The sequence below is a fragment of the Kitasatospora sp. NPDC049285 genome, from assembly GCF_040678815.1.
Classification (GTDB): domain Bacteria; phylum Actinomycetota; class Actinomycetes; order Streptomycetales; family Streptomycetaceae; genus Kitasatospora.
This window is the reverse complement of sequence record NZ_JBFAQR010000009.1, coordinates 1-54,388: the sequence shown is the minus strand read 5'-3', so window position 1 is coordinate 54,388 and position 54,388 is coordinate 1. Positions and strand designations below refer to the sequence as shown.

The 54,388-nt window shown below is 74.1% G+C and carries 54 protein-coding genes (1 of these 54 cut by a window edge); 27 read left to right on the top strand and 27 right to left on the bottom strand.

The features are described from left to right. Positions 1–102, top strand: the end of a protein-coding gene (locus tag AB0K51_RS09075; protein ID WP_363452201.1) for a class I SAM-dependent methyltransferase. 720 nt of this gene lie to the left of the window's left edge; the window shows 102 of its 822 coding nt (coding positions 721–822); its start codon lies beyond the left edge, outside the window; its stop codon occupies positions 100–102. 175 nt (positions 103–277) lie between these two features. Here the strand turns inward: AB0K51_RS09075 and AB0K51_RS09070 are convergent, their stop codons facing one another. Further along, positions 278–814, bottom strand: a complete 537-nt coding sequence (locus AB0K51_RS09070) for an O-acetyl-ADP-ribose deacetylase (RefSeq protein WP_363452199.1) — start codon at positions 812–814, stop codon at positions 278–280. A gap of 239 nt (positions 815–1,053) precedes the next feature. On the opposite strand from AB0K51_RS09070, the gene AB0K51_RS09065 reads away from it, so the two are divergent. Continuing rightward, positions 1,054–2,505: a SpoIIE family protein phosphatase gene (locus AB0K51_RS09065; protein WP_363452197.1), complete on the top strand. Its 1,452-nt coding sequence runs from the start codon at positions 1,054–1,056 to the stop codon at positions 2,503–2,505. Between the two features lie 81 nt (positions 2,506–2,586). On the opposite strand, the gene AB0K51_RS09060 is transcribed toward AB0K51_RS09065, so the two are convergent. From AB0K51_RS09060 to AB0K51_RS09050, 3 genes are all read right to left on the bottom strand, one after another. Continuing rightward, positions 2,587–2,919 (bottom strand): DUF2516 family protein, encoded by a 333-nt coding sequence (locus AB0K51_RS09060; protein WP_363452436.1) that lies wholly within the window; start codon positions 2,917–2,919, stop codon positions 2,587–2,589. Positions 2,920–3,007: 88 nt separating this feature from the next. Next, a complete protein-coding gene (locus AB0K51_RS09055) occupies positions 3,008–3,544 on the bottom strand; it encodes a hypothetical protein (RefSeq protein WP_363452195.1) in 537 nt (178 codons plus the stop codon). Positions 3,545–3,582: 38 nt separating this feature from the next. Further along, the gene (locus AB0K51_RS09050; RefSeq protein WP_363452193.1) at positions 3,583–3,975 is read right to left on the bottom strand and encodes a helix-turn-helix transcriptional regulator; all 393 of its coding nucleotides are present in this window, start codon (positions 3,973–3,975) and stop codon (positions 3,583–3,585) included. Positions 3,976–4,117: 142 nt separating this feature from the next. On the opposite strand from AB0K51_RS09050, the gene AB0K51_RS09045 reads away from it, so the two are divergent. From AB0K51_RS09045 to AB0K51_RS09035, 3 genes are read left to right on the top strand one after another with little or no spacing between them, the layout of a single operon-like run. After that, positions 4,118–4,861, top strand: coding sequence for a helix-turn-helix domain-containing protein (locus AB0K51_RS09045; RefSeq protein ID WP_363452191.1), 744 nt, complete (start codon positions 4,118–4,120; stop codon positions 4,859–4,861). After that, on the top strand, positions 4,858–5,493 hold the full coding sequence (locus tag AB0K51_RS09040; RefSeq protein ID WP_363452189.1) for an HAD-IA family hydrolase: 636 nt from the start codon (positions 4,858–4,860) through the stop codon (positions 5,491–5,493). Before AB0K51_RS09045 ends, AB0K51_RS09040 begins: the two co-directional genes overlap by 4 nt. Positions 5,494–5,535: 42 nt before the next feature. Beyond that, positions 5,536–6,354 carry an alpha/beta hydrolase gene (locus tag AB0K51_RS09035; protein WP_363452187.1) on the top strand — a complete coding sequence of 273 codons (819 nt, stop codon included), beginning with the start codon at positions 5,536–5,538 and terminating at the stop codon, positions 6,352–6,354. 33 nt (positions 6,355–6,387) lie between these two features. On the opposite strand, the gene AB0K51_RS09030 is transcribed toward AB0K51_RS09035, so the two are convergent. From AB0K51_RS09030 to AB0K51_RS09015, 4 genes are all read right to left on the bottom strand, one after another. Continuing rightward, positions 6,388–6,651, bottom strand: coding sequence for a hypothetical protein (locus AB0K51_RS09030; protein ID WP_363452185.1), 264 nt, complete (start codon positions 6,649–6,651; stop codon positions 6,388–6,390). A 14-nt stretch (positions 6,652–6,665) separates the two neighbouring features. Beyond that, positions 6,666–9,776, bottom strand: a complete 3,111-nt coding sequence (locus AB0K51_RS09025; RefSeq protein WP_363452183.1) for a DEAD/DEAH box helicase — start codon at positions 9,774–9,776, stop codon at positions 6,666–6,668. Between the two features lie 161 nt (positions 9,777–9,937). Beyond that, the gene (locus AB0K51_RS09020) at positions 9,938–11,686 is read right to left on the bottom strand and encodes a hypothetical protein (protein WP_363452434.1); all 1,749 of its coding nucleotides are present in this window, start codon (positions 11,684–11,686) and stop codon (positions 9,938–9,940) included. Positions 11,687–11,751: 65 nt separating this feature from the next. Then, the gene (locus AB0K51_RS09015) at positions 11,752–12,816 is read right to left on the bottom strand and encodes an AAA family ATPase (protein ID WP_363452181.1); all 1,065 of its coding nucleotides are present in this window, start codon (positions 12,814–12,816) and stop codon (positions 11,752–11,754) included. Positions 12,817–13,092: 276 nt separating this feature from the next. Here AB0K51_RS09015 and AB0K51_RS09010 point away from each other — a divergent pair, with 276 nt between their 5' ends. Next, entirely contained in the window at positions 13,093–13,692 is a 600-nt protein-coding gene (locus AB0K51_RS09010; RefSeq protein WP_363452179.1) for a YceI family protein, read from the top strand. A 118-nt stretch (positions 13,693–13,810) separates the two neighbouring features. On the opposite strand, the gene AB0K51_RS09005 is transcribed toward AB0K51_RS09010, so the two are convergent. Then, a complete protein-coding gene (locus AB0K51_RS09005; protein ID WP_363452177.1) occupies positions 13,811–14,779 on the bottom strand; it encodes a LysR family transcriptional regulator in 969 nt (322 codons plus the stop codon). Positions 14,780–14,921: 142 nt separating this feature from the next. Between AB0K51_RS09005 and AB0K51_RS09000 the strand changes: the two genes are divergently transcribed. Then, entirely contained in the window at positions 14,922–16,145 is a 1,224-nt protein-coding gene (locus AB0K51_RS09000) for an MFS transporter (RefSeq protein ID WP_363452175.1), read from the top strand. Positions 16,146–16,301: 156 nt separating this feature from the next. Here AB0K51_RS09000 and AB0K51_RS08995 read toward each other — a convergent pair whose 3' ends face one another. Continuing rightward, positions 16,302–16,811 (bottom strand): GNAT family N-acetyltransferase, encoded by a 510-nt coding sequence (locus AB0K51_RS08995; protein ID WP_363452173.1) that lies wholly within the window; start codon positions 16,809–16,811, stop codon positions 16,302–16,304. Positions 16,812–17,151: 340 nt separating this feature from the next. On the opposite strand from AB0K51_RS08995, the gene AB0K51_RS08990 reads away from it, so the two are divergent. After that, the gene (locus AB0K51_RS08990; protein ID WP_363452171.1) at positions 17,152–17,922 is read left to right on the top strand and encodes a TetR family transcriptional regulator; all 771 of its coding nucleotides are present in this window, start codon (positions 17,152–17,154) and stop codon (positions 17,920–17,922) included. A gap of 294 nt (positions 17,923–18,216) precedes the next feature. Here AB0K51_RS08990 and AB0K51_RS08985 read toward each other — a convergent pair whose 3' ends face one another. Then, on the bottom strand, positions 18,217–19,509 hold the full coding sequence (locus AB0K51_RS08985) for a GNAT family N-acetyltransferase (RefSeq protein ID WP_363452169.1): 1,293 nt from the start codon (positions 19,507–19,509) through the stop codon (positions 18,217–18,219). Positions 19,510–19,513: 4 nt separating this feature from the next. Further along, positions 19,514–21,070 (bottom strand): MFS transporter, encoded by a 1,557-nt coding sequence (locus AB0K51_RS08980; RefSeq protein WP_363452167.1) that lies wholly within the window; start codon positions 21,068–21,070, stop codon positions 19,514–19,516. Positions 21,071–21,218: 148 nt separating this feature from the next. Here AB0K51_RS08980 and AB0K51_RS08975 point away from each other — a divergent pair, with 148 nt between their 5' ends. Together AB0K51_RS08975 and AB0K51_RS08970 are read left to right on the top strand one after the other, a co-directional pair. Continuing rightward, positions 21,219–22,172, top strand: a complete 954-nt coding sequence (locus AB0K51_RS08975; RefSeq protein ID WP_363452165.1) for an AsnC family transcriptional regulator — start codon at positions 21,219–21,221, stop codon at positions 22,170–22,172. An 84-nt stretch (positions 22,173–22,256) separates the two neighbouring features. Then, complete coding sequence (locus AB0K51_RS08970) at positions 22,257–22,820, top strand: dihydrofolate reductase family protein (protein ID WP_363452163.1); 564 nt, start codon at positions 22,257–22,259, stop codon at positions 22,818–22,820. 48 nt (positions 22,821–22,868) lie between these two features. On the opposite strand, the gene AB0K51_RS08965 is transcribed toward AB0K51_RS08970, so the two are convergent. From AB0K51_RS08965 to AB0K51_RS08950, 4 genes are all read right to left on the bottom strand, one after another. Next, positions 22,869–24,134, bottom strand: a complete 1,266-nt coding sequence (locus AB0K51_RS08965) for an NlpC/P60 family protein (RefSeq protein WP_363452161.1) — start codon at positions 24,132–24,134, stop codon at positions 22,869–22,871. 235 nt (positions 24,135–24,369) lie between these two features. Beyond that, the gene (locus AB0K51_RS08960; RefSeq protein WP_363452159.1) at positions 24,370–25,362 is read right to left on the bottom strand and encodes a hypothetical protein; all 993 of its coding nucleotides are present in this window, start codon (positions 25,360–25,362) and stop codon (positions 24,370–24,372) included. A 60-nt stretch (positions 25,363–25,422) separates the two neighbouring features. Next, entirely contained in the window at positions 25,423–27,129 is a 1,707-nt protein-coding gene (locus AB0K51_RS08955) for a threonine/serine exporter family protein (protein WP_363452157.1), read from the bottom strand. Between the two features lie 108 nt (positions 27,130–27,237). Further along, positions 27,238–27,852, bottom strand: coding sequence for a VTT domain-containing protein (locus AB0K51_RS08950; RefSeq protein ID WP_363452155.1), 615 nt, complete (start codon positions 27,850–27,852; stop codon positions 27,238–27,240). 111 nt (positions 27,853–27,963) lie between these two features. Between AB0K51_RS08950 and AB0K51_RS08945 the strand changes: the two genes are divergently transcribed. After that, positions 27,964–28,932, top strand: a complete 969-nt coding sequence (locus AB0K51_RS08945; RefSeq protein ID WP_363452153.1) for a cation diffusion facilitator family transporter — start codon at positions 27,964–27,966, stop codon at positions 28,930–28,932. Here the strand turns inward: AB0K51_RS08945 and AB0K51_RS08940 are convergent. Beyond that, positions 28,913–29,767, bottom strand: coding sequence for an alpha/beta hydrolase (locus tag AB0K51_RS08940; RefSeq protein ID WP_363452151.1), 855 nt, complete (start codon positions 29,765–29,767; stop codon positions 28,913–28,915). The two genes, AB0K51_RS08945 and AB0K51_RS08940, sit on opposite strands and share 20 nt — an antisense overlap. A 79-nt stretch (positions 29,768–29,846) precedes the next feature. Here AB0K51_RS08940 and AB0K51_RS08935 point away from each other — a divergent pair, with 79 nt between their 5' ends. The 3 genes from AB0K51_RS08935 to AB0K51_RS08925 all read left to right on the top strand — a co-directional run bounded on the left by AB0K51_RS08935 (position 29,847) and on the right by AB0K51_RS08925 (position 31,782). Continuing rightward, positions 29,847–30,326, top strand: a complete 480-nt coding sequence (locus AB0K51_RS08935) for a MarR family transcriptional regulator (RefSeq protein WP_363452432.1) — start codon at positions 29,847–29,849, stop codon at positions 30,324–30,326. A 269-nt stretch (positions 30,327–30,595) separates the two neighbouring features. Continuing rightward, complete coding sequence (locus tag AB0K51_RS08930; protein WP_363452149.1) at positions 30,596–30,985, top strand: hypothetical protein; 390 nt, start codon at positions 30,596–30,598, stop codon at positions 30,983–30,985. Between the two features lie 419 nt (positions 30,986–31,404). Further along, positions 31,405–31,782 carry a hypothetical protein gene (locus AB0K51_RS08925; RefSeq protein ID WP_363452147.1) on the top strand — a complete coding sequence of 126 codons (378 nt, stop codon included), beginning with the start codon at positions 31,405–31,407 and terminating at the stop codon, positions 31,780–31,782. Positions 31,783–32,078: 296 nt separating this feature from the next. Here AB0K51_RS08925 and AB0K51_RS08920 read toward each other — a convergent pair whose 3' ends face one another. Together AB0K51_RS08920 and AB0K51_RS08915 are read right to left on the bottom strand one after the other, a co-directional pair. Continuing rightward, the gene (locus tag AB0K51_RS08920) at positions 32,079–34,415 is read right to left on the bottom strand and encodes a hypothetical protein (protein ID WP_363452145.1); all 2,337 of its coding nucleotides are present in this window, start codon (positions 34,413–34,415) and stop codon (positions 32,079–32,081) included. Beyond that, positions 34,412–36,349, bottom strand: a complete 1,938-nt coding sequence (locus tag AB0K51_RS08915) for an ATP-binding protein (protein WP_363452143.1) — start codon at positions 36,347–36,349, stop codon at positions 34,412–34,414. Before AB0K51_RS08915 ends, AB0K51_RS08920 begins: the two co-directional genes overlap by 4 nt. Before the next feature lie 329 nt (positions 36,350–36,678). On the opposite strand from AB0K51_RS08915, the gene AB0K51_RS08910 reads away from it, so the two are divergent. Then, a complete protein-coding gene (locus AB0K51_RS08910) occupies positions 36,679–36,996 on the top strand; it encodes a hypothetical protein (RefSeq protein ID WP_363452141.1) in 318 nt (105 codons plus the stop codon). On the opposite strand, the gene AB0K51_RS08905 is transcribed toward AB0K51_RS08910, so the two are convergent. Further along, positions 36,993–38,186, bottom strand: coding sequence for a helix-turn-helix domain-containing protein (locus AB0K51_RS08905; RefSeq protein WP_363452138.1), 1,194 nt, complete (start codon positions 38,184–38,186; stop codon positions 36,993–36,995). The genes AB0K51_RS08910 and AB0K51_RS08905 overlap by 4 nt on opposite strands. A 158-nt stretch (positions 38,187–38,344) precedes the next feature. On the opposite strand from AB0K51_RS08905, the gene AB0K51_RS08900 reads away from it, so the two are divergent. Beyond that, entirely contained in the window at positions 38,345–39,502 is a 1,158-nt protein-coding gene (locus tag AB0K51_RS08900) for an acyl-CoA dehydrogenase family protein (protein ID WP_363452136.1), read from the top strand. Between the two features lie 83 nt (positions 39,503–39,585). After that, the gene (locus AB0K51_RS08895; RefSeq protein ID WP_363452134.1) at positions 39,586–40,698 is read left to right on the top strand and encodes a hypothetical protein; all 1,113 of its coding nucleotides are present in this window, start codon (positions 39,586–39,588) and stop codon (positions 40,696–40,698) included. 59 nt (positions 40,699–40,757) lie between these two features. Here the strand turns inward: AB0K51_RS08895 and AB0K51_RS08890 are convergent, their stop codons facing one another. Next, complete coding sequence (locus AB0K51_RS08890; protein WP_363452132.1) at positions 40,758–41,015, bottom strand: hypothetical protein; 258 nt, start codon at positions 41,013–41,015, stop codon at positions 40,758–40,760. A gap of 161 nt (positions 41,016–41,176) precedes the next feature. On the opposite strand from AB0K51_RS08890, the gene AB0K51_RS08885 reads away from it, so the two are divergent. Continuing rightward, positions 41,177–41,515 (top strand): cupin, encoded by a 339-nt coding sequence (locus AB0K51_RS08885; protein WP_363452130.1) that lies wholly within the window; start codon positions 41,177–41,179, stop codon positions 41,513–41,515. A 34-nt stretch (positions 41,516–41,549) separates the two neighbouring features. Here AB0K51_RS08885 and AB0K51_RS08880 read toward each other — a convergent pair whose 3' ends face one another. Continuing rightward, positions 41,550–42,137 (bottom strand): TetR/AcrR family transcriptional regulator, encoded by a 588-nt coding sequence (locus tag AB0K51_RS08880; protein WP_363452128.1) that lies wholly within the window; start codon positions 42,135–42,137, stop codon positions 41,550–41,552. A gap of 110 nt (positions 42,138–42,247) precedes the next feature. On the opposite strand from AB0K51_RS08880, the gene AB0K51_RS08875 reads away from it, so the two are divergent. From AB0K51_RS08875 to AB0K51_RS08850, 6 genes are all read left to right on the top strand, one after another. Then, on the top strand, positions 42,248–43,825 hold the full coding sequence (locus AB0K51_RS08875) for an MFS transporter (RefSeq protein ID WP_363452126.1): 1,578 nt from the start codon (positions 42,248–42,250) through the stop codon (positions 43,823–43,825). Between the two features lie 147 nt (positions 43,826–43,972). Continuing rightward, on the top strand, positions 43,973–44,323 hold the full coding sequence (locus tag AB0K51_RS08870; protein WP_363452124.1) for a DUF202 domain-containing protein: 351 nt from the start codon (positions 43,973–43,975) through the stop codon (positions 44,321–44,323). Continuing rightward, entirely contained in the window at positions 44,320–44,661 is a 342-nt protein-coding gene (locus AB0K51_RS08865; protein ID WP_363452122.1) for a DUF202 domain-containing protein, read from the top strand. Before AB0K51_RS08870 ends, AB0K51_RS08865 begins: the two co-directional genes overlap by 4 nt. A 222-nt stretch (positions 44,662–44,883) precedes the next feature. Next, positions 44,884–45,159 carry a Sec-independent protein translocase subunit TatA gene (gene tatA, locus AB0K51_RS08860; protein ID WP_363452120.1) on the top strand — a complete coding sequence of 92 codons (276 nt, stop codon included), beginning with the start codon at positions 44,884–44,886 and terminating at the stop codon, positions 45,157–45,159. A 162-nt stretch (positions 45,160–45,321) separates the two neighbouring features. Next, positions 45,322–46,593 carry a hypothetical protein gene (locus tag AB0K51_RS08855; RefSeq protein ID WP_363452118.1) on the top strand — a complete coding sequence of 424 codons (1,272 nt, stop codon included), beginning with the start codon at positions 45,322–45,324 and terminating at the stop codon, positions 46,591–46,593. Further along, entirely contained in the window at positions 46,590–47,120 is a 531-nt protein-coding gene (locus AB0K51_RS08850) for a potassium channel family protein (RefSeq protein WP_363452116.1), read from the top strand. Before AB0K51_RS08855 ends, AB0K51_RS08850 begins: the two co-directional genes overlap by 4 nt. Before the next feature lie 13 nt (positions 47,121–47,133). On the opposite strand, the gene AB0K51_RS08845 is transcribed toward AB0K51_RS08850, so the two are convergent. The 4 genes from AB0K51_RS08845 to AB0K51_RS08830 form a co-directional block, all read right to left on the bottom strand. Then, complete coding sequence (locus tag AB0K51_RS08845; protein WP_363452114.1) at positions 47,134–48,624, bottom strand: protein kinase; 1,491 nt, start codon at positions 48,622–48,624, stop codon at positions 47,134–47,136. Positions 48,625–48,764: 140 nt separating this feature from the next. Beyond that, positions 48,765–48,914 (bottom strand): hypothetical protein, encoded by a 150-nt coding sequence (locus AB0K51_RS08840; RefSeq protein WP_363452112.1) that lies wholly within the window; start codon positions 48,912–48,914, stop codon positions 48,765–48,767. Between the two features lie 312 nt (positions 48,915–49,226). After that, entirely contained in the window at positions 49,227–50,096 is an 870-nt protein-coding gene (locus AB0K51_RS08835; protein ID WP_363452110.1) for a hypothetical protein, read from the bottom strand. Beyond that, positions 50,093–50,827: an RNA polymerase sigma factor gene (locus AB0K51_RS08830; protein ID WP_363452108.1), complete on the bottom strand. Its 735-nt coding sequence runs from the start codon at positions 50,825–50,827 to the stop codon at positions 50,093–50,095. The genes AB0K51_RS08835 and AB0K51_RS08830 overlap by 4 nt, the downstream gene beginning before the upstream one ends. Before the next feature lie 243 nt (positions 50,828–51,070). Between AB0K51_RS08830 and AB0K51_RS08825 the strand changes: the two genes are divergently transcribed. The 3 genes from AB0K51_RS08825 (at position 51,071) to AB0K51_RS08815 (ending at position 53,367) form a co-directional block, all read left to right on the top strand. Continuing rightward, the gene (locus AB0K51_RS08825; protein ID WP_363452106.1) at positions 51,071–51,760 is read left to right on the top strand and encodes a hypothetical protein; all 690 of its coding nucleotides are present in this window, start codon (positions 51,071–51,073) and stop codon (positions 51,758–51,760) included. A 52-nt stretch (positions 51,761–51,812) separates the two neighbouring features. Further along, on the top strand, positions 51,813–52,517 hold the full coding sequence (locus AB0K51_RS08820; RefSeq protein WP_363452104.1) for a tyrosine-protein phosphatase: 705 nt from the start codon (positions 51,813–51,815) through the stop codon (positions 52,515–52,517). 148 nt (positions 52,518–52,665) lie between these two features. Continuing rightward, entirely contained in the window at positions 52,666–53,367 is a 702-nt protein-coding gene (locus tag AB0K51_RS08815) for a class I SAM-dependent methyltransferase (protein WP_363452102.1), read from the top strand. Positions 53,368–53,731: 364 nt separating this feature from the next. On the opposite strand, the gene AB0K51_RS08810 is transcribed toward AB0K51_RS08815, so the two are convergent. Next, positions 53,732–54,226, bottom strand: coding sequence for an NUDIX hydrolase (locus tag AB0K51_RS08810; protein ID WP_363452100.1), 495 nt, complete (start codon positions 54,224–54,226; stop codon positions 53,732–53,734). Positions 54,227–54,388 lie beyond the last annotated feature (162 nt).

Sequence of the window (54,388 nt, the reverse complement as noted above, 5' to 3'; positions counted from 1 at the left end):
GCCTGCGCCGCGCTGGCCCGCGACTGGCCGCTGCGGGACGCCCGGGGGCGCTGGCGGCAGGGCGAGCTGACCGTGGAGTGGAGTGCGCTGGCCCCGCGCTGAGGACGCGCCGTACGCCCCCTGACCCTCCGTCAACAGTGCTGCTCACGCGCATGTTCGTGCACCCGTTCGATAGTTCACTCGAACGAGTTATCGAATTCCTCTGGCGTGTTGACGCCCCGCCGCGCCACCATGGGAACGTTCGCACGAGCGGGCGCACGCCCCAGCTGAGCGTCCGTCAGCCCCGCTGCTCCGCGATCCCGCGCCACGCCCGTTCGAACGCCTCGTACGCCTCCGCACCGAACAGCACGAACCGCACCTCCTCGAGGTCGGGGTCCGCCTCGACCACGGTCGTCAGGGCGATCCGAGCGGCATCGTCCAGCGGCCAGCCGAAGATTCCGGCCGAGATCGCGGGGAACGCCACCGTCCGCGCTCCCAACTCCACCGCCACCCGAAGGGACTCCCGATAGCACGAGGCCAGCAGCTCCGACCGCTGCTGGTAGTCCTCCGCCAGGTGGACCGGCCCCACCGTGTGCACCACCCAGCGGGCCGGCAGCCGGCCGGCCGTGGTCGCCACGGCCCGACCGGTCGGCAGGCCCTTGCCGTAGCGCGACGCCCGCAGGGCGCGGCACTCGGCGAGGATCTCCGGCCCGCCCCGGCGGTGGATCGCCCCGTCCACCCCGCCGCCTCCCAGCAGCGAACTGTTGGCGGCGTTCACCACCACGTCCACCTGTTGCTCCGTGATGTCACCCTGCACCAGCGTGATCTGTGTCACCGCTGCTCCTCCTCGTCCGACGACTGGTCAGCGACCGGTCGACGCCCGGTCGGCGGTGGCGCAAAAGGTACTCAAAGCCGCCACCAAGTGCGTGGCAATAACCACATCGGCGCCGCTCAGTCGAAGAAATCCTCGGAGATCACGTTATGGTCGCGGGAAGCTCCCCGATGCTCGGTGCCAGGCGGGCACCGCGGACGGACACCGGCCGTTGGCCTGTCGGGGAAAGGAAGGACCGACCGATGCCCGCTACGGGAGACGGGCGGGCACCCGACGCGACCGGAAGCGCCGGGGCCGCCGAGCGAAGCAGACGCCAGGACGGCCGCCCGGCCGCGAAGGCCGCCGGCCGGGTCGCCGCCGTCGGCAGCGCGCCGATACCGCATCCGCGCACCACGCCCGCGCCGAGCGTCCCGCCGAGCGCCGCCGAACCGTCCCGTCCGGCCCCCTTCCGGGTGCTGGTGATCGAGGGCGGCGGTCCGGACGACGAGCTGTTCGAGTCGCTCGCCGCGGAGAGCGGCGCCCACGCCGAGCTGCACCGGGTCCGCGACGTCGGGCAGGCGGTCGCGTTGCTGCCCCCGCTGCCCGGCACCGGCCGGCGCGGACCGCAGCACCGGGACTTCCAGTGCGTGCTGCTCGACCTCGGCACTCCCGGTGAACTCCCGCCCGACAGCGACGGGTTGGATGGCCTGCGGGAACTCCACCAGCGCGCCCCGCACACCGCCGTGGTGGTGCTCACGGACGCCGCCGGGGCCGAACTCGGCGCCGCCGCGGTCGCCGCCGGCGCCCAGGACTTCCTGGTCCGCCAGGAGACCGGCGGCCCGTTGCTGGCCCGCGCCCTGCGGTACGCGGTCGAGCGCAAGCGGGCCGACGAGTCGCAGCGCCGCCTGGTCGAGGCCGAGATCCGCGGCCAGGAGAACGCCCGCCTCCAGCGCCACCTGCTGCCCACCCCGCTGCTCGACGGCGCCGGCCTGTCCTTCACCCGCCGCTACCGCCCGGGCCGCCGCCGCGCCCTGCTCGGCGGCGACTTCTACGACGCGGTGCGCACCGACGACGGCCGGGTGCACGTGGTGATCGGCGACGTCTGCGGCCACGGCCCCGACGAGGCCGCGCTCGGCGTCGCGCTGCGGATAGCGTGGCGGACCCTGGTCTTCGCCGGCCTCGACGGCGAGGAACTGCTCACCACCCTGCAGCACGTGCTGGAGCACGAGCGCCGCAGCGACGAGATCTTCGCGACGCTGTGCATGGTGGTGCTGGCCGCCCCCGGCGAGGAGGGCGATCCGGGCGCCGAGTCCGCCGAGCTGTACCTGGCCGGGCACCCAGCGCCGCTGCTGCTCGGACCGGAGGGCCGCCCCGTGCTGCTCCCCACCGAGCAGGCCGGACCGGCACTCGGCCTGCTGCCGTGCGACGCCACGCACTCCGCCTGGCCCGCCCGGAAGCTCCGGCTCGACCCGGGCTGGCGGCTGATGCTGTACACCGACGGCCTGGTCGAGGGCCGGGTCGGCGCGGGTTCGCCCCGGCTCGGCCAGGACGGCCTGATCGACCTGATCGCCGATCACCAGGCCGCGGGCCTGACCCGCGGCCGGCTGGTGGACAGCGCCATCGCCGAGGTCGAGGAGCTGAACGGCGGCGCGCTCGCCGACGACGTCGCGGTGCTGCTGCTGGAGCGCAACCCGGCTCCGGTGATCATGGGCTGACGGGTCGTCGGACACCACGAGGGCGGCCTCCCGGATGCACCGGGAGGCCGCCCTCGTCGTTCGCGCCGATCCGACCGTCCGTCACCAGGGCCCGTACGGGCCGGTGTTGCTACGGCCGCCACGGCCCCGGCCGTCGGTGAGCTGCTTGATCGCGGGGCGGACGTCGACCACGTAGACGATCGCGGCGACCAGGCCGATCAGGGTCAGGAAGCCGGTGACCGGGTTGGCGCCGAACAGCAGGTCCAGGCCCAGCGCGAGACCGAGGACCACCAGCCAGAACGGCTTGGTCTTCTTGTCCGCCGCCCGGTACGCGTCCTCGCGGCGGGTGGCGGCGTCGACGAAGGCGAACGCCTTGAAGCCGATGATCGCCGTGGCCAGCCACCAGAACGGGTTCAGCACGTCGAAGGTCAGAATCTGCACCGCGTTCTCCTCGCTCTCACATCCATCGTGGCACGACCACTGCCCGAATCAACGGGCTTCACGCCTGGTGCGTTCCGCCGGCTCACTCGCCCTTGGCGGTGGTCTTCCGGGCGCGGGTGGTCTTCTTGGCGGCGGGCTTCTCGGCCTGGTCGGCCGACTCCTCGTCCACGACGACCTCGGCGACCACGATCTCGACCTCGTCCTCGGCGACCGGAGCAGCCGGGGCCGCGCCCTGCGGGCGGGCGGCGGCGGCGTCCACCACGGTGCGGCCGCGGACGGCCAGGTCGTCGTAGACCTCCTTGGCCTTCACCGCGAACTCCAGCGCCCGGCCGACCTGCTGCATCGCGAACTCCTGCGCCTTCGCCTGCAGTTCCTTCACGTCGGTGGGCAGCGCGTTGACCGCCTCGGTCACCTTCGCCTGCGCGCCGGCCAGCTTGGTCCCGGCGTCCTGCAGCGCGGCGGCGGCCTTGTCCTGGGTGCCCTTGCGGTCCGCCGCCAGCGCCTCCAGCTGACCGGGGACCTCGCGCAGCTTCTCGTACGCCAGGTCGCCCGCGCCGGCCAGCGCGTACAGCGGGGTCGGGTCGGTGAGGGTCTTCTTCAGCTCGTCGGTGATCGGCATGTCGGGTCCTCCGGTCTTGGTGCCCACGCGCGGTCGGGTCACGCGTGGTCGGTGGTGTCTGCGGCCTTCGCCCCGGCGGCCGGCGGTTCCTGGTTCTCCTTCAGGAAAGCCTCGTACACCGCCAGCAGCGCCTGCTTCTGCCGCTCGTTGATCAGCTGATCGGCGAGGATCGCGGCCCGCAGCCCGGGGCCGGAGTCCTCCCGCTCCTCCAGGATCCCGGCCTGCACGTACAGCGTCTCCGCCGAGATCCGCAACGCCTTGGCGATCTGCTGAAGGATCTCCGCGCTCGGCTTGCGCAGCCCGCGCTCGATCTGGCTCAGGTACGGGTTCGACACCCCGGCCGCGTCGGCCAACTGCCGCAGCGAGTACTGCGCGCTCCGCCGCTGCTCCCGGATGTACTCGCCCAGCGAGCCCACATTCAGTGACGCCATGTCCGCAGTCTGCATCCTCGCGCTTGCAATTGCAAGCAGCCCGCTAACGCCTGCAACCGCGCGGGTCGGGCGACCACCGTTCGCCTCCGACGCGGGCGCTAGGCTGCCCGGCGGCCGCTAGGACGCGTGAAGGGAGATCACGATGCCGGGAGGCAGGCTCACTCTGCAGGAACGTCAGCAGATTGCGCTGGGGCTGGCTGACGGGCACGCGTACGCGGAGATCGCCCGGCGGCTCGAACGACCGACCTCGACGGTGACCCGTGAGGTGATGCGGAACGGCGGTCCGACCTCGTACCGCGCCGACCTGGCCCACCGGGCCACCGAGCGGCGGACGCAGCAGCGGCGGCCGGCCGCGCGGGGTGGGCAGGCGCCCGTGCCGACCGCGCCCGGGCGGGATCCGGAGGCGATCCGGGCGTACGAGGAGAGCTTCACCGACGTGATGATGCAGTCGGGCCTGTCGAAGATCGGGGCTCGGGTGCTGGTCGCGCTCTACACCACCGACGAGGGCAGCCTCACCGCGTCGGAGCTGGTCCAGCGCCTGCAGGTCAGCCCCGCGACGATCTCCAAGTCGGTCGCCTTCCTGGAGGGGCAGGGCCTGATCCGGCGTGAGCGCGACGAGCGGCGTCGGGAGCGCTACATCGCCGACGACGACGTCTGGTACCAGGCCACCCTGGCCAGCGTCCGCGCCAACGCCCAGGTCGTGGACGCCGCCCGCCAGGGCGTCGCGGTCCTCGGCCCCGACACCCCCGCCGGGGCCCGGCTGGAGAACATCGCCCGCTACCTGGGCTTCGTCTCCGAGACCCTCGCCCGCGCCGCCGAACAGGCCCGCGAGGTGCTCTACGCGAAGCCCGCCCCCGCCCCCGACCAGGAGGAGCGCCCGTCATGACCACGGCCGGGGTGGTACCGCAGGTCGAGGCCGTGCTGTGCGACCTGGACGGGGTGCTGCGGATCTGGGAGCCGCTGGAGTCGGTGGATCTGGCGTACGGGCTGGCGCCCGGGACGGTGGCGGGGGCGGCGTTCCGGCCGGAGCGGTTGGGACCGGCGATCACCGGGATGGTGACGGACGAGCAGTGGCGGCAGGCGGTGGCGGGAGATCTGACGGCGGTGTGCGGGTCGGCGGCCGTGGCGCGGGAAGTGGTGGCCGCGTGGGGGCGGCAGGCGTCGGAGGTGGATGAGCAGGTACTGGCGCTGCTGGGTGAGGCGCGACGGCGGGCCACGGTGGTGCTGCTGAGCAACGGGACGACGCGGCTGGAGCGGGATCTGCTCGCGTCGGGGTTGGACCGGGCGGTGGACGCGGTGGTCAACACGGCCCGGGTCGGGGTGGCCAAGCCGGATCCGGCGGTGTACCGGATCGCGGCGGAGCGGGCCGGGGTGGCGGTGGAGCACTGTCTGTTCGTCGACGACGGGGAGAAGAACGTCACGGCCGCGGAGGCGGTCGGGATGTCCGGGCACTGGTACCGCGGGGTGGCCGGGCTGCGGGCGGCGTTCGCGGCGGCGGGGCTGGTCGCCGCCGGGTGAAACTCGGCGGCGCGCGGGTGGTGGGCGTGGCAGCATGCGTGCATGTCGATCGTGGACGGGTATGACGGGACGGCGCTGCACGTCGAGGAACTCGGCTCGGGGCGGCCGCTGTTGGCCTTGCCGGGCGGGCCGGGGATGGATGCGCGGTACCTGGGGGAGCTCGGCGGGCTGACGGCGCGGCGGCGGGTGGTGCGGATGGACCCGCGCGGGTGCGGGCGGTCGGGGACGCCGGTGGAGCGGGCGAGTTGTTCGTTCGGCGCGCAGGTGAAGGACGTCGAGGCGGTGCGGGAGCGGCTCGGGTGGGAGTCCTTCGACCTGCTGGGGCATTCGGCGGGGGCGTTGACGGCGCAGCGGTACGCGGCCGAATTCCCGTCGCGGGTACGGAGGTTGGTGCTGGTGACGCCGGTCGGACGGGCGGCGCGGGAGCCGGACGAGGCGGAGCTGGCGGCGATCCGGGCGTCCCGGGCGGACCAGCCGTGGTACCCGGAGGCAGCCGCGGCGGCGGCCCGCTTGGCGGCGGGCGACGGGGACGCGGCGGAGCTGCTGCGGCGGATGACCCCGCTCTTCTGGGGCCGGTGGGACGAGCGGGCGCGGGCCGCGGCGTTCGATCCGGAGCTGGTGCCGGCCGCGCCGTGGATGCGGGAGGCGTTCTACGCGGGGGCGGGCGCGCCGGTGCCGGTCACGATGCCGGTGCTGGTGCTGGCGGGGCGGCTGGACGGGATGATCGGCACGGCGCCGTCCCTGCTGGTGGCGCACTGCCACCCGCACGCCCGGCTGGAGGTCATGGACGGCGCGGGGCACCGGCCATGGGTGGATCGGCCGGAGGAGTTCACCCAACTGGTGGACGAGTTCCTGACCTGACCTGACCCGACCTCGCCCCACTCTGACGGTCCGTCAGTCGCGTTCGGCGAGGCGGCGGTAGTCGCGGGCCAGCAGCTCGGCGAGGTCGCGGTCGCGGACGGTGAGGCCGACCGGGCCGAGGCCGTCGGGGGCGGGGGCCGGGCGTTCGGCGGGCGCGTCGACCGGGCGGAGGGTGAACTCGCCCTGCCAGAAGTCGTCCAGGCACCGGTCGAGCGGCCGGTCGGCGGGCGGTCGGGTGGCTGGCTGGCGGGCGGCGGGCGGTCGGGTGGCGGGCGGCACGGGCTTCGCAGGCGGCACGGGTTCCACGATCCTCACTCCCCCACCGCGTCGGCGGACAGCGTCAGCAGCTCGCGCAGCTGCTCGGCCGGCAACTCGGTCAGCCACTGCTCGCCGGGCCCGATCACGGCGTCCGCCAACTCCCGCTTGGCGGCGATGAGTTCGGCGATCCGTTCCTCGACGGTGCCGACGCACACCAGTCGACGGACCTGGACCTCGCGGTGCTGGCCGATCCGGTGGGCGCGGTCGGTGGCCTGGTCCTCGACGGCGGGGTTCCACCAGCGGTCGAGGTGGATCACCTGGTTGGCGGCGGTGAGGTTGAGCCCGGTGCCGCCGGCCTTCAGCGAGAGCAGGAACACCCCTGGCCCGTCCGGGGATTGGAAGCGGTCGACGAGCTCCTGGCGGCGCCCGGCGGTCAGGCCGCCGTGCAGGTAGAGCACGGGTCGGCCGAGCCGGCGGCGCAGGTGCGACTGGAGCAGCGCCCCGAACTCGGCGTACTGGGTGAACACCAGCACCCGGTCGCCCTCGGCGAGGGCCTCCCGCAGCAGCGCGACCAGGCGCTCGACCTTGCCCGAGCGTCCGCCCAACGGCGAACCGTCGTGCAGCAGTTGGGCGGGGTGGTTGCAGACCTGCTTGAGCCGGCCGAGGGCGGCCAGCACCGCGCCCTTGCGCTCCACCCCGCGCACGCCGTTCAGCCGCTGCAGCAGGTCCGCGACGACCGCCTGGTAGAGGCCGGCCTGTTCGGCGGTCAGGTTGCAGCGGACGGTGAACTCCTGCTTGGCGGGCAGCTGTTGGCCGATCTCGGGGTCGCTCTTCACTCGGCGGAGCAGGAACGGCCCGGTCAGCCGCTGCAGCCGGGCGGCGACCTCCCGGTTGCCGGACTGCTCGACCGGGACGGCGTACCGCTCCTTGAAGGACTCGGCGCTGCCGAACAGGCCCGGGTTGGCGAAGTCCAGCACCGCGTGCAGCTCGGCGAGGCGGTTCTCCACCGGGGTGCCGGTGAGCGCGATCCGCGGACCGGAGCGCAGCGAGCGGATCGCCCGGGACTGCCGGGCGGCGCGGTTCTTGATGTGCTGGGCCTCGTCGGCGATCACGCGTCGCCAGTGGATCCGACGCAGCGCGGCGGTGTCGCGTTGCAGCACCCCGTAGGTGGTGATCACCAGGTCGGCGGCGGGGTCGGGGTCGGTGCGCTCCGGGCCGTGGTGCAGGTGGACGCGCAACTGCGGGGCGAACCGGGCGGCTTCGCGCTGCCAGTTGCCGACCAGCGAGGTCGGGCAGACCAGCAGGACGGGGCCGGGCCGGGTGCCGCGGGAGTGTTCGAGGGCGAGCAGGGCGAGGGTCTGGACGGTCTTGCCGAGGCCCATGTCGTCGGCCAGCACCGCGCCGAGGCCGAGCCGCCCGAGGGCGTCCAGCCAGGCCAACCCCCGTTCCTGGTACGGGCGGAGGGTGCCGGTGAAGCCGGGCGGCGGCGGGGTGCGGCGGGCGTCGGGGCGGCTGCCGAGGCGTCCGGCCAGCAGGTCGCCGAGCGGGCCGTCGGCGTGCACGACGGTGACCGGGAGGCCGTCCACCACCGCGTCGTCGTCGAGGGCCAGGCGCAGTAGGGCGGCCCCGTCGACCTGCGGGTCGTCGCGGCGGGTGGCGAGGAAGCGCAGGGCGGCGGCGAGTTGGGCGCGGTCCACCTCGATCCACTGGCCGCGCAGCCGGACCAGGCCCTGCTGGGCGGCCGCGAGCTCGTCCAACTCCTGTCGGGTGAGCGGCTGTTCGCCGAGGGCCAGCTGCCAGCGGAAGTCCAGGACGGCGTCGCGGTCCGCCTGCGCGGCGCGTTTGACCGTGCCGGGGGCGGGTCCGGAGTGGGCGGTGAGGGCGAGGCCGAGGCGGGGGCGGCGGTGCCACCAGGCGGGGAGCAGGACGCCGAAGCCGGCCGCGGCGAGCGCGGGGGCGGTGTCGCGGAGGAAGGCGAGGGCTCCTTCGCGGTCGAGGGTCAGGCCGGTGGGCCGGGTGCGGTGCAGGGCGGCGCGCAGGTCCGGGGCGATCCTGGCCGCGCGGTCGAGTTCGGCCAGGTAGGACTCGACGGGGTCGGCGAGGGCCCGGCCGAGCGCGGTGAACGCCGGTCCGTCGGACCACAGTTCGGCGGCGGGGAGGAGCAGTGACGGCTGGTCGGCGGGGCGGAGCAGCACGTCCAGCCGCCAGTTCTCGTCAGGCACGGTGGCGTCGGCGTCGGCGGCCGCCGAGCCGAGCGGTTCGGACAGCCGGAAGGCCAGCCGGACGGCGTCCGGCTGCTCGGGTCCGGCCTTCCAGGCGGCGAGGCGCGACGCCTGGACGGGGTCGGGCGCGGCGGGGAGCCGGCCGTCGGCGCTGTGCAGGGCGGCGAGCCAGTCGGCGGGTGCGGCGGGCGGCTCACCCGACAGGGACTCCTCACCTTCCTTCACAAGGAAGGTTTCTGACGATTCGTCAGTAGCAAGTCCGAGGCGGACCTCGTGGTCGGTGAGCGCGTCCAGGACGGTGGTCAGCAGCGTGCTGCCGGTGGGCTCGACGGCGGCGGGTTCGGCGCGGGCGATCGGGGGGCAGCCGGTGGCGAGGGCTGCGGCCTCGGTGCGGGCGGCGGCGTCCGGCGCGGGGCGCCAGCGGGCGTGCCACCCGTCCGCCTCCTCGACCAGCGCGGGCAGCACCCGGCCGCGGCCGGCCAGCCGCCAGGCGAGGTCGTGGACGGCGGTGAGCCAGCGCAGGGAGGCGCCGTAGGCGAGTTCGACAGTGCGGCCGTGCAGGTCGACGGTGGTGCCGGGCCACTGCGGGTCGAAGAGCTCGCCGAGCAGTTGGGCCGCCTCGGGCAGGTCGAGGAGCAGCGCGGGGATGCGCCACGGCTCCAGTGCCAGGCCCTTCGCGGTGCTGCCCACCGGCAGGTCGGGCGAGGGCGTGGGCCGACCGCCGATCGTCGGCAGGCGCAGCGTGATCCACCGCTCCGCCGCGCGGTCCGCCAGCCAGGCCGGGCCGGGCCCGATCGCCCCCAGCAGCCCGGCGACCTCGCCCGCCGCCACCGCGAACGGATGCCGCGCGCCGTCCCCCACCCGCGCCCCGAACGCCCCCGCGTCCTCCGCCCACAGACCCAGCCGCCCGTCGGCGCGCCACACCGCGTGCAGGACGTACATGGAACGGGGCCTCCGGCGGGCGGGACGGACGGGGACTGGCTGCGGGGCGGGCGGGGATGGAGGGGCTGATTGCCCAGCGTAGATCGCACCGCTGACGACCGGCGTCCGCACGGCGGAGGCGGACACTGCCCGCGCGGCGTGGACCGCCCGTCCGCAGCGCGTCAGGACAGGTGGAAGACCGGCCCGCGCGGGGTGAACGGCAGGGTGGCGCCGCGGGGGATCAGGTAGGCGTGTTCGCGGCGGGATACGCGGAGGTGGTCGCAGTCGGTGTCGGTGATGATCAGGACGGGGGCGGTGGGCGGGAAGTCGGGGGCGCGGGTGAGGAGGTCGATGCCGGGTTGGAGGACGGTGCCGCCGCGGCCGTGGATCCGGGTGCGGGAGGCGAGTTCGGTGACGGGGAGGTAGCCCGCGTCGTGGGGGGCGGCGTCGCAGTAGACGACCCGGGCGGCGGGGACGTCGCGGGCGGCGGCGTAGGAGGCGATCGCGCCGAGGGCCTTGCCGAGCAGGGTGCGGCTCATCGAGCCGGAGGTGTCGAGGACCACGCCGAAGGTGCTGCGCGGGACGGCCTCCGGCGGGAAGTACCGGCCGGCCCGCGGGATGTCGGGCGTCGCGGACTGGCGGCGCGCGGGGCGTGCGTAGGAGCGGACGGGCTCGGGCCGGGGGACGAACTCGTCGAACCAGCGGGCGAGGCGGGCGTCCCAGGGCAGCGGGGGCTGGGAGAGGGCGCGGATCTCCTCGACGAGTCCGGCCGGGAGCAGGCCGCGCTCGCGCCGGTGGAGGTCGAAGCCCTGCTGCAGGCCGCGGCGGTAGAACTCGTCCAGGTCGACGTAGGTCCCGCCGGGGCCGGGCCGGGTCAGCGGTTCGCCGAGGACGTCGCCGAGGCCCTTGCCGCGCAGGGTGGCGAGGCGGCGCAGCCGGCGCTGGTCGCGGACGATGCGGTCGTAGACCTCCTCCGCGGACAGGCCGCGCAGTTCGGGGTCGTGCAGGAGCCCTTCGGGCATCTCGCCGACGCCCATCTCCAGTAGCCAGCCGTTGATGACGTAGTCGGCGGCGACGTTGAAGAGGTACGGGTCGCGGCCGCCGGTGCGGTCGCCGTGGCGCAGGGCGGCGTGCAGCATCTCGTGGGCGAGGATGAACCGCCATTCCTCGTCGGTGTGGTGGCGCAGCGGGTTGAGGTAGATCTCGCCGGCCTCGGCGTTGACGGCGGCGATGGCGATGCCGTGGGCGCGGGCGAGTTCGGCGTCGGCGACCAGGGTGAGTCCGGCGGCGATGCCGCCGAGCAGGGGGTAGCTGGAGACGAACCAGCCGAGGGCGCGTTCCCAGGGGCGCTGCGGGAGGCGGGGGCCGGTGAGTTCCTCGCGGCGGCCGGCGGCCAGGTCCATCGCCGCGGAGACGGTGCGGGTGAGGGCGTGGGCGAAGGCGAGGGTCCAGTCCTCGGGAGCGGCGTTCCACCCGGTCCAGGTGGCGAGGTGCTGGTCGGGGCGGTCGCCGGCGATCCCGCAGGCCTCGTACTCGGCGGGCAGGCCGTCGCGGCGCCAGCGGGCGGCGAGCTGGTCCTCGTCGCCGCCGGGGTAGGCGGCGGGCCGGTCGTCGGGGGCCCGGCCGACGCTGAAGCCGGTCAGGAACCGGTTGACGACCACGCAGCGGGCGGCGAGGTCGTACCGGTCGGGTTGGATCCGCGGGCCGCGGTCGGCGGGGAGGTGGCCGAAGCCTAGGTGGAGCAGGGCGTGGGCGAGGGCCCAGGCCCATTCCTCGGGTTCGGCGCGGCGGCGGCGGTTGTGGTGCAGGGCGCCGTTGGAGCTGATCACCGCCCAGCCGGTGGGCGGGTGGTGCGGGCAGCGGTCCTCGTCGGCGCCGCAGACGGTGAACGGGACGGCGGCGAGCGCCGGGTTGGCCTTGACCTTGGCCATCCCGGCGGAGAACGCGACCTTGGCCGGGTCGGTGTCGGGCTGGTCGGCGGCGGGCCGGCGGGTGCTCACCGGCGGGCCTCGACCAGGCGGGGCATGTCCCGGGCGGCCTCGATCAGGAACCAGCCGGGCAGCACGGGGTTGCCGTCCGGGCCGTCGGCGATCACGGTCTGCGCGACCTCGACGGAGATCTCGGCGAGCTGCACCAGCAGCGACTTGGCGCGGTAGGCGGTCTGACGGACCGTCGGCGAGGCGTGCTCCTTCTTCGCGGGCAGTTCGCGGACCAGCCGGCCGCGGAAGGAGTCGGCGAGGTAGTAGAGCAGGTCGCGGTCCTCGACGCGGCGCGGCCAGGAGGCGTCGCCCTTGAGGATCGCCTCCAGCCCGTACGCGTTGCGGACGATCTTGACGTACCCGCAGAAGGCCACCGCGTGCGCGGGGGTGAGCAGTCCGTGGGCGATCACCTTGAGGGTGGTCTCGTCCAGCGTCGGGCCGAAGGAGTGCAGCGCGTCGGACAGCATGTGCCAGGCGCGCGGGGTGGAGAACGGCTCCTCGGTCTTCGGCGGGGCGGACCACAGGTGGTCGGGCCGGTCGGTGAGGTGGTCGACCACCCAGGAGTGGATGCCGTGCGCGGCGGCCCAGCCGAGCCAGTCGGTGGCGCTGGCCCGCAGGTGGACGTGGACCAGGCGGTTGAGCAGCGCGGACGGCATCGGGCGGGCGAGCGCGCCGTCGGTGGCCCGGTTGCCGGCGCCGATCACGATGCTGCCTGGCGGCAGCTCGTAGTTCCCGATCCGGCGGTCGAGGATCAGCGAGTAGAAGGCCTTCTGCACGTCGGGCGTGGCCGCGTTGAGCTCGTCCAGGAACAGGCAGTACGGCTGGTCGCGGGCGATCGACTCGGGCGGGCAGAACCGGGACCGGCCCTCGGGGGTGATCTGCGGGACGCCGATCAGGTCCTCGGGGGCGAGCTGGGTGCCGAGCAGCGAGACGCACTCCAGGCCGAGCGACTCGGCGAACTGGTTGACCAGCGAGGACTTGCCGATGCCCGGCGCGCCCCACAGGAACACCGGCCGCACGGTGGCGAGGCCTAGCAGCAGCTCGGGCACCTGGGACGGCGACACGGTGACGGCAGACTGCACGGCTCTCCTAGGGAGGGGGCGTGGGGTGCGGGTTCCGGCGGTCAGTGTGAACCGCGGCCGTGGCGTGGCGCACACGGTTTTCCGCCGGGTGTTGTCCACAGGCTGGGGACAACCGCGCGTCTTCCCAGGTCAGACGGGCGCAACTGGGCCACCCGGGGGAAAGTCGACCAACTTTCAACTTTGTGGTTGAAACTTGAACCAGATCGGAGTACGGTGAAGCCATCAACAAGTTGAAGCCTAAACAACATGGCTTCGACCTCACGGAGGAGACAAGTCATGGGCATCTTCAACCGCTCGAAGAACACCACCACCACCGCCGTCGTCGAGGGCCCGGACCTGGCGCACCTGACCGGCGACTACGCGATCGACGCCGCGCACAGCAAGATCGGCTTCGCGGTGCGCCACGCGATGGTCACCAACGTCCGCGGCGAGTTCACCGAGTACGAGGGCAAGCTGCACCTGGACGGCAGCAACCCGGCCGCCTCCACCGCCGAGCTGGTGATCAAGGTCGCCTCGGTCAACACCAACCAGGCCCAGCGCGACGAGCACCTGCGCACCGGTGACTTCTTCGAGGCCGAGACCTACCCGGAGATCACCTTCAAGTCGACCTCCGCCGAGCGGATCGACGGTGACACCTACCGGATGCACGGCGACCTCACCATCAAGGGCACCAGCCGTCCGGTCATCCTCGACCTGGAGTACACCGGCGCGGCCACCGACGTGTACGGCGCCAACCGGGTCGGCTTCGAGGGTGGCACCACCGTCGACCGCACCACCTGGGGCCTGACCTACAACGCCGCGCTGGAGACCGGCGGCGTGCTGATCGGCGAGAAGGTCAAGCTCACCCTGGACATCTCCGCCGTCCGGGCCTCCTGAGCCCGCCTGTACGTTCCACCCCGGTCACGCCCCCGCCACCCCCTCGGCGGGGGCGCCGCCGTTTCCGCGCGCGGCCGCCCGGCGCCGGGTCCGGGGTCAGCCTGGTGCCGGTCCCGGGTCAGCCCGGCAGTAGCGCGGCGTCCTCCGTGGGGAGCCAGCTGCCCGGCGGTCGGCGCAGCCACTGGTGGTCGGCGGCGAGCCGGGCCGCGGCGGTGCGCAGGGCGGTCAGGCCCGGGTGGCGCAGTTCGGGGCGGTGCACCAGGCCGAGCAGGCTGAGCGGGACGGGGTCGACCAGCGGGCGGGCGATGCCGCCGGGGATCCGCGGGCCGTCGACGGTGGTGAGGACCGGGCTGCCGTGCCGGGTCAGGTAGCGGGCGAACTCGGCGGCGCCGACCGGCGGGGTGCGTCCGGCGGTGGGGGTCAGGCCGTGTTCGGCGAGCAGTCGCAGGCCGAGGTCGGTCCATTCGGCGGTGCCGGGCTGGCCGGCCAGCACGTCGACGGGGTGTCCGGCGAGCGCGGCCAGCGGGACGGCGGGCAGCGCGGCCAGCGGATGATCCAGTGGCAGGAAGACCGCCATCCGCTCCAGCCGGACGGGCGTGTGCGCCAGCCGGGACCGGACGGCGGCGGGCAGTCCGGCGTACCGGCCGAACGACGCGTCCAGCCGGTGAGCGGTCAACTCCCGTGCGGCGGCGGTGAGTCCGTTGTGGTACCGGGCGAGCAGGTCGGCGTCGGGACGGAGCGTGCGGGCCGCGGTGAGCACCTGTTCGGCGGTGAGTTCGCCGTCCGGGCCGCCCGCGCTGTTGACGTCCACCAGCAGCGCCCGGGTGTCGCCGAACGCGGTGATCTCGGCCTGAAGCTCGAGGAGTTGACGGGCCTTCGGCAGTAGCTGCTCGCCCGTCTCGGTCAACTCCACGCTGCGGGTGGAGCGGTGGAACAGCGCGCAGCCGAGCTCGCGCTCCAGCGCCTGCACGTCCCGGCTGACGGCCTGCTGGGCCAGGTGCAACTGCTCGGCGGCGCGGCCGAAGTGCAGCGTCTCGGCAACCGCCGTGAAGCTGCGCAGCAGGCGGGGGTGCAGGTCGCGGGGCATGCCGGGAGGGTAGCAACCGGCCGTTCCCGCCCGGCGACTGACAACAGGATCCGGTGAATCCGGCGGAGCAGGTGTTGGACGGCGCCGACCGCGCGGCCCGAGGCTGGTGGACATCCCCCTTCCCACCGACCGGAGTCGTCGCTTGTCCCTGCCCGCAGCCTCCCCGCACTCCCCACTCGCCCGCTACCGACCGGTGTTCGCCGCACCCGGCAGCCTCTCCTTCACCGTGGCCGGGCTGCTCGGTCGGCTCGCCCTGGCGATGAACGGCGTCTCCACCGTGGTGCTGATCGCCGACCGGCGCGGCTCCTACGCGCTGGCCGGGGCGGTCTCGGCGGTCGGGGTGCTGGCGGGCGCCGCGCTGATGCCGCTGCTGGGCCGGCTGGTCGACCGCCTCGGGCAGGCCCGGGTCGCCGTCCCCGCGGTCCTGGCCACCGCGCTGCCGGTCGGCGCGCTGCTGTCCTGCGTCCGCGCCGACGCGCCCGCCTGGACGCTCTTCCTCTGCTGGGCGCTCTCCGGCTCCAGCCCCAACCTGGGCGGCATGGCCCGCGCCCGCTGGGCCCACCTGCACCGCGCGGACGACGCGGTGCTGCACCGCGCCAACGCACTGGAGCAGTCCCTGGACGAACTCTGCTTCATGGCCGGCCCGGTGCTCGGCATGGCCCTGTGCACCACCCTCGCCCCCGAGGCCGGACTGCTCACCGCCTGGGCCCTCGGCACCCTCGGCACCCTGCTGTTCGCCGCCCACCGCGGCACCGAGCCACCGTTGCCCGCGCGCGCCGAACGCCCCTCCCGCGCAACGGCCCTGGTGCGGACGGCCGGTTTCCCCGCGGTGCTGCTGACGTTCCTCGCGGCCGGAGTGCTGTTCGGCTCGCAGGAGGTGACCACGCTCGCCTACACCGACGCACTCGGCCACCAGTCCGCGGGCGGCGTCCTGCTGGCCCTGGTCGCGGCCGGGTCCTGCGTCTCCGGGCTGGCGTTCGGTGCGGTGCGGCCACGCCGCCCGGTAGCGGTACGGCTCGCGCTCGGGGCGGCGGCGATGGCCGTACTGATGCTGCTGCCACTGACCGCCGCACTGTCCGGCGCCGGGGTGGTGCCGCTCGGCGCAGCCCTGCTGGCCGCCGGGTGCGGCACCGCGCCGACCATGGTCAGCGGCATGACACTGGTCCAACGACTGCTCCCCGCCCACCGCTTGAACGAGGGCATGGCACTCGCCGTCTCGGCCATCCTGGTCGGCATCTCCACCGGCGCCACCCTCGCCGGCACCCTCGCCCAACACACCTCCCCCACCACCGCCTACCTCCTCCCCCCAACCGCCGCCACCCTGGCCCTCCTGGCCACCCTCCCGCAAGCACTGCGCCGCCCCTGACGGCTCGTCACCGAGCGGGATGGCGGCCCGCGGAGAAGGCGACGAGCGGAAGTGGCCCGCCACCGGGACGTGCTTCTCCGGGCGTGATCGGCCGGAGCTGCGCGAGCACGGGCGCGGCCGCGCCACCGCGTTGCGTGCGGCCCGGCGCCGGAACCGCTAGTGCCAGCCGTACTCGTACTCCGGCAGTCGGAGTCCGCCGGGGAAGTGTGCGGTGCCGGTGCCGGTGCGGCGGGCGCCGTGGCGTTCGTAGAAGGTGATGGCGCGGTGGTTCGCGGCGAGGACGTCGAGGCGGACCGGGTGGTCGGCGAAGCGGGTCAGGGCGGCGGCGAGGAGGAGGCCGCCGAGGCCGGCGCCGGTGCGGCCGGGCCGGACGTGCAACTGTTCCAGCCGGACCAGGTCGTCCTCGGGGGTCAGGTAGGCGAAGCCGGCCAGGGTGCCGTCCGGGTCCTCGGCGAGCAGCAGGACGGGGGTGCGCTCGGGCGTCCCGTAGTCGACGGACAGTCGCAGTTCCCAGAGCAGTCGCTGCTCCTCCTCCGAGCCGAGCGCGTCGACCGGGACGAGTCCGGCGTACGCGGCGCGGCGACTGGCGGTGAGCAGTGCGGCGACGGCGGGGGCGTCCGCGGCGGAGCCCTCGCGCAGGCGGGGCGGGGCGGGGGCGGCGGTCATGTGACGAGCGTCCCACACGATCGACTTGAACGCGTTCAAACGAGTGCCCTAGAGTCGTGCCCGCAAGGTTTTGAACGCGTTCGAAACCAGCGCGAACAGGCCGTGGAGGGGATCCGTCCGTCGCACCCGAGGCGCCGGACGGGCGGCCGGACGTACGGACGGCGTACCCGGTGTCGGGGGGCACCCGGTACGCCGTCCACCGGAGGGGGTCTGACTTGTCCGGATCCGGGCTAGGCTCGGAGATCGTGGACCAGACTCCGGTGGGGCGGATGAGCAAGCTGCAGAGCGTCGAGGGAACGGCCGGGGGCAACCCGGCCGAGGCCCGGTAGGGTCGGCTGGCGTGGAGAAGTCGAGCGACATGGACGTCCCGGAGACCGGCGCGCCCCCCACCTCCGAGCTGCCCGGCGGTCGGGCCCAGCCCAAGACGGACAAGAGCGAGGCGACCCGGGCGCTGATCCTGGAGACCGCGATGCGGCTGTTCCAGGAGCGCGGGTACGAGAAGACCACGATGCGCGCGATCGCGGCCGAGGCGGGCGTCTCGGTCGGCAACGCCTACTACTACTTCAGCGCGAAAGAGTTCCTCATCCAGGGCTTCTACGACCGGATGACGTACGACCACGCCGCGGACGCCCGGCTCCGGATGGCGGGCACCCGGGACTTCGCCGAGCGCCTGGAGATCGCCCTGGTCTCGTGGCTGGACACCGCCGCGCCGTACCACGAGTTCTCCGCCCAGTTCTTCCGCACCGCGGCCGACCCCAACAGCTCGCTCAGCCCGTTCTCCAACGAGTCCCACCCCGCCCGGGCCACCGCCGTGGCCCTCTTCCGCGAGGTCCTGGAGGGCTCCGAACTCGCCCCCAAGCTCGACGCCGAACTGGTCGAGCTGCTCCCCGACGTGCTCTGGCTGCACCTGATGGTCGTCGTCCTCTACTGGGTCTTCGACCGCACCCCCGACACCGAGCGCACCCGCGAGTTCGTCCGTCGCTCCACCCCCGTGGCCGCCCGCCTCATCAACCTCTCCCGCTACCGGGTCTTCCGCCCGATCGTCCGCGACGCCAAGGGCCTGATCCAGGACTTCATCCTCCCGACCATCGGCAAGACCGCCGTCAAGTAGCCGACCCCCGGGGACAGCGGGCGGGCAGCCGCTGCGGTACGGGGCAGTTGGCGAGCGGACGTACCCGGGGGGCGAGCCCGAGGTACTCGCCCGGCTGCGCGTTGCCGTCGTGGCACCAGCGCAACTCCCAGCCGGGCCAAGCCTCGTGGAGCAAGTCGAAGGTCGCGGAGGAGCTCGTAGCCGGTCGGCCCGACGAGGACGAGGTTTGCGCGGTTGGCCATGCCCGCAGGGTGGCCCGGGCGTGCCGCCGGCCGCCAGTGGATTTGTCGGCGGCCGGGCGGGGGTGACGTGGGGTCAGAAGCTGTCGGGGTTCCAGGGGGCGCGGGAGGTGCGGAGGAGGGTGTCCGCGGTCGTGGCGGCGCCGGGGCGGAGTTCGGTGAGGAGGGCGGCGTCCGCGAGGCGGGTCGCGCTCTCGCCGCCGAGGTAGAGGACGGCGAGCTGGGAGGTGTCGAGGGCCAGGTCGGGGGCGTCCTCGGTGGGGGTGATCCGGCCGGTGCCGTCGGCGGCGGTCTCCAGGGCCCAGCGGCCGGCGGTCCAGCCCTCGCGGTCGGTGACGTCGAGCACCAGACGGCCGGGGGTGGCGTACCGGCGGGCGGCGAACGCGGCCGGCAGGTCGAGCAGTCGCAGCCAGGTGAAGTCCGAGTTCTCCTCGTGCGGCTTCGCGGCCCGCGGCTCGTTCAGCAGCAGCGGCAACGGGTCGCCGGGGCCGAGGCCGTGGGCGACCACCGTCTTCACCCAGTCGACCGAGAAGGCGAAGGACCACAGCGCGTTGGCGGTCTCCCGGTCCAGCGCGAGGAAGTCCCGGACGACCAGCGGACAGTTCGGGTAGGAGCCGTCCCACACGTCCTCGACCGAGTAGTTGATCAGGCCGGTGACCGTGCCGTCGGCGGTGCGGTGGACGGCGGTGAAGCCCTCCTTCCACTCGAAGCCGGGCAGCTCCACCTCGCCGGTGCGCAGCCGCCACCACGCGTCCGGGCGGCCGATCGCGCCGGTCTGGGTCGGCCGCCACCGCTCGTGCAGTTCGGGGCCGAGCTTGCGCAGCTCGTCCAGGGTGACGAAGTCGATCCGGTGGCCCTCGTGCACCGGCAGCCCGGCGCGCACGCCGCGCGCACGCAGCACGTCCACCCGCCAGCCGGCCGCGTGGACGGCCGGGCCGAAGCCGAACCGGCCGTAGATGTTGTACTCGGCGGCGATCAGGATCGCGGCGGCCGAGCCGCGCTCCCGGGCGGCGGTCAGGTCGTGCCGCATCATCGCGCTGAGCAGGCCGCGCCGGCGGTGGGTGGCGCTGACGGTGACCGCGGTGACGGCGTCCACCGGCAGTTGCGCGCCGCCGGGGACGGTCAGCTCGGTGTCGAAGCTGCGGAAGGTCGCCACGCAGCGCGGCCCCTCCGGCGTCTGGTCGGCGTGGTCGAACGCCGCCTGCATCCGCCCCGGCTCGAACAGCGCCTCCCGCCACTCGGACGCCGGAGCGACGTGCGGCCGCATGAATCCCCGGGCGATCGCCCGGTCCCAGACGGCCAGTTCCTCCCGGACGATCGGCCGGATCTCGATGCCCCGATCGGAGCCCTGTCGTGCGTCGTTGCCCATCCGGTCACGGTACGACGCCCTCCTCGCCCGGGCATCCGGTTTTCCGCCCGGCCCGGCCAGCGGCTCCCGCCCGGCCCACTGCTCCGGCGCTGCCCGCGCCTCCGGCCTCGCCCACGCCTCCGGCCTCGCTCGCGGCTCCAGTCCCGCCGATGCCCTCCGCGCCGCGGGGCTGACGGCCCGTCATAACAACAGCCGCCACCGCGGTGAGGCCGAGCAGCCCGAGGGCGGCGGTGAAGGCGAGCCGGGCGGCGGGCAGCGAGGCGGCGGCCGCATCGGGTGCGCGTAGGGCGGTGAGGAAGACGCCGCCGAGCGCGGCGGTGCCGAGGGTGGCGCCGAGTTGCTGGACGGCGTTGAGCAGTCCGCCGGCCGAACCGGTCTCGTGCGGGCGGACCCGGGAGAGCGCGGTGGTGAAGAACGGCACGGTGAACAGCCCGTTGCCGAGACCGGCCAGGGCCAGCGCGGGCAGCAGCGGCCACGGGTAGCCGTGCGGCCCGGCCGCGCCGTAGGCGGCGACGGCGGCCAGCAGGCCGAGCGCCATCAGCCCCAGCCCGGCGAACATCACCGTGCCGCCGTACCGCGGTACCAGGCGGGCCCCGGCCGCGAGCGAGCCCGCCGCCATCGCCGCGGACCACGGCAGCAGCATCATTCCCGCTGCCAACACGCCGGCCCCCGCGCCGAGTTGGACCTGCAGCACGATCACCAGCAGCAGGCCGTTCATGGCCGCGAAGAACAGCGTCGAGGTGGCCAGTGCCGCCGGGAACGCCCGGTCGCGGAACAGGCTCGGCTCGACCAGGGTGGCCCGACCGGCCCGGGCGCGGCTCCGCTGGTGCGCCGCGAACAGCACCACCAGGCCGACACCACAGGCGAGTTCGGCCCCGCGGATGGCCGGACGGCCTGCCGTGACCAGCAGCGGATGGGCGAGCAGGCCGGTCGCCGCGGCCAGCAGGACGGTACCGGGCAGGTCGAGCCGGGTCCGCGCGGTGGCCGTGTGCGGGGGCAGCAAGGTCGCGCCCACCAGCGCGGCGGCGGCCGGCAGCAGGTTGACCAGGAACACCGAACGCCAGGAGAGGCCGAACAGGTCGGCGCGGGTCAGCACCGCGCCGAGCACCGGTCCGAGGATCGCCGCCAGTCCCATCACCGGGCCCACGGTGCCCATCGCCCGGGCCAGTTCGGGGCCGTCGAACATGGTCCGGATCAGGCCGATGGTCTGCGGGATCACCAGCGCGGCGGCCGCGCCCTGCACCGCCCGCATCCCGATCAGCGCCCCCGGGTCCGGGGCCAGCGCGCAGGCCAGCGAGGCCGCCGCGAAGCCGGCCACCCCGAGCGCGAACACCCGCCGCCGCCCGAACAGATCGCCCAGCCGACCGCCGGTGACCAGCAGTACCGCGAACGGCAGCGTGTACGCCGCGTTGAACCACGGGATCAGCCCGGCCGCCCCGCCCAGTTCGGTGTGGATCACCGGCCCCGCGACCGTCACGATCGTCGCGTCCAGCAGGTTCATCGCCTCCGCGACCAGCAGTGCCACCAGCGCCCACCAGCGCCTCCGGTCCGCCCCACTCATGTGCTGCCTCCCTGGTTGTGTCCTCGGTGCGGCCAGCGTGCGGCGGCTGCGGGATGCTGTTCCATTCAGGGCGGATCAGTGGAGGAAATCTTCCATCGAAAGCGGCTCTGGCGAGAGAATCAACGTCCGCGCGGGAAGGAGTACGGGCATGCTCGACGAACTGGAGCAGCAACTGGTGCAGGCGCTGCAGGTGGACGGGCGGGCGCCGTTCAGCCGGATCGGCGAGGTGCTGGGGGTCTCCACCCAGACCGTGGCGCGGCGCCACCAGCGGCTGCGGGAGACCGCCGGGCTGCGGGTGGTCGGACTGCCGGACCACGCCCGGGTGGGCTGGGCGCAGTGGGTGGTGCGGATCGCCGCGACACCCGGAGCGGCGGAGGAACTGGCCGCGGCGCTGGCCCGCCGCCCGGAGACCTCCTGGGTGAAGCTGACCTCGGCCGGCACCCAGATCTTCGCCCTGGTACAGGCCCGGCAGGACGAGCACCCGCCGGTGCTGCAGCGCCTCCCCCGCACCCGCGGCATCACCGCCGTCTCCGCGCACTGCCTGCTGCACACCTACCTCGGCGGCCCGTCCGCCTGGCACGGCCGCACCGGAGCCCTGACCCCACGCCAACTGGAGCTACTCCAGCCGGAGTTCACCGAACGGTCGGCGCCCGCGCCGCTCACCGACACCGACCACGCGCTGCTCGACGCGCTGCGCCACGACGGCCGCGCCCCGTACGCCGACCTCGCCCGCGCGGCCGCCTGCTCGCAGGCCACCGCCGCCCGCCGGGTGGCCGAACTCCGCGCCCGCGGCGCGCTGTTCTTCGACGTCGAGATCGATCCGGCGGCGTACGGCATCACCACCCGCGCCCTGCTCTGGATGGCCGTCCCACCCGCCCACCTGGACCGGATCGCCACCGCACTCGCCACCCACCGCGAGCTCGCCGTGGTCGCCGCCACCACCGGCCCCACCAACCTGCTGGCCCAGGCCCTCTGCCCCGGCCCCGCCGCCCTCCACCACTACCTCACCCGCCGCCTCGGCGCCCACCCCGAAATCCTCTCCCTGGACGCCGAACCGATCGTCCGCACCGTCAAGTCCGCGGGTCACCTCGCACTCCGCTGACACCGGAAGGCATCAACATGCTTGGCCGCCACCCGCGTCGTGCCGATCCATAGACGTGAGACCGACTCACGGAAGGCTGGCGCCATGCGGAAACTGATCTACGGCATGAACCTCACCCTGGACGGCTACATCGCCGCGCCCGGCGACGACATCGGGTGGAGCGTGCCGAGCGGTGAGCTGTTCCAGTTCTGGTCGGACCAGTTGCAGGCGACCGAGCTGTCGCTGTACGGGCGCAAGTTGTGGCAGACGATGAGCTCCTACTGGCCGACCGGCGACCAGCGGCCGGACGCCACCCCGGCGGAGATCGAGTTCGCGCGTCGGTGGCGGGACATGTCGAAGGTGGTGTTCTCCTCGACGATCGACGAGGTCGACTGGAACACCCGGCTGGTCACCGGCGATGCGGTCGCCGAGATCGGCCGGCTCAAGGCCGAGGACGGCGGCGCGATGGACATCGGCGGCGCGACGCTCGCCGGGGCGGCCATGCGGGCCGGGCTGATCGACGAGTACGTGCTGGCCACCGCGCCGGTCCTGGTGGGCGGCGGCACGCCGTTCTTCACCGCGCTCGACAACTGGGTGAGCCTCGACCTGGTGGAGACCCGGACGCTTCCCGGCGGTGTGATCCTGACCAGGTACGAGACGAGGCGCTGAACGTCCGTCCCGGGCGGCCCTTTCGAGGCCATGCGGCGGCGGAGCAGCTCAGGGGCGGGCGTAGAAGTCGGGGCGGCCCATGATCCAGAGGCTGGCCTGTTTGATGGCGGTGCCGGGGCGGGGCGCCTCGATCATCTGGTCGTCGCCGAGGTAGATGGCGACGTGGTAGATGTCGGCCGCGCGGCCGGTCTTGGTCCAGAAGACCAGGTCGCCGGGGCGGAGTTGGGCGTAGCCGACGGGGGTGGACTCGGCGTACTGGTCGGCGGCGAAGTGGGTGAGGGGACGGCCGCCGCGGCGCCAGGCCATCATGGTCAGGCCGGAGCAGTCGTAGCCGGCCGGGCCTTCGCCGCCCCAGATGTAGGGCAGGCCGATGACGGAGCGGGCGAAGGCGAGGGCGGCGGCGGCGCCGCCGGCGGACCAGGGGCTCTCGCGGGGCGGCGCGGCATGGGCCCGGGCGGCCTCGGCGGCGGCGCGTTCGGCCTCCTGGCGGCGGGCGGCCTCCTCGGCCTCGCGGGCGGCGATCGCCTCCAGTGCCTCGCGGCGCTGGCGTTCCAGGTCGACGCTGGTGTTGCGGGCGGCGGCGAGTTCGGCGAGCAGGGTCTCGCGGCGGCGGCCGATCTCGGCGACCTGGGCCTGCTGGGCGGCGAGCCGGGTCTCGGCCAGTTCCTTGGCGGTGCGGACGGCGTCGGCGGCGCGGACGGCGGTGTCCTCGGCGGTGCGGGCGTCCTGGGCGGCGCGGGCGGCGGCCTGCGCGGTGGAGGTGGCGTCGTCGAGGATCTGCCGGGTCTGCGCGCCGGCCACCCCGATGGCGGCGGCCTGGGCGGACCGCGAGCCGGTGCCGTGTGCGCTCAACAGGGCTTCGATGGCCGAGAGTTGGGGAGAAGCGCCCTGCCGGTAGATCTCGGCGAGCAGGCCGGCGGCCCGGTCGGCGGCCTCGACGCGGTCGGCCTCGGCGGCGGTGGAGCGGTTGGCCGCGGCTTCGGCGTCGGCGCGGGCCCGGGCCAGCCGGACGAGTGCCCCGTTGTACGCCTCGACGGCCTGCTCGGCGTCCCGGCCGGCGGTCTCCAGTTCGGCCTGGGCGGCGGTGAGCCGGGCCTCGATGGCGGTGGCGTCGGCGGCCTTGGCGTCGGCCTCGGCCCGGGCCCGGGCGACCTCCTCCGCCGACGGGTACGCCGCGGAGCCGCCGGACTCCGGGTCGTCGACGGGCAGGGCGACGGTCCGGGTGGCGGGGGCCGCCGGGGCGGTGGCGGCGGGCAGCAGGGCGAGCACCGAGGCGGCGGCGAGCAGGAGCGTGGGGAGGAGCCTGCGCGACATGACGGACCCTCTCTCGCGGCGTTCTGACGATCAGTCGGAAATCCCATGACGTGACCATCCGGTCACGCACCGCAAGATTCTCAGACCTGACGATGTCTCAGCGCCATCGCCATGCGGCCGCGCGGGTGAGATGTCGGATTGTCGGTGCGGACCTCCGCCGGACATCTGCCCCACAGGGACGGGTCGTTCACGAACGCTACCCGTTGAACGGTTGAAGCCGGGCGCGCCCCGGGAGTCAGCGCACCGGCGCCCTGCGGGTGGCCGGGGTGCGCGGCCGGCCCGCCCGGACGGTGCGGCGGCGGCACTGCGCCCGGGCCTTGCGGGCCGGGTCGGTGGCGGCGAGGGCGGACGCCGCGGACCCGGCGGCGGCCGCGCCGGTGGCGGCGGCGGAACGGCGGGCCGCGGCGGGGCTGCCGGCCGGGCGGTGGGCGAGGGCCCGGGCGGCCATCCGCTCGGCGACCCGGTGCGCGGTGGGGTGACCCGCCGGAACCTTGTCGGGGGCGCCGGCGATCACGTCCCACAGCCAGTTGCGGGCCCGGTCGGCCCGCGCGTGCAGGCGGCGTTCGCGCCGGACCGCCCGCGCCATCCGCCGGGGCCGGCCGGTGTAGCGCCAGCGCGCCCACGGGCTGCCGGGCCGGGCCAGCCGGATCGCGCCGATCCAGGACAGGCCGGGCACCATGATGCCGAGCAGCCCGGTCCACACCTTGCCCTTGAACAGCGCGACCAGGCAGACCACGGCGTTGCCCGAGATCACCGCGAACAGCCCCCAGCGGGTGACGTCCCCGGGCACCACGCCGAGCGGGACGTAGCCGGTGAGCAGCAGCGCGGTGAGCAGGATGCCGAGGATCACCGCGTCCACCGACTTGCGGCCCTGCTCGCTCCAGTAGACGTCGTCCAGGTGCAGGATCAGCGCGAACTCGTCCAGCACCAGGCCGCAGCCGATGCCGAAGGCCAGGCCGAACCAGTCGATCCAGGGGTGGCCGCCGTTGGTGGCGAAGACCCCGATGCCGCCGAGCAGCAGGAAGCCCAGCCCGAAGACCATGTGGTGGATGTGCAGGCCGCCGGGGGTGATGTTGCCCGGCCACCAGCGGACCTGGGCGCGGATCATCCGCACGCTGAACCGGATGCAGACGAAGGAGGTGATGAAGCCGACGAGCAGCAGGAACAGCGGTTGCTTGTGGGCGTCCACGATGTGTTCGCGGTAGCCGTCGAGCAGTGCACTGATCATCGGTGGTGCCTTCGGGTCGGGGTGGCCTCGCGCGGCCGCCGGGGCGGGCGTGACGCCGGGTCAGAAGCCGCGGGTGCGTTTCGCGGCGCGGCGCGGGATCAGCACGGGCACGGCCTCGCGGTCGCTGGCACCGGGGTTCTTCAGGAACAGTCGGGCCACCTCGCCACCGAGGTTGACGCCGATCGCCAGCGCCAGGGCGAGCGCGACGGCCCGGGAGGCGGAGACCAGGCCGCTGCTGGCGTGGCCCTGGGCGAACGCCAGCATGCCGAGGTACAGCGCCGAACCGGGCATCAGCGGGCCGATCGCGGGGGTCACGTACGGCAGCGCGGAGGCCGAGCGGTAACGGGCCAGCAGTTGGCCGAAGAGGCCGACCAGGCCGGCCGCCAGGCCGGTGGCGATGATCGGCGAGATGTCGGCGTTGACCAGCACCCCGTAGGTGGACCAGCCGATCCCGGAGTTGAGGGCGACGATCGGCAGCATGGCCCGGTCGGTCTGCAGCAGCATGGCGAAGGCCAGCGCCAGCACCATCGCCGCGACCAGTTGCAGCGGCGGGTTGGTCTGGCCGCCGAGGCTCTCGTCGGGGCGCAGCTTGGCGTTGTAGTTGACGCCGATGTACAGCACCAGCATCACGCCGATGACGATGCCCGCGATCAGGTACATCACCTCCAGCAGCCGGGCGGCGGCGGTGATGTAGAAGCCGGTCAGGCCGTCCTGGACGGCGGCGACCATGGCCCGGCCGGGCAGCAGCGCGAACAGTCCGCCGGTGATCACCACCGAGCCGCGCAGGTGCAGTTCGTTGAAGGAGAGCAGGATGCCGCAGAGCGCGGCGGGCATCGCGGCGACCACGAACTGGTAGAACTCGGGCAGGCCGCGCCGGGCGATGAGGGAGGCCAGCCGGTCGCCGACCACGGCGGTGACGAAGGCGCTGGCGAAGACCAGCCAGGCCTTGCCGTCGATCTGGCCGCCGACCAGGAAGGTCGCGGCGCCGGCCAGCAGCCCGGTGGCCAGGGCGAGCAGCCAGACCGGGTACGGGTGGCGGTTGCGCCGGATCTCCGCGAGCCGCCGGTAGGCGTCGTTGACGGTGACCTGCTCGGCGGTGATGTCGGCGACCAGCCGGTAGACCGCGGCGAGCCGGGTGTAGTCGGAGGTGCGGCGGCGCACCACCCGGTCGGCGGTGACCGGCGGGTCGATCAGCGAGGGCTGGTGGGAGATCGAGATCAGGGTGAAGGTGACCTGCGGTTCGCAGTGGTCGAGCCGGTAGGCGTGCGCGATGCCGAGCATCGCGGCCTCCACGTCCTCGGCGGCCTCGCCGCTGGCGAGCAGCAGTTCGCCGATCCGCAGCGAGAGGTCGAGGATGCGCGGCACGTTGCGGCTGGCGCCGGCCGAGGGGTGCAGTTCGCGCGCGGTGCGTTCGAACGCCGGGCGGTCGACCATCGGCGTGCGCAGCAGGGTGCGCATCCGGTCCGGCCAGGGCGCGTCGCCGGGGGCGCCCTTGTGCAGCTCGGAGAGGTCCAGGCCGACGGCGGGGGTGTACCCGGCGGCGTCCCACTCCTCGGGGGTGAGGGTGTCCTGGACGAGCGGGTTGCGGGCCCGGACGGTCTCCGCGGCGTCCGGTACGGCGTGGCCGAGCAGGCCCTCGGTCTGCGCGGGCGCGGGTGCGTGCGGAACGCTGACGGGGCGTTCGACGGGTGGGGCGTCCGGTCCGAGCAGCCCTTCGGTGGGCGGCGCGTCCTTGCCGGGTGCGCGCTCCTGCTCGCTGTCGGCCACGGTGGTCCTCCGCCTCCCCGGCGGCCGCTGCTCCTCGGGCCACCTCGTGGCTCCCACCTTGCCCGATCGGGGGCGGCGGTGCGAACAACGGGGTGGCCCCGACGGAGGTCAGCCGCCCTGGGCGGCGCCGCGGCGGGCCCGCAGCAGCTCGGCGGCGACGGGCAGCACCGAGACCAACACGATGGCCAGGCAGATGAGTTCGATGTTCTCCCGGACGAAGTCGACCTGGCCGAGGAAGTAGCCGAGCGCCGTGATTCCGGCGCCCCAGAGCACGCCGCCGAGCACGTTGCAGAGCGCGAAGGCGCGGTAGTTCATCCGCCCGACGCCCGCGACGATCGGGGTGAAGGTCCGCACGATCGGCACGAACCGGGCCAGCACCACCGCCTTGGGGCCGTGCCGTTCGAAGAAGGCGCCGGCCCGCTCCACGTTCTCCTGCTTGAACAGCCGGGACTCGGGCCGGTTGAACAGGCTCGGCCCGACCCGGCGGCCGAACAGGTAGCCGACCTGGTCGCCCGCGATCGCGGCCAGCACCACCAGCAGGCAGACCAGCCAGATCGGCTGCTGCAGCAGCGTGCCGCCGGCCACCAGCAGGCCGGTGGTGAACAGCAGGGAGTCGCCCGGCAGGAAGAAGCCGATCAGCAGGCCGGACTCGGCGAAGACGATCGCCAGGATGCCGAGCAGGCCGAAGGTCGAGATCAGCTGGGTGGGGTCGAGCCAGTGCACGGGCGGGACTCCTGCCGGGTCGAGGGATGGCAATGAAAGAGTAAAGCATTCACCAAGAACCCCTGTGGACAGCCCGGTAATACCTCAGCAAATAGGACATACTGGCGCGTTGTGAGCGAGCAGCGGGACGGCGGCGGGCAGGAGAGCGTCACCACGGTGATCGTGGCCGGGCTGGCCAACCTGGGCATCGCCCTCGCCAAGGTGGTCGCCGGGGCGATCAGCGGCTCCAGCGCGATGCTCTCCGAGGCCGCGCACTCCTTCGCCGACACCGTCACCGAGGTGCTGCTCTTCTTCTCGCTGAAGCGCAGCAGCCGGCCCGCCGACGACCGGCACCCGCTCGGCTACGGCCGCGAGCGCTACCTGTGGGCGCTGCTCGCCTCCTTCGCCACCTTCGTCGGCGGCGCGGTGTTCTCCGTCCACGACGGCATCCACACCCTGCGGGACGGCGAGGACCTCGGCAGCCCGTCCCTGTCCTACCTGATCCTCGCCGTCTCGTTCGGCCTGGAGTCCGTCTCGCTCTCCCGGACGGTCCGTCAACTGCGCGGCGACACCGCCCGGCTGGGCGTCGGCGGCTACCGCTACCTGCGGCACACCCCGGACACCACGGTGAAGGCGGTCTTCCTGGAGGACACCGCCGCCCTGATCGGCCTGCTGATCGCCTTCCTCGGCCTGCTGCTCGCCCAGCTCACCGGCGACCCGCTCTGGGACGGCCTGGCCTCGGTGCTGATCGGACTGCTGCTGGCGTGGGTCGCCTACGTGCTGGCCCGCGACAACGCCTCGCTGCTGATCGGCCGCGCCCTGCCCGAGCGCTTCGAGCAGCGGATCGCCGAGACGCTGGCCGCGCAGCCCCAGGTGGTCGCCGTCCTCGACCTGGTGACCAGCGTCTACGGCCCCGACGACGTCCTGGTCGCCGCCAAGGTCGACTTCGCCGACCTGGCCACCGCCGCCGACGTGGAGACCGCCTGCGACCAGGCCGACCAGGCCGTCCGCGACGCCGTCCCCGCCGTCACCCGCGTCTACCTGGACCCGACCCCACCCCGCCGCCCGGGCCCCGCGGACGCTACGCGTGGACCTCGGTGAGGAAGTCCAGCAGGGTGCGGGTGAACTCCTCGGGGCGTTCCAGGGAGGTGTAGTGGCCGGTGCCGGGGAGGGTGAGGGTGCGGCCGTGCGGGATGCCGTCCATCAGCTTGGTGACGGTGTTGAGGCAGGCGGGGCTGTCGAGGGCGCCGTTGAGGGCGAGGACCGGGAGGGTGAACTCGTCGAGGCGCTGGGTGAGGCCGGGGACCGGGACGCAGAGGGCGGGGTCCTCGTCGGGGGTGTGCTTCAGCAGGGTGCGCAGCGCCATCTCCTTGATCCGGCCGAGCATCGCGGCGTCGAGTTCCGCGACGGTGCGGGTGGGTCCGGTGGCGAACGCGGCGAAGGCGTCCTGCCAGGCGGGGATGTCGCCGGCCGCGAGGGCGGTGTGCTGGGCGTCCACCATGGCGGCGTACCAGGGGTCGTCGGCCGGGTCGGGCTGGCAGAGGCCGCGGCCGCTGATCAGCAGGGCGCGGACCAGTTCCGGGTGTTCCGCGGCGGTGTCGATGCCGATCATGCCGCCCATCGAGACGCCGGCCAGGACGGCGGGCTCGCCCAGGTCGAGGTGGCGCAGCAGCGCGGCGAGGTCGTCGGTCTGCCGGAACGGGCGGCTCGCGTTGGCGGACCAGCCGTGGCCGCGGGCGTCCGGGGCGATCACCCGGTAGCCGGCCGCGGCGAACGCGGGGATCAGGTCGTCGAACTCGGTGTGGTCGACGAAGCCGCTGTGCAGCAGGACCAGCGGGTGGCCGTCGCGGGGGCCGGCGTCGCGGTAGGCGAGCGGGCCGTCCCCCGAGTCGAAGATGCCGAACGTGGGAGCGGCGGAGATCGAAGCCTCAGTCATGACAACCAAGGTGTCATATCCCGTCCGACATGGCAACTGAGGTGTCATGATGGGACCCGTGACCGGAACCGACCGCCCCATGGACCGCCCCCTCACCCCCGATGAGCTGCCCGAGCGCCTGATGGAAGTCTTCGCCCTCGTCGGGCCGCTCTACCGGCGGGTGCAGCGAAAGATCGAGCAGGACGCCGCCCCGGGCCTGTCCGTCGGCGTGCGCGCCGTACTGGACCTGCTGCGCGAGCACGGCCCGATGACCGTCCCGCAGATGGGCCGGGCCCAGTCGCTCAGCCGACAGTTCGTCCAGCGGATGGTCAACGACGCCGCCGCGCACGGGCTGGTGGAGAGCATCCCGAACCCCGCCCACCAGCGCTCCTCGCTGATCCGGCTGACCGACGCCGGGCGGGCCGCGATCACCGCCGTCACGGCGCGCGAGTACGCCCTGCTGCGCCAGGCCGGCGGCGAGCTCACCGAGGCCGACCTCGACACCTGCGTCCGAGTGCTGGGCCGGATGCTGGAACTGTTCGACGACGTCGACCTCGGGCAGACCGAGCCACCCTGCTGACGGGGCGTCAATAGGGCGGGACGGGACGGCACGTCAAATGCAGCGAGGCGACGGCGGTACGTCAGATCCGAATCCGCAAGCAGCAGCCCACGGCCAGTCAGCCAATCTCGGTATTTCGTGTCGAGGAGCTCTCGCGCTCGTAGCGGGGTCGCCTGCCGGGCGATCCCTTCGGGCGGTTCGACCCAGACGAGTGCGCCGCGCTCGAACGGGAGACCGGACTGCCCCAGCCTCCCGGCAACCGCTCGTTCCTGGAGGCCGCCAGCGGGGAGATGTCGAACTACTCGATGCGCCTCCCGGTCGGTAGACCAGAACCGGTCCAGGGCTTCGACGACCTCTATCAGTTGGGCCGGGACGATACCGGTGAGTACGCCTGGAGAATCCTCCTGGGCGAGCTGACCGACCTGCTTCCCATCGCCCACAACGGCGGAAGCGACACCCTCTTCCTGGATCTGGACCCGGCTACTCATGGCCGGCTCCATGCGTTCGTCCATGGCGTCGACCTGCTGGGATATCTGGGCAGCCGTGTCCGCAAAGGTCACCGACAGCGATCCCACAGACCCTTGGCGGCGAAGCGTCAAGGAGTGGCTGGACAAGAACCGCCAGGCTGGCACGCTGAAGCGTCCGCTCCGGCTCGTTCTGCGCAGCCCATCACCATCTGAGGATTCACGCGAACAGGGACACCGTGGCGCAGCTCCCAGCGATGGGTGAGTCATCGCATCCGATGCAATTCAGCGCACTTTACTCCGATAACCAGAATTATCAGGGTTTCTTATGCCAAGGTACGAGCAGCCCGGCAGAGTACCGACCACCCGAAGGTGATTCCGGTCCACCGGCCTCAGGCGCATACTCCGCATCGCTACGAGGAGCCCTCGTGACAACCACGCCTCCCACGCCCCCGGCCCCGCCCGGCCCGCCGACCTGAGCCGCTGCCCCGCCGCAACCGACCAGCCCCCGAAAGCCGTTCCAGGGCAGGGCGTTACTGACCCACGGCGCAGCGGCGTTCGTTGCCCTACTCCTTGGCGTCGGAATCGGCGGCGCCGACGGGAAGCCCGCCGCCGAGGCTCGGCCGGCGCCCACTGTGACCGTCACCGCTCCCGCCGCGATCGCCGCGCCCGCCCCCGCGTCCACTGTGACCGTCACCGCCGCCCCGTCGCCCCCGAGCACACCGGAGTCCTCTGCCCCGCCCCCGGCTCCGGCTCCGAGCGGCCCAGCCACCTCGTTCCCAGGCAACGGCAAGTACCTGGTCGGCGAGGACATCGAGGCCGGCACCTACAAGACCGCCGGCCCGGCGGACAGCGTCATACCGAACTGCTACTGGGCGCGTTACAAGGACGCCTCCGGAGAGTTCTCCTCGATCATTGCCAACGGCAACGTCCAGGGCCAGACCCGGGTGACCGTCCGCAAGGGCGAATACCTTGAAGTCCAGGGGTGCTCAACGTGGGAGAAGACCGGCTGACCCCCAGCCACGCGGCCTCCTGGGCACCGCATACGCGGTCACCCACCATCTCCCGGGCACGCCACCTCGTCGGGCCGGCCGATGCGCGTGACCGGTGCGGCCCTGGAATCGACCGATCCCCAACATCCCATCGTGTCAGCCGGCGGTGTCCGACATGGAGGAAGACCTGAGGTCGGCCCTGCTCGCGAGCAGGTGCTCGGCGACGAACCGAAGTCGACGCGATGGCCGGGGACCTGATCCGCTGACAGCCCACGGTCCTGGGGAATGCCAGGACCGCGGGCGGTCGCGGAACGCGCCTACAGGCCGTAGTCCTCCACGATCCGCTGGTGGCGGGCCAGGTCGATGCCGGCTGCCTCGGCGAGGTCGGGCCAGGCCAGGGGGTGGGCGAAGTCGGCGGTGAGCTCCCGCAGCAGGGCGTCGGCCTCCTTGGCGGAGGCGGTCGGGGGGACGCCGACCGCGGCGTAGAGGCCGGGCAGGTCCTCCTGTTCGCCGGTGGGGTCGGTGACCCGGTACTGGTCGCCGCTGTACGCCCAGATGCCGTAGCCGGCCACCTGCAGGCCGGTCCGCAGGGCGAACCAGTCGGTGTCGCCGGGGTGGCCGCCGTCGATCCAGTAGGTGGTGAACCCGGCCGGGTCGAGCAGGGTGATGAACTCGAAGACCGGCCGCCAGTCGTCCTCCTCGCCCGGTTCGGGGCGCTCGTTCAGCACGGCCGGGCCGAACACCACCACGTCGCCGTGGTTGAGGTCGAGTTCGCCGCCGAGCACCGGCAGCACCCGGGCGGTGGCCGGGCCGGTGCGCACGGCGGGCATGTCGGCGGTGCTGCCGTTGCCGCGCGGGGCGCGGAGCGTGATCAGCTGCCACTCCTCGTCGACCGGACCGCTGTCGGCGTCGAACTCGATGCCGAGCCGGGCGCCGACGGTGCGGACGGTGTCCCAGTCGCGGTTGGCGCTGGCCGCGGTGATCAGGTGCCACAGGTCGGGCTCCTGGACGGTGCGGTGCGCCTCGTCGTCCGCGGCCTGCTCCGGGTCGAGGGCGTGCGCCAGCAGCTCCTGGTAGATCCGCTGGGCCTCGGCGTGGTCGCCCTGCCGGGTGGCGGCGGTGGCGGCGAGGCGGCGGGTGTTGATCGCCTCCGGCTGGTGCGCGAGGACGCCCCGGCACTGCTCGCCGGCCTCGGCCCAGCGGCCCTGCGCGGCGGCCCAGCGGGCCCGCAGCCAGTGCGCGTCGGCGGGGTCGGCGGCGGTCAGCAGGTCGGCGAGACGGTGCACGCCCTCGCCGTCCTCCGCGTCGATCAGCTGCTGGCCGAGCAGGCCGACCAGGTACTCGTGCCCGGGGTCGGCCTCCAGCTGCGCCCACAGCAGGTCGGTGGCCGTCCGGGCGTGCCCGAGGGTGCCCAGTGCGGCGGCCAGGTTGACCACCAGGACGGTGTCGCGCCGCCCGCTCGCGGCGAGCCCGGCGGCCAGCAGGTCGGCACCGGCCTCCGGGTCGGGCTGGTGCTCGGCCAGCCAGCCGGGCAACTCCTCGATGTCGACCGGGAGTTCGGGGCGCGGCAGGGCTTCGGCGGCAGCCTTCAGGGCGGCCACCTGCTCGGCCACCCCGTCGGTGCGGCGCAGCTGGCCGAGCTTGCGCTCACCGGTGGCGGCCAGCGTGAGCGCCACCTCGCGGGCGCCGCGGGCGACCGCGAGCCGGCCGGCCAGCAGCACCAGGTCGAGGCACGGGCGGTGCGACCCCGCGACGTCCAACTCGCTGGTCCAGGAGGCGAGTCGGGCGCCGAGCTCGGCGTCGTTGGGGTACGCCCCGGCCTCCGCCAGCTTCTCCACGGCACGCGACCAGCGGTGCCGGATGTCGGCGTAGCGGTCGGCCTCCTCGGCGGGCGGCAGCAGCTCCAGGGCCGGTTCGGTGCGGCCGAGCGCGGCGAACTGCAGGGCGCGGCCGGCGGCGAGCTTGCGCCGGTCGTCGTCGTCCAGCCGGTTGCGGGCGGCGACGTAGGCGCGTTCGGCGCGGTCGTACGAGTCCAGCGCGTCCTGGTAGCGGCCGAGGCGGTGCAGGGCGGAGGCGCGGCTGTGCGCGAAGGAGAGCGAGGGCTGCTCGCCGGCGGCCTGGATCCGGGTCTGCGCGCGGTCCAGGTGGGCGAGGGCGTCCTCGGGGCGGTCGGCGTCCTCCAGGGTGTCGGCGTACTCCCGGGAGAGGCAGTCGAAGCAGGCCCGGGCGGGTTCGACCCGTTCCAGGGTCTCCTCGAGCACGGCGAGCCGCTCGGGGACGTAGCCGGGGCCGTCGATGTTGGCGTGGCAGATGGTGAAGTCCTGGACGGCGCACACCGACTGGGGGCAGCCGGCGGTCTCCTCGCGGTGCGCGAACTCCAGCAGCGAGACCGCCTCGGCCATCGCCGCCTCGCCCTGGTAGCGCTTGTTCAGCAGGTTCTGCAGCCGCCAGTGCCGCAGGAACACCTCCACCCAGGGCAGGTTGAGCGCGCGGGAGGCGGCGAGCGCCTCCGGGAACATCGCGTCGAGCTGCTCGTTGCGGCCCTCGACGGCGTGGCCGGCGATCTCGGCGAGTGCGTCGGCGAGCCGGTGCTGCCCGGACTCGGCGAGCTGGCGGTGGGCGTCGTGGACCCAGGACCAGATGTCGGTGCTCATCGTTCGTCCCCCTGCGGAGTGTCTGAGATGCTGTCGGGGACCGCTGACAGACCGTCGGAGGGGACGGCGGCGGTGAGTGCGGCGACCGCGGTGGAGATCCCGGCGAGGGCCGCGCCCAGGTCGCCGTTCGGGGAGCCCGCGGCAGCGGCCATGATCACCTTCAGCGAGCGCAGCAGTCCGGCGGCGGTGGCCGCCCCGGTGTGCCCGGAGCGGTAGGCGGCCAGCAGGTCGCAGACCGCGGGCGAGGCCAGGTTGAGGTACAGCCGGGCCTTCACCTCGCCGTCGGTGCGCGCGGTGAACGCCCGGGCCAGCCGCAGCGCCGCGGACGGGATCCGGGCGTCCGCCTGGTCGTCCTCGATCCGGGCCTTCAGCTCGGCCTCCCGGTCCGGCACCAGCACCAGCGGCAGCCCGTACGGCTCGAACCTGGCCGGGACCAGCTGCTCGCCGTCCTCGGCCAGCGCGCCGGCCAGCCAGCGGGCCTCCTCGGCGGGCAGCGGGAAGTCCGGGGCGCGGAACAGCTCCCGGTTGCCGCTCTCGCTGCCGAGTTCCACGATCCGGCAGTCCCGCAGCTGCGCGTAGCGGCGCAGGAACGGCAGCACCGCGTACCGGTCACCGCGGGCGATCGGCACCTGCATCGCGCGGTACAGCATCTCCTCGAAGCCGCCGCCGCTGCCGAGCGCCACGTGCACCGCGCCCTCGCCCGCGGCGCGCAGCGCACCGGCGGTCAGCTCGCCCTGCGAGGTGGGCACCGGGACGTCGTCGGCGAGCAGGCTGAACAGCCGGTCGTCGCAGAGCGCCGCGCCGAGCAGGTCCTGCCCGTGCCGGGCGAGGATCCGCCGCCAGGCCGCGGGCTGCAGCCGGGCGGTCTCGTACAGGCCCTCGACGATCGCGTCGGTCAGGGCCTGCTGCAGCGCCCGGTAGTGCTCGTCGCGCTGCAGGTCCTCGCGGCTGGCGGTCGGGGTGAGCCGGGTCGACTCGACCACGCCGCCGATGAACCCGGCCCACTTGGGCAGCAGGTCGCGGGCGTCGTCGGCCAGCAGCATGCCGCGCAGGTACACCGCCAGGTCCCGGTTGTCGGTCGACCCGTAGGTGCCGCCGTCCTGCACCCACAGCAGCCCGACCGCGTCGGTGCTCCCCTCCACGGGGTTCACCGGGAAGGCGGTCAGCGGCTCGAAGCTGCGGGCGAAGGCGCCCGCGAACCGCATCCGGTGCAGGTACGGGGAGCCCGGCAGGTCCTGCCGCCAGGGCACCGCCACGTCGTTGACCGGCTTGTCGTCCTCACCCACGTACACCGGGATCGGCAGCAGCACGCAGTACCGCGCCAGCACCTCGCGCAGCGCGAACTCGTCGGCCAGGTGTGCGTGTTCGGGCTTCAGCCGGAGGCTCACCACGGTGCCGGCGGCGGCCCGCGGCGGGGCCGGCTCGACGGTGTACTGCTCGCCGCCGCGGCTGCGGTAGGTGTGCGCCAGGGCCGGTTCGCGGTGCGAGGCGGTGGTGACGGTCACCTCCTCGGCCACCGAGAAGGCGGAGAGGAAGCCCAGCCCGAACGCGCCGATCAGGTCCTGGTTGCCCGTCAGTTCGCGCAGCATCCGGGTGTACCCGGTGCCGACGGTGGCCAGGTACGCGTGGATCTCCGGCTCGGTCAGCCCGGCCCCGTTGTCCTCGATCGCCACCGTCCGGCGCGCGGGGTCGCCACTCACCCGGATCAGCGGGCGGTAGTCCGACTCCAGGTCCTCCAGCTTGCGCCGGGTGTGCGAGTCGTGGGCGTTCTGCACCAGTTCGCGCAGCGCCACCAGCGGCGTGGAGTAGAGGTGGGTGGCGAGGACGCCCACCAGGCCGCCGAGGTCGACCTCCGTGGTGCGGAGATTCTCTTCCGACGGGAATTCGGCGTCGCTTCCGCCGGTACCGGCAGCGGGGGGAAGGCCATCAGACATGAGGCCACAGTGTGCCAGTACGACAATCAGGCGACCACTCCTTTCCAATTCCCGCTTCTGTCGATCCTCGGTCAACCTGCCGTTGACGTACCGGAACCGCCGCACGCCCCGCCGTTCGGGCGAAATCCCTTGGCAGTCGCGCCTTGTGGAGGTAGCTGCGCGTTCAGTGGCTATTCCATTTCCGTGACACCTTCGAGCGAACCGGACCGGCAGCTCTGGAAGTCAATCGGCCGACTGGGCAATCCTGATGAGGCGACGTCAGGAACCGGCGTGAAGGGGGCGGCCACCCCCGAGCGTCACATTTCGCACCAGTTAGCAGGGAGACCACCGTGTCCCGTATTCGCGCAGCCGCCGTCGTCACCGCCCTCGGGGCGTTCCTCCTGGCCGGCATCGGCACCGCCTCGGCCGACAACGGCGCTGGCGCCGACCACTCCTCCAACGGCAGCGTGGTCAGCAACACCGGCTCCGGCAACATCGTCGGCTCCGTCCACGGCAACGCCAACGCCTCGCAGCAGACCGGCACCGGCTCCGGCGCCGCGAACCAGAACAACACCCTCGGCGTCGCGGGCAACGCGGGCGGCGTAGGCGCACTGCAGGCCAACACGAACCTCGCCAGCGCGGTGTACTACCCGTTCGTCCTGTACTAGGCACGGACCGCAGGGGCGCCGGGAAGGCACCCGGCCCGGCGCCCTTGACTCCCGAGCGCGGCTCCGGCCAGCGCCGCCACCGTCTCCGGATTGGCGGCGCCGCTGCGGGTGGTGTCGATGGTGACGGCGATCATCGCGTGCACCCGGATCCGCACCTCCGCCTCCGACTCGCCGTCCGTGCGGGCGAGTTCGACCCAGGCGCGAAGGAACTCGCGGCGGAAGTCGAGCGCCGCGCGACGGTCCGCGGGCGCCAGTCGGCCGGTCTCGCTGAGCATCGCGCCCAGGTAGTCGCGCTCCCGCCAGGCGAACGCGGCGAAGGCAGCCAGCGCGGCGTCCGGTCCCGCCGGGCCCTCCAGCACCGAGACCACCTCGCGGCGCAGCCGCTCGCGTCCGCGCTCCAGCACCTCGGCTAGCACCGCGGCCTTGGTGCCGAAGTGCTTGTAGACGCTGGGCCCGGCGATGCCGACCGCCGAACCGAGCTGCTCCATCGAGACGTTGTCGTAGCCGCGCCGGTGGAACAGCCGGGTCGCGGCCGCCACCAGCTCGCCCCGCCGGGTCGCCTCGCCCGCCTCCGCCGGGACCGCCTCCACCGGAACCGCCGCGGCCGGGCCGCCCGGCAGCGGGACGGCCAACAGCCGCTCCCCCAGCGCCCGCAGCACCTCCTCGAACCTGCGCCGCGGCAGCCCGAAGGAGTGGTGGCTCAGGCTCCCGTACGCGGAGAGCACCGCCCAGCATCGCAACTCGGCCGCACCGTCGGCAGCTTCGCCGCGCACCGGACCGGCCGCGCCGTCGCCCCGCACCAGTTGGGCCGTCGCGCGCACCGCCGCGCGCAGCTCGCGGCGCAGCGCGGCCCGCCGGGCGGGCGGCAGCAGCCGGCCGTCGCGCTGCCACAGGGTCCCGAACTCCCGCCGTTCGACGGCGGCTTCGGCGAGTGCGGCGCAGAGTCCGGGGCCGTCGCCGGCGGCGGCGACCGCCTCGTGCACCGCGGCCAGGCCCGACTCCAGGGCGCAGCGCAGCAGTTCGGCCTTTCCGCGGTAGTGCCGGTAGAGCGCGGGCGCGGTGATGCCCACCTCGGCCGCGATCGCGGCCATCGACACCTGGTGGTAGCCGTCCCGGTGGAACTGCCCGGCGGCGACCGCGAGGATCCGGGCCCGCCGCCCGGGCGGCCGTCGCACCACTGTTCGCCGCACCGTCCTCACCCTCCCCGTGTGAACCCCGGTCAGGCTAGCAACCGTTCACTTAGCCGTGGCCGTGCCCGTGTCGCCACGGCGTCGACGGCCCTGGACACCGCAAGCTACCGGCGATTAACTTGTTGCGCGATCAGCCGCCGGCCGAAGGGAGCGCCACCGTGCGCCGTACCGTGTTCAACGAGGACCACGAGGCGTTCCGGGAGACCATCCGGGACTTCATCGCCAACGAGGTCGTCCCGGTCTACGAGAGCTGGGAGGAGGCCGGCCACCCGCCGCGGGACTTCTACCGCAAGCTCGGCGAGCTGGGCGTCTACGGCATCGAGGTGCCGGAGGAGTACGGCGGCGCGGGCGAGACCGGCTTCAAGTACCAGGCGGTGATCTACGAGGAGACCGCCCGCGCGGGCGTCACCTTCGGCTCCTCGGGCGTGCACACCGGCCTGGTGCTGCCCTACCTGATGGAGTACGCCACCGAGGAGCAGAAGCAGCGCTGGCTGCCGGGCTTCGTCTCCGGCGACATCATGACCGCGATCGCGATGACCGAGCCGGGCGCGGGCTCCGACCTGGCGGGCATCGCCACCACCGCGAAGCTCTCCGCGGACGGCACCCACTACGTGCTCAACGGCGCCAAGACCTTCATCACCGGCGGCGTCCTCGCCGACCTGGTGCTGGTGGTCTGCCGCACCGCCCCGTACGACCCGGCGGACCGCCGCGCGGGCCTGTCCATCCTGTGCGTGGACACCACGTCCGAGGGCTACACGGTCGGCCGCAAGCTGCAGAAGATCGGCCTGCGCACCTCCGACACCGCCGAGCTGGCGTTCAGCGACGTCAAGGTCCCGGTGGAGAACCTGCTCGGCGAGGAGGGCAAGGCGTTCTCCTACCTGACCCACAACCTGGTCCAGGAGCGCCTGGCGATCGCGGTCGGCGCCTACGCCTCGGCCGCGGCGGCGGTGAAGTTCGCGGTGCAGTACGTGAAGGACCGCAAGGTGTTCGGCAAGGCGGTGGCCGAGTTCCAGAACACCAAGTTCAGCCTGGCCGACTGCCAGGCCCAGGTGCTCGCCCAGCAGGCGATGGTCGACCAGGCGCTGGAGCTGTACCAGAACGGCGAGCTGACGGTCGCGGACGCCGCGGCGGCGAAGCTGTTCTGCACCGAGTCGGCCTCCGAGGTGATCGACAAGTGCCTCCAGCTGCACGGCGGGTACGGCTACATCCTGGAGTACCCGATCGCCCGCCTCTACACCGACAACCGGGTGTTCCGGATCTACGGCGGCACCAGCGAGGTCATGCGGACGATCATCGCCAAGTCGCTGGGCCTGTGACGGATATCCCCATGACGGCGTGACCGCCCTCTGGTAGAACTCGCGTGCCCGTGCGATCCACGGGCACTCGACAGGGGGATCAGTTGTCACGACACATCGAGCACGGGGCGGTCGCGCGCCGCGCGGCCGCCTTCGCCGCCGCCGGCCTGCTGGCGGTCGCCGCCGCTCCGGGCGCCGCCGCGGCGCCGGGACCGGCCGCCGGCCGGGTGGCCTCGGCCGCCCAGGGCGCGCCCACGGCCGGCCTGAACCTGCTGCTCCGGGCCGACCCGAACAAGGTGGTGGAGACCCGCCGGGCCCCGGGAGGGAGCTGGGACCAGGCGCACGAGGTACCGCAGTTCGCCGGCCTCTCGTACTGGACCGAGGTCGTCGACCAAGGCCGGAAGCGGATGTTCGGCGCCCAGTCGTACGGGTACGGCAACAAGCACTTCGTGCAGTCCGTCCAGCAGCCGGACGGCAGTTGGGGCGCGCTCGCGCCGATGACCGGCCTCGACGACCTGCCGGGCAGCACCACGTACTTCCAGACCGGCCGGATCAAGGCCACCCAGGTCGCGGGACAGCTCCAGCTGCTGGCGATCGACCCGTCGGGCCGGCTGATGCACACGGTCGAGCGGTCGGACGGCAGCTGGCAGCCGTGGGGAGTGGCGAGCAGCCCGTCGGGGCTCGGCTCCGGGCAGTTCTTCAGCGTGGCCGCCGCCGACGTCAACGGCGAGCTGCAGGTGGTCGGCACCATGTGGACGGGCGAGGTGCTGCACACCCTCCGCCACGCGGACGGCAGCTGGCAGCCGTGGGGCAACGTGATGGGCGCGACCGGGACGCCGTCGCCGTGGGGCTGGACCACCGACGTGGCGGTCGCCGGGATCAACGGGCAGCTCCAGGTGGTGGTCTGCGACAACAGCGTGGTCGGGGCCTACCACGCGATCCGCCGGGCGGACGGCACCTGGACCCGCTGGGGCAACGTCGTCGACCAGGTCCGCTTCGACCGGGCCGGCTACTACGGCTCCAACCTCGGCGGCGTCGACGGCGCCGCGGTCAACGGCGAGTTCCAGCTGGTCTTCGAGCCGAGCACCAACACCGGCGACCTCTACCACACCATCCGCCGCGCCGACGGCACCTGGCAGCAGGCCGGTCACGTGCAGGACGCCATCGACCTCTCCCGCTGGCGCCCGGTGGCCACCGGCGCGGCCGCCGGGGGCTGACGCACCACGACGGAGGCGGGCACCCGTCCGGTGGGTGCCCGCCTCCGTCGTCCTCCCCCTCAGTTGGCACTGGCGCGCCACGCCTCCCATCCGGCCGACGAGGCGGCCTTGGCCTGGTGCAGGGTGCGCTGCGCCAGCTCGGTGGGAGGGGTGTCGAGTCGCTGGATCCAGCCCCGGCCCGCATTGGCCAGGGCGACGCAGACCAGGACCGTGCCGGTCAGTCCGACGACGGCGCCGAGCCCGGTCAGGGCCGCGCCGGCGGTGAGCATGCCGCGGTTCACCTGGAAACCGCCGATGAACTTCTGATTGGTCGCCATACCCCCACCATCGGGCCGCCGGTGCGGCCTCGCACGCCGAGCGGGCCTCTCCTTAACCCCTGCGCGTGGTCCAGCGCGCGACACGCCGACGCCGACGCCTAGGGTCGCGGCGGGGGCTCCGACGGCGAGCCCCCGCCGAGGGCCCGATGGAGGAGAGCGCGATGACCGAGCAGCAGCCCGTCCACGTCGACCTGGCCGCCCTGGCCGAGGAGCACGCCGCCAAGGCCGCGGCGAGTCCGCACGGCCGCAGCGCCCACCTGGTGCTGCACGACGGCGTGCTGCGGCAGACCGTGATCGCGCTGACCGCGGGCGCCGCGCTGGACGAGCACAACGCGCCCGTCGCGGCCAGCCTGCAGGTGCTGCGCGGCCGGGTGTCACTGACCGTCGCCGGCCGCCGGCAGGAGGTGGCGACGGGCGAGCTGCACGCCATCCCGCAGGAGCGGCACGGCCTGCTCGCCCACACCGACGCGGTGGTGCTGCTCACCGCGGTCACCGCCTGAGCCGGGGGCGTCCGCCCCGCCCGCTGATCCCCCGTCAGGTCGCCGGGACGCCGAGCAGGTCGGCGCTGACCAGGGCCAGCCCGTCCAGGTACTCCCGGCCGGTGGGCGTCTGGTCCGGGTCGATCAGCCAGGCGGTGGCCTGACCGAGCAGCAGGGACTGGTAGAAGACGCCCCTGGCCAGCTCCTCCGGGGTGTCGATGTGCTCCGGCCGGCCCTGGAACATCGCGGCCAGGCCGAGCCGGCCGAGCTTCTGCGCGCCGGCCAGCTGCTCGCGCAGCTCGGGCAGGTGGTCGAGCCGGCCGACGATCTCGAACTGCACCGTCCACAGCCCGCGGTGGGTCTCGAAGCTGTCCCGGACGGCATCCCAGACCCGGACGAAGCGCTCCCGCGGGTCGGCCACCTCGGCCGCCCCGGCCAGCGCCGCGTCGACGGCCTCGCCCCACTCCCCCATCGCCTGGACCAGCGCCTGGATCAGCAGCGCGTCCTTGGAGCCGTAGTGGTAGCCGATCGCGGCCAGGCTGACCCCGGCGCCGCTGGCGATGTCCCGGGCGGTGGTGCGCCCGTAGCCCTTTTCCTGCAGGCAGCGCTTCGCGCTGGCGAGCAGGTCTTCGCGGTTTCCCATGGCGGCGATGCTACGCCAGTCCAAGACGGATGTCTTGCTCGAACGTCTGGGACGAGTGATTTAGACGCTTGTACTAGACAGTTGTGTGAGACCTCCGTACAGTCATCGCCATGACCACGACCCACGGCCGCGCCGGCCGACGTGAATGGCTGGGCCTCGCCCTCCTCCTGCTGCCGACCCTCGTCCTCGCCATGGACATGGGCGTGCTGTTCTTCGCCGTCCCCTTCATCGCCACCGACCTGCACCCCAGCGGCACCCAGCAGCTGTGGATCATGGACATGTACTCGTTCCTGCTGGCCGGGCTGCTGATCCCGATGGGCGCGCTGGGTGACCGGATCGGTCGCCGCCGGCTGCTGATCGGCGGCACCGCGGCCTTCGCGGCCGCCTCACTGGTCGCCGCCTGGGCCGACGGGGCGGCCCAACTGATCGCCGCGCGGGCCCTGTTGGGCATCGCCGGGGCGGTGTTCGGGCCGTCCACACTGGCCCTGATCCGGAACATGTTCCACGACCCCCGGCAGCGGCAGGCCGCGATCGGCGCCTGGAGCGGCGTGATGATGGCCGGCGCCACCCTCGGCCCGGTGGTCGGCGGTCTCCTGCTCGACCACTTCTGGTGGGGCTCGGCCTTCCTGGTCGCGGTCCCGGCGATGCTGCTGGTGATGGTCGGCGCGCCGTTCCTGCTCCCCGAGCACCGGGCACCCCGGCAGGGCCGCTTCGACCTGCTCGGCGCGGCGCTCTCGATCGCCACCGTGCTGCCGGTGGTCTACGGCATCAAGACCCTCGCGGTGGACGGCTGGAGCCTGCGGCCCGCCCTGGTGCTGGCCGCCGGGCTGCTGCTGGGCACCGGCTTCGCGGTCCGGCTGCGCACCGCGGCGAACCCGCTGATCGACCTCGGGCTGTTCCGGATCCGCACCTACTCCGGGGCGATCACCGTCAACACCATCGCGATGTTCGCCATGATGGGCTTCACCCTCTTCACCTCCCAGTACCTGCAGCTGGTCAAGGGCTACAGCCCGCTGGCCGCCTCGCTCTGGGCCCTGCTGCCCAGCGTCGGCGTCGGCGCGGCGGTCGGCGGATTCGGCGCGCTGGCCGGCAAGGTCCGGCCCGCCGTCCTGCTCACCGCCGGGTTCCTGGCCAGTGCGGCCGGGTTCACCGCGATGGCGCTGGTCGACCCGGGCTCCTCGCTGGCGCTGCCGCTGGTCGCCGCGGGGGTGATCGCGGCCGGCTCGGTCGGCACCATCAGCATCACCGGCGAGATGGTGCTCTCCGCCGCCCCCGCCGACCGGGCCGGCGCGGCCGGCGCCACCGCGGAGACCGCGCAGGAGCTCGGCAGCTCGCTGGGGATCGCCCTCCTCGGCGCGGCCGGCGCCGCCGTCTACCGGGCCCGGCTGGACGGCCCGCTGCCCGGCGGCGTCACCGGCGAGGCCGCCACCGCCTCCCGCGACACCCTCGGCGGCGCGGTCACCGTCGCCGCCCACCTGCCCGGCGAGGCCGCCGACCAGCTGCTCACCGCGGCCCGCACCGCCTTCGCGGACGGCATGCACCTGGCCGCCCTGGTCGGCGTCGCCGTGATGCTCGGCGCGGCGCTCGCCGCCCACCTGCTGATGCGTCACCTGCCCGTCCCCGCCGCCCGCACCGCCCCGGCCGACCCGGCGCCCGCCGAGCCCGACCAGGCCCTGCCGGTGGCCTGACCCCGGATCGGCACGGCGCGGCGCGGCCCCGGACGACCCCGTCCGGGGCCGTTCGCGTGCCCGGGTGCGTCCGCCGGTCGCCCCGCCGGACGGCCTCCGCCGCGCCGGTCCGGGGCGCAGCGTCGGGCAGGCCCTAGGGTCGCTGGCATGGCGGGCGACGACGGCGACGAGGAGATCGACTACCGCTTCACGCTGGCCAACGAGCGCACCTTCCTGGCCTGGATCCGGACCGCGCTGGCGCTGCTGGCCGGCGCGATCGCGCTCGACCAGCTGACCCCGGACCTGGCGCCCGAGCCGGTCCGGGCCACCCTGTCGGTGCTGCTGGCGGCCGGCGGCGCGGGCCTCGGCGTGGCGGCGTACCGGCGCTGGCGGCAGGTCGAGCGGGCGATGCGGGCCGGCGGGGCGCTGCCGGCCACCCGGATCATGCTGGTGCTGACGGTCTGCGTGGCGCTGGCCGCGGCCGTCTTCGCGGTGCTGATCGTCGGCTGGGCGAAGTGACCGGCCGGGCCCCGGCGAGCGGCCGCGACCCGGGCCTGCAGCCGGAGCGCACCCTGCTGGCCTGGAGCCGCACCGCGCTGCTGCTCACCGCCGACGCCCTGCTGGTGCTGCGCACCGGACTGCTGCACCGGCAGCCGGGCCTGGTCGCGATCGGGGCGGTGCTGGCCTGCGCGGCCGGCGGCTTCCACCTGCACGGGGTGCGCCGCCGGCGGCTGCTGGAGCAGCCGGGCGGGGAGCGGCGGGTCGCCTCCTCGGCGCCCGTGCGGATGCTCACCGCGGTGGTGGTGCTGGCCGCCGCGGGTTCGGCCTGGAGCGTGCTGCTGGGCCCGCGGGCCTGAGCCGGACGCCGCACCTCGGACGACCGCGAACCGGCCGCCGAATTCCGGTCGTTATCCGCACGTGGTTCAGACCACATGACTCGGATCACCTGTTTTTCGGCGGCTGTTTGCCGACGGGTGTATACGTTCGCCGACAAGGCCAGGCATACTGGCCGGGTCGGGCTCCGTCGCCCGGCCCGGAATTCACGGCGAGAACTTCCACGAAAGGACCGGTGGTCAGGGATGTTCCGTAACGGTCTTGAGCCCTGGCACATCATCATCATGGTGGCAGTGCTCGTCCTGCTGTTCGGCTCCAAGAAGCTGCCCGAGATGGCCCGCGGCCTCGGCAAGTCGATGCGCATCCTGAAGGCCGAGACCAAGGCCCTGCGCGAGGACGACGCCCCCGCGGAGGCGCAGAACGGCACCGCGACCTCGCAGGCCGCCGAGCAGCCCCGCCCGGCCGTCGAGCCGACCGTGGTCACCAAGGCCGCCCCGGAGACCAAGTCGACCACGGCCTGACGGCTCGTCGACCGCACGCCTTCCGGAACCCCCGGACCGTCAGCTGACGGTCCGGGGGTTCCGGCGTTCCCGCGCCCTCTGAGGGACCAACCCGACTGGCTGTCCGCTTCGCCCTGGTATCTCCTGGTAGCCATCTGACGGTGTGGCACCGGGGAGGCACGGATGGCGACGGACGAACCCTCGAGCGAGCCGGAGCTCGCCGAGCTGCGCAAGCGGATCGCCGTCCTGGAGAAGCAGAAGCCGCCCCGGCCCAGGCACCGGGTGCGGTCGTTCTTCGCCGTCGTGCTGATCCTGCTGGCCGCCGTGCTCACCCCGCTCGCTGTGGTCGCCTCGTGGAGCAAGGCGCAGGTCACCGACACCGACCGGTTCGTCGCGACGATGGCGCCGCTGGCCTCCGACCCGGCGGTGCAGGGCGCGCTCGCCAACCGGATCACCGACGCGGTGATGCAGCAGTTGCCGATCACCGACCTGATCAACTCGGCGGCGCCCGCCGACAAGCCGGTCCTCGACGCCGCGCTGGCCAAGCTGGGCCCGGCGCTGACCAGCGGCCTGACCGGCTTCGTCCACGACCAGGTGCAGCGCTTCCTGCAGTCCGACGCCTTCGCCGGGATCTGGGCGAACGTGCTGCGCAGCGCGCACGCCGCCTTCGACAAGGTGCTGACCGGCCAGGGCGGCGGGGCGGTGCAGGTCAAGGGCGACAAGGTCAGCCTCGACCTGGCGCCGGTGATCGCCCAGGTCAAGGACCGGCTGGTGGCCAACGGCCTGGGGCTGGCGTCGAAGATCCCCGAGGTGCACACCGACTACACCCTGGTGCAGTCCAGCGCGGTGAAGAAGGCGCAGACCGGCCTGCGGCTGCTCGACCTGGCCGGGTTCTGGGTGCCGGTGCTGGCGGTGGCCTGCGCGGTCGGCGGCATCCTGCTGGCGGTGCGGCGGCGCCGCGCGACCGTCACCGCGGCGCTCCTGATGGCGGCGGGCGCCGGGGTGCTCGGCATCGGGCTGAGCGTCTTCCGGACCGTCTACCTGGACAAGTTGCCCGCCGACGTGGACCAGGCCGCCGCGATGGCGGTCTACGACACGCTGGTGCGCTACCTGCGGACCGCGATCCGGATGGTGCTCGCGCTCGGCGTGGTGATCGCGCTGGCCGCCTGGCTGACCGGTGCCGGACGCCGGGCCGGCTGGGTGCGCAGCCTCTGGCAGGAGGGCCTGGGCGCCGTCCGGCAGGCCGCCGAGCGGATCGGCATGAACCTCGGCCCGGTCGGCCGCTTCGTGCACCGCTGGAAGACCTGGCTGGGGTGGGGCGCCGTCGCGGTGGCCGCGATCGTCCTGCTCACCTGGAGCTACCCGACCGGGCTGGTGGTGCTCTGGCTGGCGCTGGCACTGCTGCTGGTGCTCGCCGTGCTGGAGTTCCTGGACACTCCCGGCGAACCGGCGTGACGACCGCGCGGCCGATGCGCGCCTACCTCACCCTGCTGGGCGGACCGGTGGCGCTGCTGGTGGCGTACTTCACCGTGCCGCTCGGTGCCTTCGGGCCGCACCACCCGGTGCTCAGCTGGACGGTGTTCGCCGCCCTGCTGACCCTGTTGGGGCTCGGGGTGCTGCGCGAGGTGCGCCAGCAGATCCTCGGGCTGCCGGGCCGGCCCGCGCCGGTGATCCTGCTGCTGGTGTGCGCGGCCCTGGTGGTGTTCTCCGCCGCCTACCTGGCGCTGGCCCGGCAGCCCGGCCAGATCGACGGGCTGTACACCAAGATCGACGCGCTGTACTTCACGGTGATCACCATGTCGACCGTCGGGTACGGCGACATCCACCCGACCGGGCAGGTCTCCCGGGTCATGGTGATGCTCCAACTGCTGTACACCGTGGTCTTCCTGACCACCGGAGTGACCGCGCTGACCCGGCAGGTGAAGACCCGCGCGGTGCAACGCGCCGGCGAGCGGCACTCCCGGCGCGGGAAGCACGACTAGGGCTGCCGGGCGGCTAGTTCTGCTGGGCCTGGGCGTGCACGACAGCGGTCAGGGCGGTGACCCGGTTCAGCCAGCCGGTGAGGACGCCGCCCTCGACGGCGTGGCGCTTCTGCAGGTCGCGGATCAGGCGCTGGGCGTCCTTCAGGGCGCTCTCGGCCTCGTCCGGCTGCTTGTCGCCGACCGCCTGGGCGGCCTGGTCGAGCAGCTTGGTCAGGTCGTCCTGGCGGTCGCGGTCCCGGGCGAAGTTCGCCTGCGCGACGTCGGCGCGCAGCTGGGCCAGCTGGCCGGCCACGCTGAGCTTGGGGGTGGCGGAGGGGCGCGACGAGGGGCTCAGGCTGGGCGAGGGGGCGGCGGTCGAGGGCTCGGGGGCGCTGCTGGAGGCGACCGGCGGGGCGGCGGTGTGCTGGGTCTTCGGGGTGCCGCCGTTGCCGCTGAACGAGAAGGCCGCGACGGCGGCCACGCAGACGATCACCGCGGCGCCGATGCCGCCGTACACCAGCGGGTTGCGGCTGCGGCGGGGCTCCTCGTCGTGGTAGCCGTCGGAGTCCATCGCGGCCATCGAGGGCAGCGGCGGGAGCACCGAGGTGCGGTGCTGCTCGGTGTAGGGCTGCGGCGGGGCGGCGACCGGCGGGAGGACCTGGGTGGCGCTGCCGAGCAGGGCGGCGGCCCGGTCCGCGGGGACGGACGGGACGGCGGCGAGCAGTTCGGCGGCGGCGCTCGCGGCGTCGGCGGGGCGGTCGGCCGGGTTCTTGGCGAGCAGCCGCATGATCGCCGCGTCCAGCGCCGGGGACACGTCCGGGCGCTGCAGCGAGACCGGGGCCGGGTACTCGGTGACGTGCTTGAAGGCGATGGCGACCGGGGTGTCGGCGGTGAACGGCGGGGCGCCGGTGAGCATCTCGACCAGCACGCAGCCGACCGCGTACAGGTCGGAGCGACCGTCCAGCTCGGCGGCGGTGGCCTGTTCCGGGGAGAGGTAGGCGGCGGTGCCGAGCACGGTGGCGGTCTGGGTGAGCTGCTGGCCGCTGGAGGAGCCGGCCCGGGCGATGCCGAAGTCCACCACCTTCACCCCGCCGTCGTGGGTGATCATGATGTTGCCGGGCTTGATGTCGCGGTGCACCAGGCCCTGGGCGTGGGCGGCGGAGAGCGCGTCCAGGACGGCGGCGGCGATGCCGACCGCGCGCTCCACCGGGAGGGCGCCCTGCTCGGCGATCAGGTGGCCGAGGGCGCGGCCGTGCACCAGTTCCATCACCAGGTAGGGCGCGCCCTGGTCGACGCCGGAGTCGAAGACCGTGACGATCCGCGGGTGGACCAGCAGTGCGGCGTGCTGGGCCTCGCGGGCGAAGCGCTCGGCGAACCGGGGGTCGTCGGCGAGACCGCCGTTGAGCACCTTCACCGCGACCGGGCGGCCGAGCTGCCGGTCGATGCCGCGGTAGACGGTGGCCATCCCGCCGACGCCGAGTATCTCGCCGAGCTCGTAGCGCCCGTTCATCGCGCGTCCGATCATCGGATACTCCCCTCACGTCGGTCGGGCACCCGTGAACCATAGCGTTCGCGGCCCCCGGCGGACCCGGTCCCCGGTCATCACCGGTGCCACGGGCACCATCGGCCACTGCGGCCCGGTGCACCGCGCGGGCCTCACCGGCCTCACGGGCCGATGCAGCCCCACAGCAGCAGGGCGACGGCGAGCAGCGCGGCGCACACCGCCGGCAGCGGGCGCAGGCGGTGCGGGTGGGAGCGGGCGGCGTCGCGCCGGGCCCGGCGTTCGACGCCGGGCGAGGTCCGCGGGAAGGTCATGGCGGCTCACCGGGGGAGGTCGGGGGGACGGGCTGGAGGGTCGGAGCTCGGCACCGGAGCCGGTTCCGGACGGGCGGCACACCCGGGGGAGTGGCGCCGCCCGTCCGGAGCTGTCCCGGACGGCCGGGGGCCCGGGGGAGCCCACCGACCGTCCGGAGCCGTCCCGGACGGCGGGGGCCCGGGGGAGCCCTCCGACCGTCCGGAGTCGGTCCCCGGGCGGGCGGCGGGCACAGGGGAGGCCGCCGACCGCCCGGTGGCGGTCCCGGTCGGGTGGTGGGCCCGGGGGGTGCCCACCATCCGACCGGAGTCTGGTCAGTCCTGGCCTCCTCCGGCGGAGGACTTGGACTGCTGGGGGTCGCCGCGGCGGCCGTCCGAGCGACTCGGGCTCGGGGTCGGCGCGCTCGGCGACGGGGTCGTGGTGGCGGACGGACGGCCGTGGCCGGTGTCGCCCTGCTGGTCGCCGCCCGCCGCCAGAGCGGCGCAGTAGCCGGTCACCTTCTCGAATCCGTCGGCCGCCTTGAGCAGTTCGGCCAGCTCCGGGAGGGTGGCGGCGTCCTTCGCCTTGGCGCCGGCGGACACCCGGTCGGCGAAGGTGCGGCACTGCTTCGCCAGGTCGGGCAGCGCACTCGGGTCGGTCGACCCGGTGCCGGCCCGGCCGCCGTCGCCCCCGCCGGGTCGGGCGGTGGCGCTCGCCGACTTGCCCGCACGCGGGCTGCCGGTCTGCCCGGACGGGTTGCCCGGCGCGGACGAGGAGTGCGTGGCGGAGGCGACCGCGGGCGGCGGGTTGTCCGGGCTGCCGCCGAGCACCTCGGGCAGCCGTCCGGTGCTCGCGGCGACGGCGACCCCGCCGACGGCGGTCACGCCCAGCGCGATGGCAAGGGCCTTCGCGCTGAGTGCCCGCGCGAGCGCGGTGTCCGCCATCGTTCGTCTCCGGTGCTGTGGGGCAGGGGTGCGAGCGGCCTGCCGGAACGCGGCCATGGCCTCCTCCTCGCCGGGCAGCGGGCCGTCGCCCTCCGCACCGTGCGCCGCGGCGGCGGCGAGGAGTGCGGAGAGCTCGGGCCGTCCGGGGGCGGAGTGCCGCCCGGCGGAGGGGGCCAGACCGGCCTCCGGGTCGACCGTGGCGCCGCCGAACAACTGCTCGGCGGCGGCGCGATCGATCCGGCGGGATCGGTTGGTGCTCATCTCATGTCCTTCAGCGTCGGCACCTGCGCCGGTGTCACACCCTGCGCGGAGATTTTTTTCGCGGCCTCCCGGCGGGGCACCCCGCCGGCCGCTCCCCCGGTCTGTTCCAGCACCTTGGCCAGCCGCCGCAGCCCGCGGTGGGCGGCCATCCGGACGGTGCCGGCCCGCTTGCCGAGCACCTTCGCGGCGCTCTCGGCGTCCAGTCCGAGCACCACCCGCAGCAGCACCGCCTCGGCCTGGTCCGGCGGCAGGCCGGCGATCAGCGCCAGCGCGTCGGAGGTGGCGACGGTGGCCATCGCCTGGCCCGCGGTGTCCTCGACGGCGGCCAGCTCGGCCAGGTACTCCTCGGGCACGTCGGCGACCGGGCGGCGGCGCTGGCGGCGCAGGTGGTCCATCGCACGGTTGCGGGCGATGGTGGCGGCCCAGCCGCGGAAGCCGTCCGCGTCACCCCGGAAGCCCGGCAGGTCACGGGCGATCTGCAGCCAGGCCTCGGAGGCGATGTCCTCGGCGTCCTCGGCACGGCCGCCGACCAGCACCCGCAGGTAGCGCAGCAGGCCGGGTTGGACCGCGCGGAACAGGATCCGGAACGCCTCCTCGTCGCCGCGCTGGGCGGCCGCCACCGCCTCGGTCAGATCGACCCGCCGGCCGGGAGGACGGTCCGGTGGGCTCGGACGGCCGGCCGGACAACCGTCGTCCGCCCCGTGGTGTTCAGCACTGTGCACCCGCCACATGATGCGCCATCGGAGTGAAGCGGCCCAACCCGCCGAGGCGGGGCGCCGGGCGGACCTTCGTCCCGTCGGAGGCCGTCACTTCGTCCCCTCCGATGCCGTCGCTTCGTCCCGCCGGCCGCTGCCGTTCGCCCGCGGCCCGGGCCACTCGCTTCGCCATACCGTGCGAAAGAGGGACATTCCCCCCCTCTTCACCACCGGCCTTTCGGCCGACCCTTCTGCCGACCGCGAGGAGCCCGCGCCGCCATGACCACCGCCCAGGAGCTGTACGCGACGGGAATCCGCGAGCACTTCGCGCCCGCCCTGCGCGCCCTCGGGTTCCAGGGCTGGCGGTACTCCTTCTCGCTGCCGGACACCGCCCGCTGGGCGGTGCTCGGCGTGCACGCGGTGGTCGAGGACGGGCGGGTCCGGTACACCGTCAACCTGAGCGTCACCGACAAGTCGGCGTGGGACCGGCGCAGCATCCGCCCCGACGCCAACACCCCGACCGGGCTGGAGCGCTGGAGCGCCCCGATCGGCGAGCTGCTGCCGGTCGGCGGCGCCGTGTGGTGGGAGGTGGCGCCCGGCCCGCGCTGGCTGGTCGCGGTGGAGGACTCGGTCGCCGCGGTGCGCCGCTACGCGCTGCCGGAGCTGCGCCGCCGACTGGACGTCGAGGGCCGCGAGCGCTACCTCGGCCAGGCCGAACTCGACGGCGTCAACGGCGCGTTGGCCCAGGCCGCGGTCGCCCGCATCCAGCGGGCCGAACTCGCCTCCGGCGCGCTGGAGTTGTTCGGCGCCTGGAGCCGCCACGACGCGGCCGCCGGCGCGGTGCTGGCCGGCGCCGCCCGCGGGTTCCTCTCCGCGGGCGACGAACGCTTCGACCTGGTCCGGGTGTTCGACACCCTCGGCCGCGCGCTCTGGGAGTTCCCGCGCGGGAACCACTCCGCGCCCAGCTGAGTCTCAGTCAGTACCGGGGCGCGGTGCCCCTGGAGTGAGCCGGGGGGCTGAAGTGACGGGACTGCTGGATGACCGGCGGCTGGAATGGGACGGCTGCCTGAACGTCCGCGACCTGGGCGGCCTGCCCACCGTCGACGGACGGCGCACCCGGCCGGGAGCGATCGTCCGCGCCGACAACCTGGACCGGCTCACCGCCGAGGGCTGGGCCGCACTGCTCGCCTACGGCGTGCGCACCGTCGTCGACCTGCGCGACCCCGAGGAGTACCGGCCGCTGCTCCCGCTCCCGGACGGCGTCGACCTGGTCCGGGTGCCGCTGGACGCCCTCGCCGGACCCGACTGGTGGGCCCGGTTCGGCGCCCTCGACGGCACCCCGCTCTCCTTCCGCCCCTACCTCGACCACTGCCCGCACGCCGTCTCCGCCCTGGTCTCCGCCGTCGCCGCCGCCCGGCCCGGCGCCGTGGCGGTGCACTGCGGGGCCGGACGCGACCGCACCGGCCTCGCCGCGCTGGTCCTGCTCGCCCTGGCCGGCGTCACCCCCGCGGCGATCGCCGACGACTACCTGCGCAGCGCCGCCAACCTCCGCCCGCTGTGGGCGATCCTCGGCCACCCCGACGAGGAGGCCGGCATCGCCCGCATCCTCGCCTCCGCCGGGACCTCCGCGGAGGCCGTCCTGGCGCAGGTGCTGGCCGAGTTCGACGGGCCGGACTGGCTGCCGGCCGCGGACGTCGCGGCGGTGCGGACGCGACTGCTGGGCTGACGGCCGGCGAGCTCCGCAGCGTGGCCCGTCAATCGTTGGCAGGGCGCTCAATCGTTGGCAGGGCGCTCAAGCTCTGGCGGAGCGCTCAAACTTTGGCAGACCGCTTAATCGTTGGCAGGGCGCACGTGGCCCGACGGATACTGCCGACATGGTGGACTTCGCGCTGTTCGACACCCGCAACTATCCGATGGTGGACGTCCGGACCGGCTACGCCCAATGGGTCGACAGCTACGAGCGGACCGTGCAGGACGCGATGGACGTCGAGGTGCTGGCCGGCCTCACCGTCCCCGCGTGGGGCGAGGCCGCCACGGCCGTCGACCTCGGCTGCGGGACGGGGCGCACCGGCGCGTGGCTGCGCGGGCAGGGCGTCGGCGCGGTGGACGGCGTCGACCTCACCCCCGAGATGCTCGACCGGGCCCGGCAGCGCGGCGCCCACCGCCGCCTGGTCGAGGCCGACCTCGGCGCGACCGGACTGCCGTCCGCGAGCTACGACCTGGCCGCCTGCTCCCTGGTCGACGAGCACCTCGCCGACCTCGCCCCGCTCTACCGCGAGGCCTTCCGCCTGCTGCGCCCCGGCGGCCTGCTCACCCTGGTCGGCCTGCACCCCGCGTTCATCATGGCCGCCGGCATGCCCACCCACTTCGACGGCCCCACCGGCCCCGTCGCCATCACCACCCACGTCCACCTGGTCAGCGACCACCTCACCACCGGCCTCGCCGCCGGTTTCCACCTCGCCGAGATACACGAACGCGTCGTCGACGACGCCTGGCTCACCCTCAAGCCCAAGTGGACCCCCCACCGCGGCCACCCCGTCTCCGCCGCCTACGTCTGGCGCCGCCCACAGACCTGACCGCCCACACGGGCGCCGGCGAACACGGAGCCGGCGGCGGGCTGACGGGAAGTCAGCGAAGCACGCGAGCGAACGACGGCCCACCACAGCGCAGCCACCGACGAGCAACCGGCTCCCCGCCGGTAGGCCACCGCCTGCGGCGGGCCGACGGGGAGTCACCGACGGTGCGCAGGCGAGGAGCCCCACGGGGTAGCCACCGAAGGACCTGCAAGGTACCCGCGCGGGCGGACGAGACCGACTGACGGTTCGCGACGGCACATGCCGACCGGCTCCCCGCCAGCCACCGTGCGGGCGCGCGATGGGTCGAGTCCGCCGACCTCCGAAAAACCCGCCGGCTCCCCGCCGTAGGCGGCTGGGTGGGGGGTCAGAAGCCGGAGTTCGGGGCGGTGATGATGCGGGGGTGGCCGTCTTCGCGGGCGGCCAGGGCGGCTTGGAGGCGGAGGGAGCGGGCGGGGCCGAGGAGGGTGAGGGCTTCGGGGACGGTGGCCCACTGGTAGGTGTCGAGCTCGCCGGCGGGGAGGGTGATGGGGGTGTCGGCGGGGAAGGTGCCGAGGTCGAAGAGGAAGTGGCAGGCGGGGTGGTCGAGTTCGCCGCTGGGGTGGGTCCAGGCGACGGCCAGCAGGTCGCCGGCCTCGCGGGTCAGGCCGGTCTCCTCGTGGAGTTCGCGGGCCGCGCACTGCCGGGGGTTCTCGCCGAGGTCGACGGTGCCGCCGACGAACTGCCAGGCGTCGCGGTAGGAGGCCTTGACGATCAGGACGCGGCCGTCGGGGTCGGAGATCAGGCAGCCCGCGGCGGCGTACACGCGGTGGAGGGAGGCGAGCCACTCCTCCTTGGAGGCGAACTCGGGGGCGTCGGCCATGGCACTCCCTAAGAATGTGAGGCGGTCCGGGAGGACCGGGTATGGCTGATGGCGCGTTGCCCTCGAGGGCTCGGAAGGAATGGCCGCCCGGTCCTCCGGGACGCTCCGACCACTGATTGAGAACTGCGGTCATCGCTGGTTAGGGACCTGTCGGCGGAGTGT

What these genes read in the sequence shown, in the direction of transcription:
- AB0K51_RS08970 (WP_363452163.1), top strand. Translation starts at nt 22,257, where the DNA reads ATGCGGAAACTGATCTACGGCATGAACCTCACCCTGGACGGCTACATC.
- AB0K51_RS08920 (WP_363452145.1), bottom strand. Translation starts at nt 34,415, where the DNA reads ATGAGCACCGACATCTGGTCCTGGGTCCACGACGCCCACCGCCAGCTC.
- AB0K51_RS08965 (WP_363452161.1), bottom strand. Translation starts at nt 24,134, where the DNA reads ATGTCGCGCAGGCTCCTCCCCACGCTCCTGCTCGCCGCCGCCTCGGTG.
- tatA (WP_363452120.1), top strand. Translation starts at nt 44,884, where the DNA reads ATGTTCCGTAACGGTCTTGAGCCCTGGCACATCATCATCATGGTGGCA.
- AB0K51_RS09065 (WP_363452197.1), top strand. Translation starts at nt 1,054, where the DNA reads ATGCCCGCTACGGGAGACGGGCGGGCACCCGACGCGACCGGAAGCGCC.
- AB0K51_RS08845 (WP_363452114.1), bottom strand. Translation starts at nt 48,624, where the DNA reads ATGATCGGACGCGCGATGAACGGGCGCTACGAGCTCGGCGAGATACTC.
- AB0K51_RS09035 (WP_363452187.1), top strand. Translation starts at nt 5,536, where the DNA reads ATGTCGATCGTGGACGGGTATGACGGGACGGCGCTGCACGTCGAGGAA.
- AB0K51_RS08980 (WP_363452167.1), bottom strand. Translation starts at nt 21,070, where the DNA reads ATGAGTGGGGCGGACCGGAGGCGCTGGTGGGCGCTGGTGGCACTGCTG.
- AB0K51_RS09025 (WP_363452183.1), bottom strand. Translation starts at nt 9,776, where the DNA reads ATGTACGTCCTGCACGCGGTGTGGCGCGCCGACGGGCGGCTGGGTCTG.
- AB0K51_RS09055 (WP_363452195.1), bottom strand. Translation starts at nt 3,544, where the DNA reads ATGCCGATCACCGACGAGCTGAAGAAGACCCTCACCGACCCGACCCCG.
- AB0K51_RS08935 (WP_363452432.1), top strand. Translation starts at nt 29,847, where the DNA reads ATGGACCGCCCCCTCACCCCCGATGAGCTGCCCGAGCGCCTGATGGAA.
- AB0K51_RS08835 (WP_363452110.1), bottom strand. Translation starts at nt 50,096, where the DNA reads ATGAGCACCAACCGATCCCGCCGGATCGATCGCGCCGCCGCCGAGCAG.
- AB0K51_RS09050 (WP_363452193.1), bottom strand. Translation starts at nt 3,975, where the DNA reads ATGGCGTCACTGAATGTGGGCTCGCTGGGCGAGTACATCCGGGAGCAG.
- AB0K51_RS08870 (WP_363452124.1), top strand. Translation starts at nt 43,973, where the DNA reads ATGGCGGGCGACGACGGCGACGAGGAGATCGACTACCGCTTCACGCTG.
- AB0K51_RS08940 (WP_363452151.1), bottom strand. Translation starts at nt 29,767, where the DNA reads ATGACTGAGGCTTCGATCTCCGCCGCTCCCACGTTCGGCATCTTCGAC.
- AB0K51_RS08930 (WP_363452149.1), top strand. Translation starts at nt 30,596, where the DNA reads ATGTCGAACTACTCGATGCGCCTCCCGGTCGGTAGACCAGAACCGGTC.
- AB0K51_RS09045 (WP_363452191.1), top strand. Translation starts at nt 4,118, where the DNA reads ATGCCGGGAGGCAGGCTCACTCTGCAGGAACGTCAGCAGATTGCGCTG.
- AB0K51_RS08880 (WP_363452128.1), bottom strand. Translation starts at nt 42,137, where the DNA reads ATGGGAAACCGCGAAGACCTGCTCGCCAGCGCGAAGCGCTGCCTGCAG.
- AB0K51_RS08885 (WP_363452130.1), top strand. Translation starts at nt 41,177, where the DNA reads ATGACCGAGCAGCAGCCCGTCCACGTCGACCTGGCCGCCCTGGCCGAG.
- AB0K51_RS08840 (WP_363452112.1), bottom strand. Translation starts at nt 48,914, where the DNA reads ATGACCTTCCCGCGGACCTCGCCCGGCGTCGAACGCCGGGCCCGGCGC.
- AB0K51_RS08875 (WP_363452126.1), top strand. Translation starts at nt 42,248, where the DNA reads ATGACCACGACCCACGGCCGCGCCGGCCGACGTGAATGGCTGGGCCTC.
- AB0K51_RS08985 (WP_363452169.1), bottom strand. Translation starts at nt 19,509, where the DNA reads ATGGGCAACGACGCACGACAGGGCTCCGATCGGGGCATCGAGATCCGG.
- AB0K51_RS09005 (WP_363452177.1), bottom strand. Translation starts at nt 14,779, where the DNA reads ATGCCCCGCGACCTGCACCCCCGCCTGCTGCGCAGCTTCACGGCGGTT.
- AB0K51_RS08890 (WP_363452132.1), bottom strand. Translation starts at nt 41,015, where the DNA reads ATGGCGACCAATCAGAAGTTCATCGGCGGTTTCCAGGTGAACCGCGGC.
- AB0K51_RS09010 (WP_363452179.1), top strand. Translation starts at nt 13,093, where the DNA reads ATGGGCATCTTCAACCGCTCGAAGAACACCACCACCACCGCCGTCGTC.
- AB0K51_RS08830 (WP_363452108.1), bottom strand. Translation starts at nt 50,827, where the DNA reads ATGTGGCGGGTGCACAGTGCTGAACACCACGGGGCGGACGACGGTTGT.
- AB0K51_RS08960 (WP_363452159.1), bottom strand. Translation starts at nt 25,362, where the DNA reads ATGATCAGTGCACTGCTCGACGGCTACCGCGAACACATCGTGGACGCC.
- AB0K51_RS08975 (WP_363452165.1), top strand. Translation starts at nt 21,219, where the DNA reads ATGCTCGACGAACTGGAGCAGCAACTGGTGCAGGCGCTGCAGGTGGAC.
- AB0K51_RS08815 (WP_363452102.1), top strand. Translation starts at nt 52,666, where the DNA reads ATGGTGGACTTCGCGCTGTTCGACACCCGCAACTATCCGATGGTGGAC.
- AB0K51_RS08915 (WP_363452143.1), bottom strand. Translation starts at nt 36,349, where the DNA reads ATGTCTGATGGCCTTCCCCCCGCTGCCGGTACCGGCGGAAGCGACGCC.
- AB0K51_RS09020 (WP_363452434.1), bottom strand. Translation starts at nt 11,686, where the DNA reads ATGGCCAAGGTCAAGGCCAACCCGGCGCTCGCCGCCGTCCCGTTCACC.
- AB0K51_RS08995 (WP_363452173.1), bottom strand. Translation starts at nt 16,811, where the DNA reads ATGACCGCCGCCCCCGCCCCGCCCCGCCTGCGCGAGGGCTCCGCCGCG.
- AB0K51_RS09040 (WP_363452189.1), top strand. Translation starts at nt 4,858, where the DNA reads ATGACCACGGCCGGGGTGGTACCGCAGGTCGAGGCCGTGCTGTGCGAC.
- AB0K51_RS08825 (WP_363452106.1), top strand. Translation starts at nt 51,071, where the DNA reads ATGACCACCGCCCAGGAGCTGTACGCGACGGGAATCCGCGAGCACTTC.
- AB0K51_RS08855 (WP_363452118.1), top strand. Translation starts at nt 45,322, where the DNA reads ATGGCGACGGACGAACCCTCGAGCGAGCCGGAGCTCGCCGAGCTGCGC.
- AB0K51_RS08810 (WP_363452100.1), bottom strand. Translation starts at nt 54,226, where the DNA reads ATGGCCGACGCCCCCGAGTTCGCCTCCAAGGAGGAGTGGCTCGCCTCC.